Raw genomic sequence first — 54,890 nt, forward strand, 5'->3', positions numbered from 1 at the left:
ACGAGGACGTCGGGAGAGGTCATGCCGGGCACACTAGTGGCCATGCCCGGCGTCCTTCCAGATGGTGAGACCGTCCCCGTCGACGGATCGCTGCCCGCCACCGCCACCACGGCGGTCGGCGCGCGCGGCTTCGGCGTGTACGTCCACGTGCCGTTCTGCGCCAGCCGCTGCGGCTACTGCGACTTCAACACGTACACGGCCAGCGAGCTGGGCGGAGGCGTCAGCCGTGAGTCGTACGCCGACTCCGTGCTGGCCGAGCTGGCGCTCGCCTCCCGGGTGCTCGGGGACAACCCGCCGCCGCGTGTCGACACCGTCTTCGTCGGCGGCGGCACGCCCACCCTGCTGCCCGCCGACGACCTGGCCCGCATCCTCGAGGGCATCGACCGCACCTGGGGGCTCGCCGCCGACGCCGAGGTGACCACCGAGGCCAACCCCGAGTCGGTCACCCCGGAATCGTTGCGGCGGCTGCGGGCGGCCGGCTACACCCGGATCTCGCTGGGCATGCAGTCCGCGTCGCCGGGGGTGCTGGCGATCCTGGACCGCAAGCACAGCGCCGGCCGGGCCACGGCCGCCGCCCGGGAGGCGCGCGAGGCCGGGTTCGAGCACGTCAACCTGGACCTGATCTACGGCACCCCGGGGGAGCGGGCCGAGGACTTCGCCGCCACGCTGGAGCAGGTCGTCGCCGCCGGGGTCGACCACGTCAGCGCGTACGCCCTCATCGTGGAGGACGGCACCCGGCTCGCCGCCCGGATGAGGCGCGGCGAGCTGCCGTACCCCAGTGACGACGTGGCGGCGGACCGCTACCTGGCCGCCGAGGCCGCCCTCGACGCGGCCGGCCTGTCCTGGTACGAGGTGTCGAACTGGGCGCGCACCGAGGCAGCCCGGTGCCGGCACAACCTGCTCTACTGGACCGGCGCCGACTGGTGGGGCCTCGGGCCAGGCGCGCACAGCCACGTCGGCGGGGTGCGCTGGTGGAACGTGAAACACCCCACGACGTACGCCCAGCGGCTGGCGGCCGGCGCGTCACCCGGCCTGGCCCGCGAGGTGCTCACCGCCGACGAGGCGCACATGGAGGACGTGATGCTCCGGGTGCGGCTCGCCAGCGGCCTGCCGTTGGGAGTGCTCGACGCCGCCGGCCGGGCCGGCGCCGAGCGGGCCCTCGCCGACGGCCTGCTGGACGCCGGGAGGTACGCCGCCGGCCGCGCGGTGCTCACCCTGCGCGGCCGGCTGCTCGCCGACGCTGTCGTGCGCGACCTGCTGCCCTGACGTGCCGGGACCGGCCGGGGGAGCGGCCGGCCCGGATCACTTGACGAGGTTGGCCGAGAGCGGGTAGCGGTACTGGCTGCCCTCGTTGGCCTTGATGCCGGCGATGATGCCGAACACGGCCCCGAGGACGACGGCCGCCGCAACGCCGATGAAGCCGATGAGGATGCAGGACAGCACCCAGCCCACCAGGCCGACGATCGACCAGATGAGCTGGAAGTTGAGCGCCGACACGGCGTGCGCCCGGACGGTCGGGGACTGGTTGCCCCGGGCCAGCAGTGCCACCAGCGGAGCGATCCAGCCGAGCACGCCGCCGCTGATGATCATGCCGGCCGCGCCACCGAAGTGCGCGACCAACGCCCAGGTCTTGTCCTCGTTGTTGGCGTAACCGCCGCCGGCGCCGCCGTACGCGCCGCCCGTCGGATAGCCGCCAGTCGCGCCACCCGGCGGAGGGTAGCCGCCCGGCGGAGGGTAGCCGCCCGACGGCGGTTGGTCACCGGTGGGCGGCGGATAGCCACCGGCCGGGGGATAGCCGCCCGGGCCGGGTGCCCCGGACAGTGGTGCGGTGGGCGGCTCGCCCGAGTAGGACGAGCCGGGGGAGGTCGGCTCCGGCGGATAACCGCCGGGGTCTCCCGCGCCGGGAGGGCGAGGTGGTTCAGTCATGGTTGTCACGGTAGGTGCCGATGGCAATGTCGCACCAGTGCGATTCCGTCGGGCCGGCCCGACGGAACGGACGGCGACGACCTTGATCATCGCGTCGGCGGGGGCGCCGACGTAGACTGGCACTCGTTACAGTCGAGTGCCAGGACGGCCGGTCGGCCCGGATGGGCCGGCGGGCCGACGTGCGACAGGAGGTGCGGAGGATGGGTTTGGACGACCGGAAGCTCGCCGTGCTCCGCGCCATCGTCGAGGACTACGTCTCGACCCAGGAACCGGTCGGCAGCAAGGCGCTCGTCGAGCGGCACCAGCTCGGGGTCTCCCCGGCGACGGTCCGCAACGACATGGCCGTGCTGGAGGAGGAGGGCTACATCCGGCAGCCGCACACCAGCGCCGGCCGGGTGCCCACCGACCGTGGCTACCGGCTCTTCGTCGACCGGCTGTCCCGGGTCAAGCCACTCAGCCCGGCCGAGCGGCGCGCCATCGAGCGCTTCCTCGTCGGCGCCGTCGACCTCGACGACGTGGTCCACCGCACCGTACGGCTGCTCGCCCAGCTGACCCGCCAGGTGGCTGTCGTGCAGTACCCGAGCCTCGCCCGCTCCTCGGTACGACACCTGGAGCTGGTGCCGATCTCCACCACCCGGTTGATGCTCGTCATGATCGCCGACACCGGCCGGGTGGAGCAGCGGCTGGTGGAGCTGCCGGGGCCGGTGCCCGCCGAGGACGTCACCGACCTGCGTCGTTTGGTCAACGAGAAGCTCGCCGGTGAGCGCCTGTCGGACACGCCTCCCCTGGTGCAGGCGCTGGTCGAGGAGGCGCCGGTGCAGTTGCGCCCCGCCATGACCACGCTCTCCACCGTCCTGCTGGAGACGCTTGTCGAGCGGCACGAGGAACGCATCGCCCTGGCCGGCACCGCCAACCTGACCCGGGGTGGTCTGCTCGACTTCCAGGGTTCGCTGCGGCCGATCCTGGAGGCGCTGGAGGAGGAGGTCGTGCTCCTCAAGCTCATCGGTGAGACCGAACCCAGCACGACCCGTGTGCTGATCGGCGACGAGAACGAGTTCGACAACCTGCGTGCCGCCTCGGTGGTCAGCACCGGGTACGGCCCGGGGGCCACCATCCTGGGCGGCATGGGGGTGCTGGGGCCCACCCGGATGGACTACCCCGGCAACATCGCCATGGTGCGCGCCGTGGCACGCTACGTGGGCGAGCTGCTGGCCCAGAACTGACCAGTCAGGGCCGACGGCCGGCTGCGGCCGCCGGTCGGCGCAACGCGAGACGAACATGAGGACACGGAACGCAGTGGCCAGGGACTACTACGGCATCCTCGGTGTCAGCCGGGAAGCCTCCGATGACGAGATCAAGCGCGCCTACCGCAAGCTGGCGCGCCAGTTCCACCCGGACGTCAATCCGGACCCGGAGGCCCAGGAGAAGTTCAAGGACATCAACGCCGCGTACGAGGTCCTCTCGGACGATCGGAAGCGGCAGATCGTCGACCTGGGTGGCGACCCGCTCGCCCCGGGAGGCGGGGGCGCGGGCGGCCCGGGTGGTCCGGGCGGCGCCGGCCCGTTCGTCGGCTTCCAGGACATCATGGACGCCTTCTTCGGTGGTGCCGCAGGCGGCGCCGGCCGTGGGCCGCGTCCACGGACCCGTCCGGGTGCCGACGCGATCCTGCGCCTCGAACTCGACCTGCACGAGACGGCGTTCGGCGTCGAGGCCCCGATCACCGTCGACACCGCTGTGCTCTGCACCACCTGCTCGGGCGCGGGCACCGCGGCCGGCACCCACCTGGCGACCTGCGAGGCGTGCGGTGGCCGCGGCGAGGTGCAGTCCGTGCAGCGCACCTTCCTCGGGCAGGTGGTCTCGGCCCGGCCGTGCACCGTCTGCCAGGGCTACGGCACCACCATCCCGCACCCCTGCCCCACCTGCGCCGGCGACGGTCGCGTACGCACCCGCCGGTCGCTGACCGTCAAGATCCCGGCCGGTGTCGAGGACGGCATGCGGATCCGGCTGGCCCAGCAGGGTGAGGTGGGTCCGGGCGGTGGCACCGCCGGCGACCTCTACGTGGAGATCCACGAGCGGCCGCACGACGTCTACTCCCGCAAGGGCGACGACCTGCACTGCCGAGTCACCGTGCCGATGACGGCCGCCGCGCTGGGCACCCGGCTCACCATCAAGACGCTGGACAGCGAGGAGATCGTCGACGTCAAGGCCGGCACCCAGCCGGCCAGCACGCTGCGGCTGCGCGCCCGGGGCGTACCGCACCTGCGCGGCACCGGCCGGGGCGACCTCTACGTGCACCTCGACGTCCGGACGCCCACCAAGCTCGACCCCGACCAGGAGAAGATGCTGCGCGACTTCGCCAAGACCCGGGGTGAGGAGGTCGCCGAGTTGACCAAGCAGGGCGGCTTCTTCTCCCGGATGCGCGACGCGTTCAACGGCCACGCCTGACGTGTCCGCGCCGCTGTTCCTGGTCGACGCGCTGCCCACCGGCGACGCGTTGACGCTCGACGGCCCCGAGGGGCACCACGCCGCCACCGTGCAGCGGCTGCGGGTCGGCGAGGAGCTGCTGCTCGCCGACGGCCGGGGTGGCACGGCCGCCGCCGTGGTCACCGCCGTCGGCCGGGGCAGCCTGGAGGTCGCCGTCACCTCCCGGGGGTACGCGGACGCGCCCGTACCCCGGATCGTCACCGTGCAGGGCATCGCCAAGGGTGACCGGGGCGAGCTGGCCGTGCAGGCGATGACCGAGGTCGGGGTGGATGAGATCGTGCCCTGGGCGGCGTCGCGTTCGGTGACGCAGTGGCGCGGCGACCGGGGCGTACGTGCCCGTCAGAAGTGGGTCGCGACCGCCCGCGAGGCCGCGAAGCAGGCCCGCCGGCCCTGGTTGCCGGTCGTGGCCGGCGCGCCGGACGAGTCCACCGCCACGGTGGCCCGCCGGATCGCCGGTGCCGCCGCCGGGTTCGTCCTGCACGAGGAGGCCGACGAGCGACTCACCACCGCCGAGCTGCCCCCCGCCGGTGAGATCGTCCTGGTCATCGGCCCGGAGGGTGGCATCGCCCCGGCCGAGCTGACCGCCTTCCGCGAGGCCGGCGGCCGGCCGGTACGACTCGGGCCGGAGGTGCTGCGTACCTCCACGGCCGGCGTGGCCGCGCTCAGCGTGCTCGCCACTCGCCTCGGCCGCTGGTAGACCCAGCTCTGTTTGCGGTGGGTCGTGTCCGACCCGGTTGTGGTTGCGGTGGGTCGTGCCCGCGCAAAGGACGCGATGAGCAGGTGGGGGAGACCCCGGTCGTCGGTGGGGTCGGCACCTGACCCGACCGGTCTGCGGCGGTCAGCTGCGCAGGTAGGAGGCCCCGTTGAGGTCGACGATCGTGCCGGAGGCCCACTCCGCCTCGGGTGAGGCCAGCCAGTGCACGGCGGCCGCGATCTCCTCCGGCCGGGCCACCCGGTCGAACGGGCTCTGCGCCCGGATCGCCGCGCCCCGCTCGCCGCGCAGGTGCTCGGTCGTCATGTCGGTCGCCACGAAGCCCGGCGCCACCGTGGCGATCGTGATGCCGTACGGCGCGAGCGCCACCGCGAGGGACTGGCCCAGCGCGTTCAGCCCCGCCTTGCTGGCGCCGTATGCCGGCTGCTCCGGTTCACCGCGGAACGCGCCCCGGGACGACACGTTGACGATCCGGCCGCCCCGCGCCCGCAGGTGCTGGGCGGCGCACCAGATCACGTTCCCGGCGCCGGTCAGGTTGGTCTCCAGCACCTGACGCCAGCGTGCCTGCCACTCGGCGTACGAGGTGCCGAAGATCGGGTGCGGGACGTCCCGGTCGCCGTACGTCCCGGCGTTGTTGACAAGCACGTCCAGGCCGCCGAGCTGCTCGGCGGCCTGGTCGACCATGGTGCGTACCGCGTCCGGGTCGGTGAGGTCGGCGCGGACCACGACGTGCCCCGAGCCGGGCAGCCGGGCGCGCAGCTCCTCGGCGGCCTCGGCGGAGTCGCGGTGGTGGATCGCCACCCGGTCCCCGCTGGCGGCGAACGCCTCCACCACGGCCCGTCCGATGCCGCGCGAGGAACCCGTCACCAGAATCGCCCGATCCGTCATGCCGGCCATCCTGCCTCAGCCGTACCCCGCCGCGAACAGGTCGTCGGCGCATGCCGCACCGGAGCGTCCCCGGCCCGTCAGTCCCTACACTGCCCCGATGGGATCCGACTGCCTGTTCTGCCGCATCGTCGCCGGGGAGATCCCGGCCACCGTGGTCCGCGAGACCGACACCACGCTCGCCTTCCGCGACATCGACCCGAAGGCCCCCGTGCACGTCCTGGTCGTTCCGAAGGAGCACTACGCCGACGTCGCCACCCTCGCCGAGGGTGACCCGGTGCTGGCCGGTGCGGTGCTGGCCACGGCCGCCGCGGTGGCCGAGGACGAGGGGCTGCTCGGCGACGGGTTCCGGCTGATGTTCAACACCGGGGCGTACGGCGGGCAGGAGGTTTTCCACGCGCACGCCCACCTGCTCGGTGGCGCGCCCCTGGGCCCGATGCTCGCCCGGGACCTGACGTGACGGTCGGCCCGCACCCGTACACCCGTCTGGACCGGCTGGTCCGCCGGGTGCAGGCCGACGCCCGCGTCCCGGCGGTGTCGGCGGCGCTGCACCGGGCGGACCGCCCGCTGTGGAGCTGCACCGTCGGCGGCACCGGCACCGACAGCCCGTTGGGGCCGGGCACCCAGTTCCGGATCGGCTCGGTCACCAAGACCTTCACGGCGGTGCTCACCCTGCAGTGCCGCGACGACGGTCTGCTGGATCTGGACGACCCGGTGGGGCGGCACCTGGACCTGCCGGCGCACGGTGAGCTGACCGTACGCCGGCTGCTGTCGCACACCGGCGGCCTGCAACGCGAGCCGTTCGGCGACGTCTGGGACACCCTGCACGCGCCGGACGCCGAGCAGTTGGTGGCCGGGCTGGACCGCGCCGAGCAGGTGTTGCCCACCGGCCGGCGTTTCCACTACTCCAACCTCGGCATGGCGGTGCTCGGCCTGCTGGTGGGCCGACTGCGCGGCGGACGTTGGGCCGAGGTGCTCGCCGAGCGGATCCTGACGCCGCTGGGGCTGACCGACACGACCGTGGCCCCCCGGCCCTCGGCGGCCACCGGCTACCTGGTCGACGCGTACTCCGACGAGGCGCACCCGGAGCCACCCACCGGCTTCGGCGCTGTCGGCCCGGCCGCCCAGCTCTGGAGCACCGCCACCGACATGGCCCGCTGGGCGGCGTTCCTCGCCGACCCGGCGGCACTCGACCCGGCCGGGGCGGTGCTCACCCCGGCCACGCTGGACGAGATGCGCTGGCCGCTGACCACCACCGACGAGACGCTCTGGGGCACCGGCTTCGGCCTCGGCCTCATCCTGATCCCGCAGGGCGAGCGGGTGGTGCACGTGGGGCACGACGGGGCGATGCCCGGTTTCCTCGCCGGTGTGTACGGCCGCCGGGGCGGCGACGGCACGGCCGGGGCGATGGGCGTCGCGGTGCTCGGTTCGTCCGGTACGGCGGCGGAGCTGTTCGACCTGCCGCACCAACTGCTCACCGAGGCGGTCGAGCAGGACCCCGCCGACATCGTCCCGTGGACGCCCGGCGCGCCCGCCCCGACGCACCTGCGGGGGTTGCTCGGCCGCTGGTGGGGCGAGGGTTTCGAGTACGCCTTCTCCTGGCGGGACGGGACGCTGCGGGCGCAGCGCGCCGTCGACCCCCCGGGGCGCCCGCCGGCGGTCTTCGCCCCGCTGCCGGATCGGCCGGACGTGTTCCGGACGGTCTCCGGGCGGGAGGTCGGCGAGCTGTTGCGGCTGACCCGCGACGAGGCCGGAACGGTGGTACGGATGCACTGGGCGACCTACCGGTTCACCCGCCACCAGGAGACCTTCGACCGGTACGACTTTCGGGCCGGTGGTTGATCGCGGCCAGCGGAAATGGACGCGATGCGGCCCGCGTTGACCCGATACGATGGGTGTAACGTCCGCACGCCGTGCCAGCAGGCCGGCGCCGAGATCGAGAGCAGGTGCGCAGGGCCCCTCGGCCCGACCTATGACTGGCACCCCACCTCCCGGCCCGCCCCGGGTGCAGACCAGGATCACCGTGCCCGACCCCAAGATCATGGTCAACCTGCTCGGCGCGGGTGACGAGATCCTGCGTCTCGTCGAACGCTCGGTCGCCAGCGACGTGCACGTGCGGGGCAACGAGATCACGATCACCGGCGCTCCCGCGGACAACGCCCTCGCCGAGCGGGTCTTCAGTGAGCTGCTCGAACTCATCGAGAAAGGCGAGACCCTGACCACTGACGCCGTCCGGCGTACCGTCGGCATGCTCGAGCAGGGCAGCGCCGAGCGGCCCGCCGAGGTCCTGACGCTCGACATCCTCTCCCGCCGTGGCCGCACCATCCGTCCTAAGACGCTCGGGCAGAAGCGGTACGTCGACTCGATCGACTCGAACACCATCGTCTTCGGCATCGGCCCGGCCGGCACCGGTAAGACCTACCTGGCGATGGCGAAGGCCGTCCAGGCGTTGCAGGCCAAGCAGGTCAACCGGATCATCCTGACCCGGCCGGCGGTCGAGGCGGGTGAGCGTCTGGGCTTCCTGCCCGGCACGCTCAACGAGAAGATCGACCCGTACCTGCGCCCGCTCTACGACGCGCTGCACGACATGCTCGACCCGGAGTCGATCCCGAAGCTGATGGCCGCCGGCACGATCGAGGTCGCGCCTCTGGCGTACATGCGCGGAAGGACGCTCAACGACGCGTTCATCATCCTGGACGAGGCGCAGAACACGACGCCCGAGCAGATGAAGATGTTCCTGACGCGGCTCGGCTTCAACTCCAAGATCGTCGTGACGGGTGACATCACCCAGGTGGACCTTCCCGGCGGGACGAGCAGCGGCCTACGGGTCGTCCGGGAGATCCTGGAAAACGTCGACGACGTGCACTTCGCCCAGTTGTCCAGCTCCGACGTGGTTCGCCACCGGCTGGTCGGGGAGATCGTCGACGCGTACGCCCGCTGGGACGCCGAGCGGGAGGACCAGCAGGCGCAGGGCGTCCATGCCGTGCCCGGGCGACCCGCCCAGGGCGGCCGGGCCGGCCGCCGCCGCTAAAGCAGAGGAAAGCAGTTGTCCATCGAGATCGCCAACGAGTCCGGTGTCGAGGTCGACACCGACGCCGTGCTCGCCGTCGCCCGGCACGCCCTCGACGAGATGGGGGTCAACCCCCTCGCCGAGCTGTCCGTGCTGCTGGTCGACATCGACTACATGACCGAGCTGAACCACCGCTGGATGGGTGGGGACGGCCCGACCGACGTGCTCGCCTTTCCGATGGACGAGGGAAGTGTCGACCACGGCCCGGGCGAGACCGCCCCGGCCGGCGGCGAGCCGGCCCTGCTCGGTGACATCGTGCTGTGCCCCGAGGTGGCGGCCAAGCAGGCGGCTACCGCCGGGCACGCCCCGGCCGACGAGCTGCACCTGCTCACCGTGCACGGTGTGCTGCACCTGCTCGGCTACGACCACGCGGAGCCGGAGGAGGAGCGGGAGATGTTCGCCCTCCAGGCTCGACTGTTGACGAGCTGGCGGTCGACCCGCACCCAGTGATGTCCACTCCCTCGTTACTGGCGGTCGGCCCCACGGCCGGTCTTCCCGACCTGCAACTGATCGTGTTCGCGGCCGGCCTGGTGGTGCTGGCCGGTGTGATCGCGATGACCGAGGCGGCGCTCGCCGCGGTCTCGCCGGCCCGGGCCGCCGAACTGGCCCGGGACGGCGTACGCGGCGCCCGTACCCTCCAGGTCGTGGCCGGGGACGTCGTCCGGCACCTCAACCTGCTGCTGTTGCTCCGGCTGCTCGCCGAGCTGACCGCCACCACGCTCGTGGCGTTGGTAGCGGTCGACAGCTTCGGGGCGGGTTGGCGGGCCGCGCTCGTCACCGCCGGCGCGATGACCGTGGTCAGCTTCGTGGTGGTCGGTGTCGCCCCGCGCACCATTGGCCGGCAGCACGCGTACGCCGTGGGCCGGGCGGTCGCGCCTCTGGTCCGCTGGCTGGGTCGCGCGCTCAACCCGCTCGCGTCGCTGCTGATCCTGATCGGCAACGCGGTCACCCCGGGGCGGGGCTTCCGGGAGGGGCCGTTCGCCAGCCAGGTCGAGCTGCGCGAGCTGGTCGACCTCGCCGAGCAGCGCGGTGTCGTGGAGCACGGCGAGCGTCAGATGATCCATTCGGTCTTCGCGCTCGGCGACACCATCGCCCGTGAGGTGATGGTGCCGCGTACCGAGATGGTGTGGATCGAGGAGGGCAAGACTCTCGCCCAGGCGCTGGTGCTGTTCCTGCGATCGGGTTTCTCCCGTATCCCGGTGATCGGCGAGAGCGTCGACGACGTACTCGGTGTGCTCTACCTCAAGGACCTGATCCGCCGGTCCCGCGGCGGTGACCCGGACGCCGAGCAGGTGCCGGTGGCCGAGTTGATGCGCCCGGCGACCTTCGTGCCGGAGTCCAAGCCGGTCGACGACCTGTTGTCGGAGATGCAGGCGGCGCGCAACCACCTGGTCGTCGTGGTCGACGAGTACGGCGGCACCGGTGGCCTCGTCACCATCGAGGACATCCTGGAGGAGATCGTCGGTGAGATCACCGACGAGTACGATGTCGAGCGCCCGCCGGTCGAACGCCTCGCGGACTCCTCGGTGCGGGTGACCGCCCGCCTGCCGGTGGAGAACCTGGGCGAGCTGTTCGACACCGACCTGCCCACCGACGAGGTGGAGACGGTCGGTGGCCTGCTCGCCCAGTCGCTGGGGCGGGTGCCGATCCCCGGAGCGCAGGCCGAGGTGGCCGGCCTCCGGCTGGTCGCCGAGGGCACCACGGGCCGGCGCAACCGGATCGACACCGTCCTGGTCAGCAGGGTGGAGTCGGGCGACGAGCAGGACACCGACGGGCGCGGCGACCACGCCGGCCCCGGGGACGACCCGGATCATTATCGAGACGAGGAGAGGCAAGCCGCCGATGCCTGAGACACCCGCCGCGCCCACCGCCCGGCCCACCCCCGGCGCGCCGACGCCGCTGAGCGCCGAGGACGGCAAGCTCGTCGTTCTGGCCCGGGGCGCCCGCGCGCGGGTCGGTGCCGTGGAGGGCGCCGCGGTCCGGGATCAGGACGGCCGGACGTACGCGGCGGCCAGCGTCGCGCTGCCCTCGCTGACCCTCACCGCGTTGCAGTTGGCGGTTGCCTCGGCTGTTGCCGCCGGGGCGAGCCGGCTGGAGGCGGCGGCGGTGGTGACCGAGGCGTCGACGCTGGACGGCGCGGGTCATGCCGTGGTGCGCGACCTCGCGGCCGATGCGCCGATCCACGTCGCCGCCCCGGACGGCACGGTCCTCGGCACGGTGACCGAGTGAGCCCGGTGCAGGATCCACAGACCCGCCCGTACCGGGCCGGGTTCGGCTGTTTCGTCGGGCGACCCAACGCCGGCAAGTCCACGCTGACCAACGCGATCGTGGGCACCAAGATCGCGATCACCTCGAACAAGCCGCAGACCACCCGGCACGTCATCCGGGCGGTGCTGCACCGTCCGGAGTCCCAGCTGGTCCTGGTGGACACGCCGGGCCTGCACCGTCCCCGTACGCTGCTCGGTGAGCGCCTCAACGACCTGGTCCGCTCTACCTGGACCGAGGTCGACGTCATCGGTCTGTGCATCCCGGCGGACGAGCCGGTGGGCCGCGGTGACCGGTTCATCACGGGCGAGCTGGCCGAGCTGAAGGCGACGGTGCTGGCCGTGGTCACCAAGACCGACCTGGTCGACAAGCGGCGGCTGGCCGAGCAGTTGCTCGCGGTCAGCGAGCTGGGCGAGTTCGCCGAGATCGTGCCGGTGAGCGCGGTCTCCGGGCACCAGGTGGACACGCTCGTCGACGTGATGACCAAATACCTGCCGCCGTCGCCGCAGCTCTACCCGGACGACATGCTGACCGACGACCCGGAGCAGGTGTTGGTCGCGGAGCTGATCCGGGAGGCGGCCCTGGAGGGCGTCCGCGACGAGCTGCCGCACTCCATCGCCGTGGTGGTCGAGGAGATGATCCCCGAGGGTCAGGTCATCAAGATCTACGCCGACGTGTACGTGGAACGGCCCAGCCAGAAGGCAATTGTTCTCGGTCACAAGGCGAGCCGGCTCAAGGAGGTCGGCACGAACGCCCGCCGGCAGATCGAGGAGCTGCTGGGCAGCCGGGTCTATCTCGACCTGCACGTGCGGGTCGCGAAGGACTGGCAGCGCGACCCGAGGCAGTTGCGCAAGCTGGGTTTCTGAGGGTTCGCCGCCGGCCCGCTCGGGCGGCGCGGGCGTCGGCGGGTTTCGTGGGACGGGCCGACGCCCGGCGATCGTCAACGCTGGGTGATCGTCACGTCGCCACTGCCGGCCGAGGCGTCGAGCACCAGGGATGCCGCCGGGTCGTCCGTGACGGTGATCCGTGCGTCGCCGGAGCCGGTGTTGGACCGGACCCGGTAGCTGCCCGCCGGCACGAGCAGCGAGACGTCGCCGCTGGAGGCGTGCGCCCGCGCCGAGGCCGGCGTGTCCATCTCGACGGTCACGTTGCCGGAGCCGGCCTCGGCGTCGGTGGCGCCGGCCACGCGGCGGGCGCTGACGTCGCCGGAGCCCGCCCGCAGCCGTACTGTCGAACGGGCCTCGCTCAGGTCGATGTTGCCCGAGCCGGTCTCCACGTCGAGCGCCCCCGTGGCCTCGGTCATCCGCACGTCGCCCGAGCCGAGTCGCAGCTTCACCGCGCCCACCTTGGTCAGCTCGACGTCGCCCGAGCCGCTGTCGCCCTGCACGGTGACCCCCTCGGGGACGGTCACCTCGTACGACACGCTGCACCGGTCGCCGCAGTCGGTGTTCAACACCAACTCGCTGTCCTTGATCTCGTACCGTGCCTTGGGTTCGCCGCCCTGGTAGCGCACCACCCGCTTGATCCGGGCCTCGCCCGCCGCGCCGGTGCCCCGGACGATCACGTCACCGGAGCCCCCGTCCACCCGGATGGTGGTGATCTTCACCGGCTCGGTGTCGTCGTAGTCCAACCGGCGGAAGGACAGGTTGTCGCACCCGGCCAGCAGGATGAGAGCGGTGGACAGCCCCAACGCGACGCGTGCGGTGGCCCGGTGACGACGGGCGGTGGTGCTCTGGTGCAGTGCCATGGCCAGCACGCTACGGGCGGTCATCGGCCCGGCGCATCGGGGTTCATCCGCGCATCCACCCCGAAGCGACCCTGATTTCACACCCCGAGGGAGAATGGTCCGATGACCGGGTATCGCCGACAGCTCTACCGCGACGACGCGGTGGTGCTGCGCGTGCAGAAGCTCGGCGAGTCCGACCGGATCATCACCCTGCTCACGCGTCGGCACGGCCGGCTGCGGGCGGTCGCCCGGGGGGTCCGCCGCACCATGAGCAAGTTCGGCGCCCGGCTGGAGCCGTTCGGTCACGTCGACCTGCAACTCGCCGGTGACCCCAAGGGCAACCACGGCAGCTCACTGCACACGGTCAGCCAGGTCGAGGGGATCGACCTGTACGGCAAGCGGTTCCTCGGCGACTATCCCCGCTACACGGCGGCCAGCGCGATCGCCGAGACGGCCGAGCGGCTGACTCCCGTTGAGCGGGAGCCGTCGCTGCGACTGTTCCAGCTCACCGTGGGGGCGATGAAGGCGCTGTCCCGGGGTGAGCACGACACCACCCTGGTGCTCGACGCGTACCTGCTGCGGGGGATGGCCCTCGCCGGCTGGGCGCCGGCCCTGACCGCCTGCGCGGTCTGCGGCACCCCCGGGCGGCACCGCGCGTTCTCCGTGCCGGCCGGCGGCGCGGTCTGCCCGGACTGCCGACCGCCCGGCGCGGCCCATCCCGCGCCGGCCACCATCGACCTGATGTCCGCGCTGACCACCGGCGACTGGGTGGTCGCCGACGCCACCGACACCGGTGTACGACGGGAGTGCAGCGGTCTGGTGGCGGCGCACCTCCAGTGGCACCTGGAACGCGCGTTACGCTCGCTGCCGCTGGTCGACCGGGGCACCTCGGTCACCGGCACGGTCCCGCCGCCGGGCGGTGGTGGGGCTGGGATGCTCCGGCCGCGCGGTGACGTCGAGGCGGGGGCTGCGATGTTCCGGCCGGGCGGTGACGTCCAGGCCGGAGCGGACGGCACGAGCAGGGAGAGAGCCGAGTGATCCGATCGACGAGGCGCGAGCCGACGCCACCGACGCCCCACCCGTCCGGCGCCCGGCCGCCGGCGCTGCCCCCGGGGGCCGTGCCGAAGCACGTGGCCATCGTGATGGACGGCAACGGCCGGTGGGCCAAGGAGCGCGGGTTGGCCCGCACCAAGGGCCACGAGGCGGGGGAGCACAGCCTCTTCGACACCATCGAGGGTGCGATCGAGATGGGCATCCCGTACCTGTCGGCGTACGCGTTCTCGACCGAGAACTGGCGGCGCTCGCCCGACGAGGTCCGGTTCCTGATGGGGTTCAACCGGGACGTGATCCGTCGACGTCGTGACCAGCTTGTCGACCTGGGCGTGCGGGTGGTCTGGTCGGGGCGTCCGGGGCGGCTGTGGAAGAGCGTCATCTCCGAGTTGCAGACCGCCGAGGAGATGTCCCGGGGCAACTCCACCCTGACTCTGCAGTTCTGCGTCAACTATGGCGGTCAGGCCGAGATCGGCGACGCCGCCGCCGCCATCGCGCGGGACGTGGCGGCCGGTCGACTGGACCCGGCGAAGGTCAGCGAGAAGACCGTCGCGAAATACCTCTACCACCCGGAGATCCCGGAGGTGGACCTGTTCCTGCGGCCCTCGGGCGAGGAACGGATCTCCAACTTCCTGCTCTGGCAGACCGCGTACGCCGAGCTGGTCTTCCTGGACACGCTCTGGCCGGACTTCGACCGCCGCCACCTCTGGTACGCCTGCGAGCTGTACGCCCAGCGGGACCGGCGCTTCGGCGGCGCGCTGCCCAACCCGGTGGCCCCGACGGCCTGAGGAAGGCTTACCCACACGTCACGCTGGGTATCAGAGACGTCAGAAGCCACTGACGGAGGTGAACCCACATGATCCAGAAGCGCATTGCCCAGTGGGCGGTGATGGCCGTCGCGGTGCCACTGGCCGCAGCCGGCGCCCGCCGGCTCAGCCACACCCTGGAGGCCCGCCGTGGTCCCTCCGGGGCGACCCGGCTGCTGACGAAGGGCGCGGACCTGATCCGCCCACAGAAAGCCAAGCGTCGCCGATTCTGGTAACGCGAAAACACCCCGAGGCGCCGCCCCGCACAACGTGCAGAGCGGCGCCTCCCCCCGTGCCCCCCACCCCCCACGCGACAATGCCGCCGATCTTGCACTTTCCGTGGCGACAAAAGCCATTGAAGCGGACCAATCGACCACTGTAAGTGCAAGATCGGCGGGTATGGGCGGGACGGGGGCCGGGGTGGGGTGGGTGGGGTTGGTTGTTCTGGGGTTTGGGGTGGTGGGGGTCGGTAGGGTTCGGGAGGGAGCGGGACCTGTGGGTGGGGGTGGTTGGGTGTGCGGGATCTCCGGTACAAAATGATCATGGCGTTGAACGCGGCCGACCTGGGCGACCCGATCTGTGAGCAGGTTGCCGAGATCTGCGCCGAGATCGCCGAGCAGCACTGTGCCGAGTTCGGTCACACGCCCGCGCTGCGGACCGGTGAGATCGCCGAGCTGGCCACCGGAGAGCCGGCCCTGACCTGGGCGCCCTCGACTCCCGACGCCGGGCAGCGTGCCTGGTGACCGCAGCCGCCCCGGCCGTCGACGTATGCCGTGCCGACGACCGCTTCGCCACCCGGATCTCCTGGCTGGATTCCAAGCACTCCTTCTCGTTCTCCCGGCACTACGACCCGGCCAACACCCATCACGGCCTGCTGCTGGTCAACAACGACGACGTGGTCCGGCCGGGCGCCGGCTTCGAGACCCACCCGCACCAGGACATGGAGATCGTGACCTGGGTGCTGCGCGGCTCGCTCGTGCACCAGGACTCCACCGGCCACTCCGGGGTCATCTACCCGGGCCTGGCGCAGCGGATGAGCGCCGGCACCGGCATCCTGCACTCGGAGAAGAACGACGCGTGGCGGCTCCTCGACAACCAACAGCCGCACAGCGACCCCGTGCACTTCGTGCAGATGTGGGTGCTCCCGGACGAGCAGGGTGTGGACCCCGGCTACGAGCAGCTGGAGATCGAGGACGAGTTGCTGCGCGGCGGCCTGGTGCCGATCGCGTCGGGAATGGACCGTTACGACGGAGCGTCCGCGATCCGGATTCGCAACCGGCACGCGACGCTGCACGCCGCCCGCCTCCGCCCCGGCGACGAGGTCACCATCCCGGACGCGCCCTTCGTGCACCTGTACGTGCCCGACGGCACGGTCACCCTGGAAGGCAGCGGTCCACTCGGCACCGGAGACGCGGCGCGGCTCACCATGACCGGCGGCCGACGGGTCACCGCCGACGAGCCTGCGGAGATCCTCGTGTGGGAGATGCACGCCACCGTCGCCTGAGCGCAGCCGCGTCCACGAGAGGATCGCGCCCGAACATGGATGTAGTGGCCTCCCTGACACGGGAGGCCACTACATCGTGGATCGAGCACGATCATGTCGCGCGTCGTGCCTTACGCCGGGGACTCCGTCTTGTCGCCGGCCCAGGTGGTGTGGAACGAGCCCTCGCGGTCCACGCGCTGGTAGGTGTGCGCGCCGAAGTTGTCCCGTAGGCCCTGGATCAGCGCGGCGGGCAGCCGCTCGGCGCGCAGCGCGTCGAAGTACGCCAGCGACGACGAGAACGCCGGCGTCGGCACACCCGCCTGCGCCGCGTCGGCCACCACCCGCCGCCAGCTCGGCACGCCGGCGCTGACCGCCTCGGCGAAGTACGGCGCGACCAGCAGCGTCGGCAGGTCGGGCTGCTCGTCGTACGCCTCGCGGATGCGGTTCAGGAAGCGCGCCCGGATGATGCAGCCACCCCGCCAGATGGTCGCCGTGCCGCCCAGGTCGATGTCCCAGTCGTACTCCCTGCTGCCGGCCCTGATGTGGTCGAAGCCCTGGGCGTACGCGACGATCTTGGAAGCGAGCAGCGCCCGGCGGACGTCCTCGACGAACGCGTCCCGGTCGGCCACCTGCCACTTGTCACCGGCGTCCGGGAAGGCCCGGCGGGCCGCCTCGCGCTGGTCGACGTGCCCGGACAGCGAGCGCGCGAACGTCGCCTCGGCGATCCCGGTGATCGGAATGCCCAGGTCGAGGGCGCTCTGCACGGTCCACCGGCCGGTGCCCTTCTGCTCGGCCCGGTCCTGCACGATGTCGACGAACGCGCGGCCGGTCGCCGCGTCGGTGTGCGCCAACACGTCGGCGGTGATCTCGATGAGGAACGACTCCAGCTCGCCGTTGTTCCAGTCGCGGAAGATCTCGGCGATCTCCGCCGGCGTCGCGTCCAGACCGGCCCGCAGCAGGTCGTACGCCTCGGCGATGAGCTGCATGTCGGCGTACTCGATGCCGTTGTGCACCATCTTGACGAAGTGCCCGGCGCCGTCCGGCCCGACGTGCGTGCAACACGGCACACCGTCCACCTGGGCGGCGATCTTCTCGAACATCGGCCCGAGCTTCGCGTACGACTCGGTGGAACCGCCCGGCATGATGCTCGGCCCCAGCAGCGCGCCCTCCTCGCCGCCGGAGACGCCGGTGCCGCTGAAGTGCAGCCCCTGCGCACGCAGCGACTCCTCGCGGCGGCGGGTGTCGGCGAAGTGGGCGTTGCCGCAGTCGACGATGATGTCGCCCTCGTCCAGCAGAGGCACCAGCTCGTCGATGACCGCGTCGGTGGGCGCACCCGCCTTGACCATCACGATCACCGCGCGGGGCCGTTCCAGCGACGCCACGAAGTCGGCCATCGACTCACCGGGCACGAAGGTGCCCTCGTCACCGTGCTCGGCGACAAGGCTGCGGGTGCGTTCCGGGGACCGGTTGTGCACCGCCACGGTGAAGCCGTTACGGGCCAGGTTGCGGGCCAGGTTGCGGCCCATCACCGCCAGCCCGGTCACGCCGATCTGCGCTGTCGCCTGCTGAGCCATTCGTGCCGCCACCTCTCGCCGTCGAACTGTCCCTGCGACCGTATCGCGGCACACGGCATCGCGGGCAGGTCGTCCCACGGCGGGTCACCGCCTGGTCGCGGCCCGTCCGTCCACCCGTCGCTCAGCGCTGGGCGAGTCGTTCCTCCACACGCGCCACCTTCGCGGTGAGCGCGTCGGTGACACCGGGCCGGACGTCTGCCTTGAGGACGACGCTCACCCGGGGCGCCTGCGCGGCCACCACGTCGACCGCCCGCTTCACCACCGCCATCACCTCGTCCCACTCGCCCTCGACGGTGGTGAACATGGCATCGGTCCGGTTCGGCAGCCCGGACTCGCGGACCACCCGTACCGCCTCGGCCACGAGGTCGCCCACGGAGTCGCCGCCCCCGAGCGGGGTGATCGAGAACGCGATCAGCATGCGCCGATCGTGCCAGTAAACAGGGTGCGCGTCTCCTCGTGTGATGGTTAAGGTTCCGGCATGCGTAACTGACGCCCCATTTCCGAGCCGGTCCGCCGCCCCGCGTCGCGGTCCGTGCGCTCCCGGGCGTCGCACGTCTCCCTACCCGCCGTTCGGCGGCGTCGAGCCTTCCTGATCCCCGGTGAGCAGTCCCTTCCCATCCGACCGTCGCGCGCGACGGTCACCAGCCGATTCGACCGACCGCCGGAGCGCGGGAACGGCCGGGACGGTCGGCACCGAAGGAGGCCCGGATGCCCGCCAGGCGTAACCCGAAGAAGTCCCGTACCCCCAAGATGTCCCCGCCCGGACAAGTTCCGGCGGCCGACCACGGCCCGGCGACTGGTCGCGGCACGATCCTGCCGGCCAGCCCCGATGTCGCGGTCGAACCGGCCCTGCCAGCGGCCCTGGTCGAACCGGCGGCGCCGACGCTGCCGGCGGCTCTGGTCGACCCGGCGGCGGCCGCCGAGCCGCTCCGGCCCGGAGCGGTCCCGGCCGACGCGGCGCTGCCCGTCGACGTGCCGGCGGCTGTCGACGCGCCTGCGGTGGAGGATCTGCCCACGCCGGTCAGTCGACCGTCGGCACCGACGGCCGGGCCGCCCACGGGCGGGGGCAACCGGTCGGCCGGCGGCCGTAGCCAGGCGGCGGGGCAGACCCGCCGCTACGCCTTCCGGCGTAGCTGACCGAGCCGTGCGCCCGCGCCGGCGCACGACTCCGCGACAGCAACGTCAGGGATGTAGTGGCTTCCCACGCTGGCGAGGCCACTACATCCCTGACGTTGCGCGGATCCTGCCGCCGGCGCGGGGCGGGCGCACGGCGGTCGGGTGCGGGCGGCGTCAGCCGAGCAGGGGACGGAAGGTGCCGGCCAGGATACTTGTCGTCAGCGCCGCGCCGGCCAGCGTGAACGCGCCGACGACGAGCAGTGTGTCGGCGAGACCGAAGTGCTGGCGGCGCGCGACGGTACGGGGTGTGTCGGCGTCGAACCCGCGGGCGTCCATCGCGACGGCCAGCCGGGTACCTCGGCGGATCGCGCCGACCAGCAGCGCGAACGCCGTGGACGCGAACAGCCGCAGCTTCGCCACAGGGTTGCGTCCGGCGTCCACGCCCCGTGCCCGGCGGGCCATGCTGATCATCTGCCATTCCTGGCCCAGCAGCGGTACCAGCCGGAACGCGGCCAGCGCTCCGACGGCGAACCGCGCCGGCGCCTTCGCGTTCTGGATCAACGCGTCCGCCAGGTCGGTCGGGTCGGTGGTGGCGAAGACGATCACGCCGGGCAGGGCCACCGCGAAGATCCGCAGCACCAGGCCGAGCGCGGTGAGCAGCACGCCGGTGCTCACCAGCACCGGGCCGGCGTCCAGCAGGACGCGACCGGACTGGTCGGCGGCGAAGAGCACCAGGGTGACCAGGATGCCGACGGCGCTGAGCAGCAGCGGCAGGGCACGCCGGGCCAGCACCCGGTAGCGGAGGCCGAACAGCGGCAGGACCGCGAGTTCGACGGCGATGGCGATCGCGGGCGCCAGCGGGTCGAGCGTGGCCAGCAGGGTGAACGAGAAGAGCAGTGCGGCGGCGAGCTTCGCCACCGGGTTGCGCCGGGCCAGCGGCGCCCCGGGCCGGGCGACCGGTTCGATGCTGATCATCGGTGAACCTCCCGTCCGGCGTCGAGGCGTCGGTCGCGACGCGCCGGCACGGTCACGACCGCTCCAGGGTGACGGTGCGGTCGGCGAGCGCGGCGACGAAGTCCACGTCGTGGGTGACGCTGACGACGCCGTGCCCGGCGTCGCGCAGGTCGGCGAAGAGGTCGACCAGCTCGCCCCACGTCCGCCGGTCCTGGCCGAAGGTGGGCTCGTCGCAGATCAGCAGGCGGGGCGCGGTGGCCAGGGCCGTCGCCACGCTGAGGCGTCGCGCCTCGCCGCCGGAGAGGGTGTACGGGTTGGCCGCCGCGAGCCTGGTCAGCCGTAGCCGCTCCAGCAGTCCGGCCGCCGTCTCCTTGACCGCCGCCTCGGGTTGGCCCGTCCGGCGTGGGCCGAGCGCCAGCTCGTCGAAGACGGTGCCGGTGACGAACTGGTGCTCCGGTTCCTGGAAGACCGACCCGATCCGTCGGGCCAGCGCGGGCGCGCGCCAGCGGTGCGGGGGAGTGCGGTGGTGGGCGCCGGCCAGCTCGGCCGAGGCGGTGACCCGGCCCGTGCCCGGTTTGAGCAGCCCGCCGAGCAGCAGCGCCAGGGTGGACTTGCCGGCGCCGTTCGGTCCGCGCACGGCGAGGGCCTCTCCGGCGCGTACCGTCAGATCGGTGGAGCCCAGCCGGGGCGGCAGGCCGAGCCGGTCGGCGGTGAGCAACACGTCGCCGGCCGCGGCGGTGGCCCGGCGCGGCGCGACGGGATGGCCGGGCACCCAGACCCCCTCGGCGGCGAGGGTGTCGCCGTGCGCGGCGAAGACCACGTCGGGCGTGCCGTCGGCGCGGACCCCACCGCCGGGCTCCAGGACGACCACCCGGTCGACCAGGGGCAACGCCTCGGCGACCCGGTGTTCGACCAGGATCAGGGTGGTGTCGGCGTCCAGTGCGCCCGCTACGGCACCCCGGACCAGGGCAGCCCCGTCCGGGTCGAGGTTGGCGGTGGGCTCGTCGAGCAGCAGCAGGCCGGGCCGCAGCGCCAGCGCGCCCGCCAGGGCGAGACGCTGCTGCTCGCCGCCGGAGAGGGCGGCGGTGCCGCGGTCCCGGGGGTACGGGAAGCCGACCCGCCGTAGCGCCTCGTCGACCCGTGGCCAGATCTCGTCGGTCGGTACGCCCCGGTTCTCCAACCCGAACGCGACGTCGTCGCCGCTGCGTGCCATCACCAGCTGGGTCTGCGGGTCCTGGAAGACGATGCCGACCCGTTCCCGGCCCTTGCGGGGGTCGAGCCCGTCGATCTCGACGGTGCCCTCCTGCTCACCGGAGTCCTCCGCCAGCAGCCCGGCCAGCGCGCTGAGCAGGGTGCTCTTGCCGGCTCCCGAGGGCCCGAGCAGCAGGACCCGCTCGCCGTCCTCCACCCGGAGATCCACCCCGCGCACGGCCCAGGCCCGCCGCCCGGCGTGCCGCCACCCGAAACCCCGCAGCAGTACGCCCACGATCCCTCCCTCATCCATGTCCTCGCCGGTGATCAAGAGGTTCGCGTCGGAATTCCGCCTGCCGATGACGCGAACCTCTTGATCACGGGGTGCGCGCAGGTCTAGATCAGCGCGCGGGTTCGGCCGGAGGGGAGGCGGTCCAGGGCGCCGGTGTTGGCCAGGGCGCGGGTGAGCAGCCAGCCGCCGACACCCGCGATGATCGTGGCGCTGACGATGGTGAGCAGCGCGTACGGGATGCGGTAGTCGCCCAGCGCGTAGTCCGCGTTCCAGACGAAGAAGTCGAACAGGGCCGCGCTGAGGCCCGTCAGCGCGCCGGCCAGCACGGCGGTCGGCAGCCGGTACGACCGGTAGCGGAACGCGGCGAACGCCAGCTCGGCCCCGATACCCTGCACGATGCCCTGCGGGATCACCGTGCCGGCCCACTGGCTGCCCAGCAGCGCGGAGACGACCGCGGCCACCGTCTCGCAGTAGAGCGCGGCGCCGGGCTTGCGGATGACCAGCCCGCCGACCACTGCCGGCAGCAGCCACACGCCGTAGATCAGCGTCTGCGCCGGTGGGAAGAAGGCGAACGCGCCCTCGGTGGCGCTCCAGACCAGGCCCCAGGCCCAGAAGATGACGCCGAAGGCAACCGCGATCACCGAGGCGACCACGATGTCGATCGTGCGCCAGCGGTGGGTGGTGTTGTCCATGCTGTGCTCCCAGTTCAGTGAAACGAACCAGGAGAAGACGCACGCCGCGCGTCCGGTGGCACCGGACTCACGGCGCGGCTGGAGGTCGACCGAACTCCCTGCGCTGGCATTACCCAGATCAGGTTCGAGGGTCTGCGGGCGTGCCCGCACTCTCAGCGCTGTGCGCTCCCCTGTCGGATGTGAAGTTGTCTCGCTGACGCTAGCACCGACCAGGGGTAACAGCCCAGCAGGGCGTCGTGACGTGCGCGCATCCGGGCCGGCACGACGACGGCTGGGTAGGCTGACGATCATGCAGGTCGACGCGCGGGGTCTGACGTTCGAGGTACGCACCGGCGGCCCGTCCGACGGCGCCCCCGTCCTGCTCCTGCACGGTTTTCCGCAGCACAGCGGCGAGTGGGACGAGGTCGTGCCGCCCCTGCACGCCGCCGGCCTGCGCACGTACGCGCTGGACCAGCGGGGCTACTCGCCGGGTGCCCGGCCCGCCGAGGTGGCGGGGTACCGCATCCCCGAACTGGTCGCCGACGCGGTCGCGGTGCTCGACGCGCTCGGTCTGGACGCCGTGCACCTGGTCGGCCACGACTGGGGCGCGATAGTGGCCTGGGCGGTGGCCGCCGCGCACCCCCGGCGCGTCCGTACGTTGACCGCGGTGTCGGTGCCCCATCCGGCGGCCATGGCGCACGCGCTCGCCACCGACGGCCAGCAGAAGGCCCGCTCGTCGTACATCGCGCTGTTCCGCAAACCCGGCAAGGCCGAGAAGGTGCTGTTGGCGTGGCACGCGACGGCGCTGCGCAAGCTGCTGGGCGGGGTCGGCGACGCCTCCCGCGTCGACCGCTACGCCGACCCGATGCGCGAGCCGGGCGCACTGACCGCCGCCCTGAACTGGTACCGGGCCATGTCCCGTGCCGACCTGGCCGCCGTCGGCCCGGTCGCCGTACCGACCACGTACGTGTGGAGTGACCGGGACGTCGCGATCGGCCGGGCCGCCGCCGAGGCGTGCGCCGCGAACGTGACCGGCGACTACCTCTTCGTACCCCTGGCCGGGGTGAGCCACTGGATCCCGGACGCCGCGCCCGCCGCGCTGGCCGAGGCGGTCCTGGCGCGGGTCGCCGGGACGGCCTGAGCCGTGCCGGGCCGGGGGAACGTGGGACGGGGGAACGCCGTGACCGCGCCCGTGGGCGGGCCGGGCACCCGCCGGTCCATCGCCGCGGAGCTGCGCCTCCTGGGGGTACGCCCCGGATCGACGGTGCTGGTGCACGCCGGGATGCGCCCACTGGGCTACGTCTGTGGCGGGCCGCAGGCGCTGGTGCTGGCCCTGCGTGACGCCCTCGGTCCGGATGGCACCATCGTGGTGCCCACCCACACACCTGACAACAGCGACCCGGCGCAGTGGCGGAACCCACCGGTGCCGGTGGACTGGTGGCCGTTGATCCGCGCCGAGATGCCCGGCTTCGACCCGGTGCTCACGCCGAGCCGGCACATGGGTGTGTTCGCCGAGACGGTCCGCTGCTGGCCGTCGGCGCTGCGCAGCGGGCACCCCCAGGTGTCCTTCGCCGCGCTCGGCCCGGCGGCCGAGCGGGTGGTCGCCGGGCACACCCTGGCCGACATGCTCGGCGAGGGATCTCCGCTGGCCCGGCTCTACGACCTGGACGCCGACGTGCTGCTGCTCGGGGTCGACCACGGCGTCAACACGTCGCTGCACCTGGCCGAGTACCGCCGACCCGCCGTCGTGCGTGAGCGACTGGGCGCGGCGGTGCGGACCGCCGACGGTGGCCGCGAATGGGTGTGGTGGCAGGACGTCCGGATCGACGGAAGTGACTTCGGCGCGCTGGGCCGCGACCTCGACGACACGGCGGTGGTCCGCGTCGGCCCGGTGGGCGCCGGAACGGCGAGGTTGGTGGGCCAGCGGGCGGCTGTCGACTTCGCGGCGCGGTGGTTCGCCCGCAACAGACGGACGGAGGACGTATGACGGTGAGCGCCGAGGACTACCTGACCGTGGTGACCGAGACGATGGCCCGGGTCGCCGCCAGCCAGGCCGAGGCCGTGGGCCGGGCCGCCGATCTGATCGCCGACGCGGTACGCGCCGACGGGGTGGTGCACGCCTTCGGTACCGGGCACTCGGAGGCCCTCGCCATGGAGATCGCCGGTCGGGCGGGCGGGCTGGTGCCCACCAACCGGATCGCCCTGCGGGACCTGGTGCTGCTCGGCGGCGAGCCGGCCGACGTGCTCGGGCCGCTGCTGGAGCGGGACCCGGCGGTGGCGCACCGGCTCTACGAGCTGGCCCCCGTACGGCCCGCCGACGTCTTCGTGCTCGCCTCGAACTCCGGGGTCAACGGCGCGATGGTCGAGTTCGCCACGCTGGTCAAGGAGCGGGGCCATCCGCTGGTGGCGATCACCTCCGCGCAGCACTCCGGCCGGATGACCTCCCGCCACCCGTCCGGACGCACGTTGGCCGATTTCGCCGACGTGGTGCTCGACAACGGCGCACCGTACGGCGACGCGACGCTGCCGCTGCCGGGCGGCGGCGCGGTCGGCGCGGTCTCCTCGATCACGGCCGCGCTCCTGGCCCAGCAGGTCACCGTGGAGGTGGTCGCCCGGATACTCGCGGCGGGGGAGCGGCCTCCGGTCTACCTGTCGGCCAACATCCCGGACGGGGACGCGCACAACAACGCGCTGGAGGCCCGGTACGTCGGTCGGATTCGCCGCGGGTCCTGACCCGGTCCGGTCGATCGACGTCGTGGTGTCCGGGGGTGGCCGGCAGATGGCCGGGACATGTCGTGAACCAGTTTCGCGCTCGGCCGTGTGGGGCATTGACGTTGCTGCCGGCGGCCGGGACCGCCGGCAGTACCGTCTGACCGGAGGTAGCGCGTGTCCAAGGAGACCGAGAAGCAGCGTTGGCAGCGCAACTTCGCCGACCTGCTCCAGGAGTTGCGGGTCGCCCAGACCGGCGTGCAGATCCTCTTCGCCTTCCTGCTCACCCTGCCGTTCAGCAACGGGTTCACCCGGACCAGCGAGTTCCAGCGGGACGTCTACATCGTCGCCCTGCTCGCCGCTGCCGCCGCCACCGCGATGATCATTTCGCCGGTGGCGTTCCACCGGGCGCTGTTCCGCCAGGGGCGCAAGCCGGAGCTGGTGCGGTTCGCGCACCGCATGGCGACCGGCGGCCTCGGCTTCATGCTCATCGCGATGGTCAGCGCGGTCCTGCTGATCACCGACTTCGTGCTGGACCGGCCGATCGCCTTCGTGCTCAGCGCGCTGGCCGGCCTCTGGTTCCTCGTCTTCTGGGTGATCCTGCCGTTCGCTCGACGCAACTGGGGTGACGACGACATCGACGACGAGGACGACGACCCGGACACGCTTACCGTGGGCTGATCTCCCTCGATGTTCACGCCACGCTACCCCTGGGTAACAACCGGGGGTAGCGTGGCGTTAGTCGCGCACGTCGACGCAGCCACATCGAGTTTCGAGGGGGCAGCCGTGACCACGACACAGGACGGCCGACCGGCACCGGACGGCCCCGATCCCGAAGCCGCCGCCGGCACCGCCGCGCCGACCACCGCCGGAGCCGCTGCCCCGCCCACCGCTGGCACCGCCGCCCCGCTGGCCGCCGAGGCCGGTCAGGTCTCCGAGAAGGAGGCCCGCAGGGTCGCCGAGGCGGCCCGCGAGTCCACCTGGGACCGTCCCAGCTTCGGCAAGGAGCTGTTCCTCGGCCGGTTCCGGCTCGACCTCATCGACCCGTGGCCGCGCTCCGACCCGGACGACGCGGCCCGTGCCGAGAAGTTCCTCGGCCAGCTCCGCGCCTTCGTCACCTCCGAGGTGGACGGCGCGGCCATCGAGCGGGACGCCTCCATCCCCGACTCCGTCTTCCACGGGCTCGCGGACCTCGGCGCGTTCGGCATGAAGATCGACCGGAAGTACGGCGGCCTGGGGCTGAGCAACCTGCACTACTGCCGTGCCCTCATGCTGGCCGGCTCGGTCAGCCCGGCGATCGGCGCGCTGCTCTCGGCCCACCAGTCGATCGGCGTGCCGCAACCGCTCAAGATGTTCGGCACCGCCGAGCAGAAGCAGCGTTTCCTGCCCCGACTCGCCGCGGGTGAGGTCTCCGCGTTCCTGCTCACCGAGCCGGACGTCGGCTCCGACCCGGCCCGGCTCGCCACCACCGCCGAACCGACCGAGGACGGCACCGGCTACCGGCTCAACGGCGTGAAGCTCTGGGCCACCAACGGCACCGTGGCCACCCTGCTGGTGGTGATGGCCCGGGTACCCGCCGCCGATGGGCGACGCGGCGGCATCACCGCGTTCGTGGTGGACGGTGACAGCGCCGGCATCACCGTGGAACGGCGCAACGAGTTCGTCGGCCTGCGCGGCCTGGAGAACAGTCTGACCCGCTTCCACGACGTGTTCGTGCCCGCCGAGAACGTCATCGGCGGCGAGGGCAAGGGACTCAAGATCGCCCTCACCACGCTGAACACCGGCCGGCTCTCCCTGCCTGCCATGTGCGTCGGCGCCGGCAAGTGGGCGTTGAACGTCGCCCGGGGATGGGCCGCCGACCGCGTCCAGTGGGGCCGTCCGGTGGGCGCGCACGAGGCGGTCGCCCATAAGCTCTCCTTCATCGCCGCCACCACGTACGGCATGGAGACCATGCTCGACCTGTGCTGCCTGCTCGCCGACGACGACCGCAACGACATCCGGATCGAGGCGGCGCTGGTCAAGCTCTACGCCAGTGAGATGGCCTGGAAGATCGCCGACGAGTTGGTCCAGATCCGGGGCGGGCGCGGCTACGAGACGGCCGACTCGCTGGCCGCCCGCGGTGAACGCCCGGCCACCGTCGAGCAGGTGCTCCGCGACCTGCGCATCAACCGGATCTTCGAGGGCTCCACCGAGATCATGCACCTGCTGATCGCCCGGGAGGCCGTCGACGCCCACCTGTCGGTGGCCGGCGACATCATCGACCCGGAGGCGGGACTCGGCCGCAAGGCCCGCGCCGGCGCCCGCGCGGGAGCGTTCTACGCGAGGTGGTTGCCGACCCTCACGGTCGGCAAGGGCCAGAGCCCATCGGCGTACGCCGAGTTCGGCCCCCTCGCCGGCCACCTGCGCCAGGTGGAACGCTCCTCGCGCAAGCTGGCCCGCTCGACGTTCTACGCGATGTCCCGCTGGCAGGGAAAGATGGAGCGCAAGCAGGCGTTCCTCGGGCGGATCGTGGACATCGGCGCGGAACTGTTCGCCATGTCCGCCGTCTGCGTCCGGGCAACCGCCGAGCGCAACACCCGCCCGGAGAACGTCGAGCTGGCCGACCTGTTCTGCCGACAGGCCCGGGTCCGGGTGGATGCCCTGTTCGCGGCCCTCTGGGACAACACCGACTCGGTCGACACCGCCGCCGCCAAGCGGATCCTCACCGGCCGCTACGCGAGCGTCGAAGAGGGCGTGGTCACCCCGTCCGACGAGTTGCCCTGGGTGGCCCGCTGGCAGCCCGGCCCGTCCACGGCCGAGGACGTCCGGCGCCGTATCCCGCCGAAGCCGTAACCCGCCGGTCGCGCCGGTCGCGCCGGTCGCGCCGGTCGCGCCGGTCGCGGCGCAAGATCGTGCTCGATCCTGGATCTGGTGGCATCAGTCGGAGTGCGAGGCCACTACTCCCTGGATCGAGCACGATCTTGTGGCGTGCCGTGTCAGCGTGCTACCGCCCAGGCCAGCACTCCCGCCAGGATCAGACCGTTCAGCCCGGCCAGGGCGAGGTACGCGGCGGGTGGGATCTTCTTGCCCCGGCGGACGAAGGAGACCAGAACGGCGGCGTAGCCGAGCAGCAGTACGGCGATGACGATCAGGAAGTAGAACACCCGACGACCTTAACGGCCTGGATCCGCAGGCAGACTGCGGCAGGCGGGGGTGACAGGCGGTTGATCCACACCAGGTCACCGATCTGGTGGCATCCAGCAGCCCGGACACCCCCAGATCGCCGACCTGGTGTCGATCACGGTCAGCCACCCCGCCTCCGCCGTGCGGATCTTGCGGCGGTACACGCGGACACGGGCTCACGCACGAAGCACGCGCTCACGAGCAGAGCGCGGCTCACGTGGAGCACGGGCCGCCGCGCGCACAATGCGCTCACGCGCTCAGCGCGCCCGCAGACGGGCCCGGCCGGGCCGGTCGGGCTCAGCGGCCTTTGTTGCGCAGGCCGAGTTGGCGTAGCTCCAGCGCGGCCAGGGCGTCGACTGTCTCGTCGTCGCCGCGTCGCCAAGCCTCGGCGACGTCGGGGGCGATCCGGGTCAGCCGACCCAGCGGTTGGGTGGCCAGCGCGCGGAGCGCGAGCAGGTCCCGCCCTGCGGGCCCGGCGGCCAGTTTCGCGGCCGATCCGGCCCGGCGCATCCAGCGCAGCCGCAGCGGCAGCCAACCGAAGAGCACCAGGCCGAGCGGAAAGATCAGCACTGCGACAGTGAGGGCGAGGGCGAGCTGGTCGACCAGGTGCTGCTGCTCCCGGCCGGCGTCGGCGAGCCCTCGGGCGGCGTCGGCGGCACGCTGGAAGGGCGCGGTCAGTTCGTCACCGACCAGCGGCACCCGGCGAACCTTGCCGCCGGCGTCGGCGAGGTTGTCGGCGAGGCCGCCGCCGGCGCCCTCCAGCTTCTGTCCGGGTACGGCGAGCTTCTGCACCAGGTCGTGCAGCCAGAGTGCGGCGCGGATCGCGACGTACACCCAGACGACGACGAGCAGGTCGGTGAGCAACTGGCGGACGGCGGTCGGAAACCGATCGGCGTAGATCTTCACGCCGGACAGCGTGCCACGAACGACAGCGGCCCGGCACCCGTCGATCGGTGCCCGGGAAGGTCCCCGGCCGGAGCGCCGCAGCCGGGCCCCGATCAGACTGGCCGCAGGTCCACCGAAAGCACGGTGGAGCAGCCCACCGCCGTTCCGTCGACGTACGCGACCTCGAGGATGTTGCGCTGGGCGCGAGCGACGATCTCGTCGGCCGACAGGGGAGCCGTGGGGATGATCGAGTTGTGGATGTGCTGCCAGTCCAGCAGTGCCAGTGCACTGTCGGTCGGCTGGACCGGCGTGAACCGAAGATCCGTCACGGCTGGTCAGCGCACACACGCGGGGCAGGTGCCGAAGATCTCCACGGTGTGGCTGACGTCGGCGTAGCCGTGCTCGGCGGCGACCCGGTCGGCCCAGCTCTCCACCGCCGGGCCGGCCACCTCGACCGTACGGCCGCAGGCCCGGCAGACCAGATGGTGGTGGTGCCCCTCGCTGCACCGGCGGTAGAGGTGCTCTCCACCCGGCGGGCGCATCACGTCGATCTCGCCCGCGTCGGCCAGCCCCTGCAGGGTGCGATAGACGGTGGTCAGGCCGACCCGCTCGCCGCGCTGCCGGAGCATCGCGTGCAGATCCTGGGCGCTGTGGAAGCCCTCCATCTCGCCCAGCAGCGCGCTCACCGCCGAGCGCTGACGGGTGTTGCGCACCGCGGCGCCGCTCTCGCTCATGATCCCTCCCCCGCGTGGCTGACCGCGTCCGCCACGATGTGCGCGACGTGCTCGTCGACCAGGCTGTAGGCGATCTCCCGGCCCCGGCGGGAGCCGCGCACCACGCCCGCTCCGCGCAGGACCCGCAGGTGCTGGGAGACCAGCGGTTGGGCGGCGCCCAGCTTTTCGACCAGCTCGTGCACACATCGTTCGCCGTCGGCGAGTTCGCTGACGATGGCCAGCCGGATGGGCGCCGACAGGGCTCGGAGCAGTTCGCTGGCTCCGTCGAAACCCTCGTAGCCTGTTGCGCTGGTCATCTTGTAACGGTAACCAATACCACCGACATCCGCCGATCAGGCTGAAGGCGTGTGCCGAAGCCCCTGGCGGGCCTGCGGCGGGTCCAGACGAGCGAGGGCGTTGACGACACGCCCTAGTCCAGGACTACCTCGTGCGGCTCGACGGCCGGTACGGGCGCTGGCGCGGCGCGGCGGCGCAGCCCACGCCAGATCGCGCCGGCGACGGCCACCACCAGGAACGAGGCGATCGCCAGCAGCACCACCGAGGCCCCCGGTGGGGTGTCGGCGTTGGCGGCCACCCAGACGCCGGAGCCGGCGGCGAAGAATCCGAGCGCCATGGCGGCGGTCATCGTGCTGCGGAAGCCCCGGGTGACCTGCTGGGCGGTGGCCACCGGAACCACCATCAGCGCGCTGATCAGCAACACCCCGACGGCCCGCATCGCGATGGTCACCGTGACCGCGGTGGTGACCGCGATCAGCAGGTTGAGGGTGCGCACCGGCAGGCCGGAGACGCGGGCGTACTCCTCGTCGTGGCTGATCGCGAAGAGCGCCGGCCGCAGGGCGATCATGGTGATCAGGATCGCCGCACCGAGCACTCCGACGGTGACCAGGTCGGCCATCGACGTGGAGAGCAGAGATCCGAAGAGGTAGGCGTTGAGGTTGGCGCTCGTGGCGTCCGAGAGGCCGACCAGCAGGACGCCACCGGCGATGCCGCCGTAGAAGAGCAGGGCAAGGGCCAGGTCGCCGGAGGTACGTCCACGAGCGCGGACCAACTCGATGGCGATCGCGCCGGCGGTGGCGACGAGCACCGCCACCAGCACCGGCGAGCGGTTCAGGAGCAGGCCTGCGCCGACGCCGGTCAACGCCACGTGTCCGATGCCGTCGCCGATCAGCGTGAGCCGCCGCTGCACCAGGTAGATGCCGAGCGCCGGCGCGGCGAGGCCGATCACCAGCGCGCCGATCAGGGCACGCTGCATGTAGGGGTACTGGAAGAGTTCCATTGTCAGTTGCTCCACAGCCCGGCGGGCTCGTCGGGACCGTGCGGGTGCACGTGGTCGTGGTCGGGCTCCGCGTGGTGGCCGGCCGGGTCCGGAACCGGGCCGTCGTGACAGATGCCGCCCTGGTGGACGACGACCGCCCGACTGATCACCGGTCGCAGCGGGCCCAGCTCGTGGGCCACCAGCAGGACCGTGCCGCCGTCGGCGACGAAGTCGCGCAACGCGCCGGCGAACGCCTCCTGGCTGGCCGCGTCCACCCCGGCGGTGGGCTCGTCGAGGATCAGCAGTTCCGGCTGGCCGGCCAGCGCGCGGGCGATCAGGGTGCGCTGCTGCTGACCGCCGGAGAGGGTGGACACCGGATCGGTGGCCCGGTCGGCGAGTCCGACCGCGTGCAGAGCCGCGTCGACGGCGACCCGGTCGGCCGCGCCGGGCGGGCGCAGGATGCCCCGGCGGGCCAGTCGACCGGAGGCCACCACCTCGCGGACGGTGGCGGGCACGCCTCCGCCGGCGCCGAGGCGCTGCGGGACGTACCCGATGCGCTGCCATTGGCGGAACTGGCGCAACGGCCGGTCGAAGAGGGTGATCGAGCCGGCGCCCAGCGGCACCAGGCCGAGGATCGCGCGGATCAGCGTGGACTTTCCGGAGCCGTTGGCGCCGAGCACCGCGACCACCTCTCCGGCGGTCACGGTGAGTGAGATGTCCCGGAGCACGGGACGGCCGTCGTAGCCGACCGCGCCGTGCTCGACGGTGATGACGGGGGTGCTCACGAGCAGCTCAACGCCGTCCGCAGGGTCTGCAGGTTGGTACGCATCACCGAAAAGTAGTCGGCGTCGCTGCCAGGGGCGAGTCCTTCGATCGGATCGAGCACCGCGGTCTTCGCGCCGACCTGGCCGGCGATCGTCTCGGCGACCTTCGGGCTGACCAGCGACTCGAAGAAGATCGTGCTGGCTCGGTGCTCCTTGGCCTCCTCGACGACCTGGGCGAGTCGCTGCGGCGAGGGCTCGACGTCGGGGCTCAGCCCGGTGATGCCGACCTGTTGGAGGCGGTTGCGGTCGGCCAGGTAGCCGAAGGCGGCGTGGCTGGTCACGATCTCCCGCCGCTGGCAGGTCGCCAGCCCCTTGCTGAACTCGCCGTCGAGGGCGGTCAGGTCGGCGCGCAGGCTCGCGGCGCGGGCGGTGTACCCGGCGGCATGGCCCGGGTCGACCGTGCCGAGCTGGTGGGCGAGCTGGTCGCCGATGGCGGCGAGCCGGGTGGGGTCGAGCCAGACGTGCGGGTCCTTGGCGTGCTCGTGCCGCTCTTCGCCCTGTTCCTCCTCGCCCTCGTGGTTGTGGCCCCCGGCGCTCGCGTCCAGGAGCGGTTGCACGCTTGCCACGTCGAACACGCGGGCGTCGTCGTCCTGCGCGATCGCCTCGTCCACCGCGGGCTGGAAGCCCTTCAGGTAGACGATCAGTTCGGCCTCGGTGATGTCGCCGACCTGGCGTGGGCTCAGTTCCAGGTCGTGCGGCTCGGCGCCGGGCTTGGCCAGGTTGGTGACGCGGACGTCGTCACCGCCGACGCGCTCGGCGAGGAACTGGAGTGGGTAGAACGCGGCCACCATGTCTACCCGTTGGGGATCGGCGCCGGCCGGGCCACCGGTGGAGCAGCCGGCGACGGCACCCAGGGCGAGCAGGGCGGTCGCGGCGGCCAGGACGCGGGGCGTGGTGCGGTTGGTCATGTCCCCAACTGTCGGTGGTAACGACAATGATTGTCAAAAACGCATGCTTGCATGTCAGAGCAGCTTCGCCAGACCCACCGTGACCAGCAGCGTCAGCATCAGCAGCCGGATCAGCCGGGTCTGCGGCGCCTGAACCGACCACGTGGTCGCCAACAGGGCGATCAGGGCGGCGGCGAGGGCCAACGTCAGCACCCCACCGACCGCCCCCGGCGTGAAGAACGCCACCAGCACCACCACCAGGGCGAGCAGGAACACCGACGTCGGGTTCGCCCCGGCCAGACGGGCCAGCAGGGGGCGCTGCGTACGCTGCATCCCACAGACTCTACGAGGAGGAACCCCCGGTGCTGGTGACCAACCGGTTCGTGGTCGACGTCGATACCGCCGACGGCTTCACCGAACGGGCGCACGCCGCCCTCACCGCGCTCGCCGCCTGCCCCGGCTACCTGCGCGGTCAACTGGTCCGGGCCCTGGACGACCCCCGGTACTGGTCACTTGTCACCGAGTGGGAGTCGGTCGGCACCTACCGGCGGGCGCTGGGCGCCTTCGAGGTCAAGGTGAGCGCGGTGCCGCTGCTCGCCGAGTCGGTCGACGAGCCGTCCGCGTACGAGGCGCTGGCCAACGCCGCGCCCGGGGGAGCCGTGGTGGTCGCCGAGAGTGATCGGGCCGCTGGTCCTTACCGCTGAGCCGTCGGGCACTACCCTGCTCCTATGACCGCACCCGCCCCGCCGCCCGGTCCCGGTGTGGCTCCGCCGTTCGCCGCACCGCCCACCGAAGGTCGGCGGACCCGGCTCTGGATCGGCCTCGGCGTCGGCGCCCTCGCCGTGCTGCTCTGCTGTGGCGGCGGAGGCACGGCCGTCGTCGGCCTGGCCGTGAGCGGCGTGCAGGCGGTACGCGAGCAGGGCCGTACGGTGACCGGCGACTACTACCAGGCGCTCGTCGAGCACAACTACGGCAAGGCGTACGACCAGCTCTGCGACGACGCGCAGCGGCGTGAGTCCCGCCCCGAGTTCGAACGGCGGGCGGCCGCCGAGCCGCAGGTCACCGGGTTCCGGGTGGGCGAGGTGGACACCACCAACCTGACCGTCGGAGTCGACGTGACCCTCGACGGCGGCGAGCGGGAGCGGCAGCAGGTCAGCCTGGGCCAGGACGGTCAGACCGGTGGCATGGAGGTCTGCGGGGTGAGCTGACCCGCCCCCGGTATTCTGCTGGGCTCGGGACGCCGGTGGTCGTACCGTTGTCCCGAACCGACCGATCCATCCACATCTCGCCCCCGCCGACCGCCAGCCGGCGTAGGAGGAAACATGCCAGCCGACCGTATCGACGCCGTCGTCAGCCTCGCCAAGCGCCGAGGCTTCGTCTTCCCCTCCAGCGAGATCTACGGAGGCACCCGGTCGGCGTGGGACTACGGTCCGCTCGGCGTGGAGCTGAAGGAGAACGTCCGCCGGCAGTGGTGGAAGACCATGGTCCAGCAGCGCGACGACGTCGTCGGCCTGGACTCCGCGGTGATCCTGGCCCGCAAGGTGTGGGAGGCGTCCGGCCACATCGCCGAGTTCGTCGACCCGCTCACCGAGTGCCAGTTCTGCCACAAGCGGTTCCGGGCGGACCACATCGAGGAGGCGTACGAGGCCAAGCACGGCCACGCGCCCACCTCGCTCGCCGAGGTCAACTGCCCCAACTGCGGCAACAAGGGCACCTTCACCGAGCCGAAGATGTTCAACGGCCTGATGAAGACGTACCTGGGCCCGGTGGAGAGCGACGAGGGGATGCACTACCTGCGCCCGGAGACCGCGCAGGGCATCTTCGTCAACTACAAGAACGTCGAGACGGTCGCCCGTAAGAAGCCGCCGTTCGGCATCGCGCAGACCGGCAAGTCGTTCCGCAACGAGATCACCCCGGGCAACTTCATCTTCCGGACCCGCGAGTTCGAGCAGATGGAGATGGAGTTCTTCGTCGAGCCGGGCACCGACGAGCAGTGGCACGAGTACTGGCTCCAGGAGCGCTGGAACTGGTACCTCGACCTCGGCCTCTCGGCGGACAACCTGCGCCTGTACGAGCACCCCGCCGAGAAGCTGTCGCACTACTCGAAGCGCACCGTCGACATCGAGTACCGCTTCCAGTTCGGCGGGACCGAGTTCGCCGAGCTGGAGGGTGTCGCCAACCGCACCGACTTCGACCTCTCCACGCACAGCAAGCACTCCGGCGTCGACCTGTCGTACTTCGACCAGACCAAGGGCGAGCGCTGGATGCCGTACGTCATCGAGCCGGCCGCCGGTCTGACCCGCGCGGTGCTCGCCTTCCTGCTGGAGGCGTACGACGAGGACGAGGCACCGAACACCAAGGGCGGCGTGGACAAGCGCACGGTGATGCGGTTCGACCCGCGACTGGCCCCGGTCAAGGTGGCGGTGCTGCCGCTGTCGCGCAACGAGGCGCTGTCGCCCAAGGCGAAGGACCTCGCCGCGCTGCTGCGCAAGCGCTGGGTGGTGGAGTTCGACGACTCGCAGGCGATCGGCCGCCGCTACCGTCGGCAGGACGAGATCGGCACCCCGTTCTGCGTGACCGTCGACTTCGACACGCTTGACGACAACGCCGTGACGGTCCGCAACCGGGACACGATGGGTCAGGAGCGCGTCTCCCTGGACCAGGTCGAGCGGTACCTGATCGAGCGCCTCCCCGGCTGCTGAGACACCGGGCACGGGGCCTCGGCCGACGCGATAAGCGCCGGTCGGGGCCCCGTACACTTGTGCGGTGACCGCCTCGACCGTGCCCGTGCTGCGCCCGTTGACCCTCGGGCCCTACGAGGTGTCGCCGCCGGTGGTGCTCGCGCCGATGGCCGGGATCACCAACATCGGCTTCCGTCGGCTCTGCCGCGAGCAGGGCGGCGGCATCTACGTCTGCGAGATGATCACGACCCGGGCGCTCGTCGAGCGGAACCCGAAGACGCTGCGCATGATCGCGTTCGGCGACGACGAGCAGCCGCGCAGCCTCCAGCTCTACGGCACCGACCCGGAGGTCACCGCCGCCGCCGTGCGGATCGTCGTCGAACGCAACCTGGCCGACCACATCGACCTCAACTTCGGCTGCCCCGTACCCAAGGTCACCCGGCGGGGTGGCGGCGCGGCGCTGCCGTGGCGGCGCCGGCTCTTCGCCCGCCTGGTGCAGGCCGCGGTGAACGCCGCGGCACCCTCCGGCGTGCCGGTCACGGTCAAGATGCGCAAGGGCATCGACGACGACCACCTGACGTACGTCGAAGCGGGGCTCGCCGCGCAGGAGGCCGGCGTGGCAGCGGTGGCCCTGCACGGGCGGACGGCCTCGCAGCGCTACTCGGGCACCGCCGACTGGGACGCGATCGCCACGTTGAAGCAGGCGCTGGACGTGCCGGTGCTCGGCAACGGCGACATCTGGGAGGCGGACGACGCGCTGCGGATGGTCGCCCACACCGGCGTCGACGGCGTGGTCGTCGGTCGCGGCTGCCTGGGCCGGCCGTGGCTCTTCGCCGACCTGGAGGCCGCCTTCAACGGTCGGCCGGAGCGGCGGCTGCCCACCCTCGGCGAGGTGGCGGTGACCATGCGCCGGCACGCCGAGCTGCTTGTCGACCAGTTCGTGGCCGGCGCCCGCAACCCGGCCCGGGGTGAGCGGGACGGCTGCACCGACTTCCGCAAGCACGTCGCCTGGTACCTGAAGGGCTTCCCGGTCGGCGGCGAACTGCGCCGCTCGCTGGCGATGATCGAGAGCCTGGCCCAGCTCGACGACCTGCTCGGCAAGCTCGACCCGGCGGAGCCCTTCCCGCTGACCGCCCTGGGGCAGCCGCGCGGTCGTACCAACTCGCCGGGCAAGGTCGCCCTCCCGGACGGCTGGCTGGCCAGCCGGGACGACGACACCGTCCCCGAGGGCGCCGAGATGGACGACTCCGGCGGCTGACCGCACGCCGCCTTTCTTCGGCGGAAACGCCGCAAGGGCCAGACCCCACGATCGGGGTCCGGCCCTTGTCGGTGGTGCGGGTCGCGGGTCAGCTGGTGGCGTAGCCGCGGGTGGCGATCCAGTCGGCCAGGTGCTCGATGGTGATCTGGTACGAGGCGAAGTCCGGGTTGGCGGAGTCCGCGATCGTGACGACGTTGCCGTTGTCGCGGTAGCCGGTCACGCTGATGTAGTGCCCGCCCTCGTAGGAGTGGGTGTTGCCGTCGGTGTCGGTGCTGGTGCCGGCGATGTTGGCCACCACGGCCCGACCGTCGTCCACGGTCTTGACCACGTCGGCGCGCAGCGTGTCGGTCTGCTTGGCGTCGGCGTCCGGGCTGCTGATCTCCACCGAGTGGTAGGCGTCGGCCTTGCCGGTCTCCTTGTTCAGCACCGGGGTGATGTCGTTGATGCTGTTGGTGCCGGCCTCGGTGGTGCCCATCTCCTTGGCCATGGCGTCCACGTCGATGTTCTTACCCTGCACGCTCAGCGCGTTACGGGTGGCGGCCGGGCCGCAGTAGTAGAAGTTCGGCTGCGCCTCGTAGCGCACGCCGAGCTCGCGCTCGCCGTGACCCTTGCGGTCGGACACCGTCTGAGTGGTGGGCTTGGCGTCGGCCATGGCGTACGCGGCGGTCACCGGGCCGGCGATCGCGCCGCCGGTGAAGGCGAGGCCAGCGGCGGTCAGAGCGGTCTTACGAATCAGATCGGTACGCATGATGGCGTGCTCCTCTGCTTCATCGGGGGATACGCGACGACACACCGGGGGGTGTGCCGGGCGGAACGTTCACGGGGACCGGCCCGGCGACCCGACAGGGCCTGCTCAGGGGAGTCCCGGAGGGTGGTGCAACGGTCCGCGGTGGCGGATCATTCCGCCAGGCCAGGGGGCTTTTTCGGACCGGGGGCTGGCCCGTGGTGCTCGGCCGTGCGGGGGGTGTAACGACGCCGGCCGGGCGGGTGTTCCCGGCCGTGGCCATCGCGCACCGCGACCCGGAAGGCTCGGCGACCCGGAGGTACAACGACCCCGCCCGGCCCGCGATTCCGCCCCGACGATGACGCCGACCACAACGCAGCACGGCCCACGATGGGACAAACCTCTCAGGCGCGACATGCGGCAGTGGATCACGGCGGATGTCGGGGTATCCGGGCGTGCGGGATGCCCCGACATCGGCGATCCCGAGTCGATCATCGCCGGGTTGGCGACCTCGGGGCGTCTTCAGCGTTCTGCGGTGTCCGACTTCGCGGCGGGGCGTTGGCCCGGGATGGTCGGAGTGGCCGGCCAGGGGACCTCGGGGCTGCGGTGGAAGGTGATGCCGGCGGTGGACCAGCGCGGTCCGTGCCCGGCCAGGCGTTCGCGGAACCTGGCCCAGTCGTGTGTCGTACGGGGTGACCAGCCCAGTTCGGCGATGGCGGGCAGCCGGGGGAGCAGCAGGAACTCGATGTCGGCGAGCGAGGTGACCGACTCGGTCCACAGCGGGGCCTCCACCCCGAGTACGGCCGTGGTGGGCACGTCGGTGACGTGTGTGCCCGGGTCCCAGTCGTACGCGCGGCGTACGTCGATCAGGCCAGCCCAGTCGTGTCCGATCGGGGTGTCCTCGGCGTACTTCATGTCCAGGTAGGCGTGGTTGCCGGGGGAGACGATCAGACGAGCGCCTCGGCGGACGGCGTCGGCGGTGGCGGGGTCGGCGGTGTCCGTGCCCCACCATTGCAGGACCCGTCCGTCGACGTGTGCGGCCGGTGCGAGCTGGTGCCAGCCCACGACGGTCTTGCCGGTGTCGGCGACGATCCGTTGCGCCCTCTCCACGAAACCGGTGTAGACCTCGCCCTTGACCTTGTACGCCTCGTCGCCGCCGATGTGCAGCCATGGCCCCGGGGTGAGGGCGGCGACCTCGCCGAGCACGTCGGTGACGAAGTCGTACGTGCGCTCGTCGGCCGGGTCGACGTAGCTGAAACCGACCTCGGTGCCGGTGTACGGCGGCGGCGCGACCTTGTCCGGTGCCAGCTCCGGATACGCGACGAGCGCCGCGTTGGTGTGGCCGGGCAGGTCGATCTCCGGGACGAGGGTGACGTGCCGGGCGGACGCGTACGCGACGATCCGCCGGTAGTCGTCCTTGGTGTAGTGCCCGCCCGGGCCGTCGCCGACCTCGCTCGCGCCACCGACGGTGGCCAGCCTCGGCCAGGAGTCGACGGCGATGCGCCAGCCCTGGTCGTCGGTGAGGTGTAGGTGCAGGTGGTTGAGCTTGTAGCGGGCCAGGTGGTCGACCACCCGTAGGACGTCCTCGACGGCGAAGAAGTGTCGCGCCACGTCGAGCATCGCGCCCCGGTACGGGAAGCGGGGACGGTCGAGGATCGTGCCGCCGGGCAGCGCCCAGCGGGCGGCCACCGGGGTCGGGCTCTCCACGGCGGCGGGGAGCAACTGCCGGAGCGTCTGGACGCCGTAGAAGAGACCGGTGGTGGTCTCGGCGACGACGCGCACCCCGCTGCCGCTCACGTCGAGCCGGTAGCCCTCCGCCCCGAGGTCGGCGCTTCCGCCGGTGGTGACCGGCGGCGGGGTCGTACCGGCCAGGGTGAGCGTCATCGGGCCGGCTGGATCGACTGCGAGCGCGTCGGCGACGGGCAGCGGGAGTCCGGTCGCCGGTCGGAGCAGCTCGGCAAGGTGGTCGGCCACCTCCCGGGCGCCCGGGTGCGTGGTGACCCGGATGGCCGTGTCGCCGGTGAGCACGAACGTCGTCCCGGGGTCCGCTTCGAGGAGTTCCGGTGCCGGCACGACGTCATCGAGGCGTACCGGCGGGGCGAGCAGGTCGTCGCCGGCCGTTCGGGCGGCGAGCGCCGCCAGGTCGCCGGCCTCCGGCTCGTGCGGGTGCAGGACGGCAGCGTCGGCGGTGGTCGGATCGGGCGTGGGGGAGGAGATTCCGAGGGTGGACACGACGGCTCCGGCAGGGGTTATTTCGCGTCGGATATGGCAAAAGTGAGCTTCGGTAAACCAGTGTCGTCAACAATACGAGGACCGGGGAAATTGCGTGATCGTGCGCGTGGAAGCGTTCCCAGAAACCGGCACGAACACGGATAGTCGTGACGGCTGTGCCTATTGTCACCGAACGGTCCCAGGTCACCCGATCTTCGCCTAACCTTTCGCCCTGAACCTTCGTTAAGTGTCAATCCGGCGCGCGTGGGAGGCTCTGGTGGCAGCGCAAGAGACCGACGATCACAAGTACGTCTACGACTTCTCCGAGGGCAACAAGGACCTCAAGGACCTGCTCGGAGGTAAGGGCGCCAACCTCGCCGAGATGACCAACCTCGGCCTGCCCGTACCGCCCGGTTTCACCATCACCACCGAGGCGTGCCAGGCGTACCTCGCGACCGGCCGGGAGCCCGACGGCCTCGCCGGTCAGATCGAGGCGCACCTGGCGGCGCTGGAGCGGGAGATGGGCAAGCGGCTCGGCGACCCGGGAGACCCGCTGCTGGTGTCCGTCCGGTCCGGGGCGAAGTTCTCCATGCCCGGCATGATGGAGACAGTCCTCAACGTCGGCCTCAACGACCAGAGCGTGGTGGGGCTCGCCGCGCAGGCCGGCCAGAACGACCGCTTCGCCTGGGACTCGTACCGCCGGCTCATCCAGATGTTCGGCAAGACCGTCTGCGAGGTGCCGGGCGAGGAGTTCGAGCACGCCCTCGACGAGGTCAAGAGCGCCAGGGGTACGCACAACGACCTGGACCTGGACGCGGACGACCTGCGGGGGCTCGTCGACGCGTACAAGAAGATCTTCGCCAAGCACACCGGCCGGGAGTTCCCCCAACAGCCGCGTGAGCAGCTCGACCTGGCGATCCGGGCCGTCTTCGAGTCGTGGAACGCCGAGCGCGCGGTGCTCTATCGTCGCCAGGAGCGCATCCCGGCCGACCTGGGCACCGCGGTCAACGTGGTGACCATGGTCTTCGGCAACCTCGGCCCCGACTCCGGCACCGGTGTCGCGTTCACCCGCGACCCGGGCAGCGGGGCGCAGGGCATCTACGGCGACTACCTGGCCAACGCCCAGGGCGAGGACGTCGTCGCCGGCATCCGCAACACCGTGCCGTTGCAGGAGTTGGAGCGGCTGGACAAGTCCTCCTACGACGAGCTGCTGTCGATCATGGCTCGGTTGGAGGAGCACTACCGGGATCTGTGCGACATCGAGTTCACCATCGAGCGCGGCAAGCTGTGGATGTTGCAGACGCGGGTGGGCAAGCGGACGGCCGCCGCCGCGTTCGTCATCGCCGGGCAGCTGGTCGACGAGGGCCTGATCGACGAGGACGAGGCGCTGCACCGGGTCAACGGCGCGCAGCTCGCCCAGCTCATGTTCCCCCGCTTCCAGCTCGACCATGAGTTCGAGGCGGTCGCCACGGGCATCGGCGCCTCGCCCGGCGCGGCGTCCGGCGCGGTGGTCTTCACCTCCGCGCGGGCCGTCGAGCTGGCCGCCGAGGGGAAGTCGGTGATCCTGGTCCGTCGGGAGACCAACCCGGACGACCTGAACGGCATGATCGCCGCGCAGGGCATCCTGACCTCACGCGGCGGCAAGACCAGCCATGCCGCAGTGGTGGCCCGGGGCATGGGCAAGACCTGTGTCTCCGGCGCGGACGAGATCGACGTGAACGTGCCGGCGAAACGGTTCACCGTGTCCGGGCGGACCGTCACCGAGGGCGACGTCGTCTCCATCGACGGCACCACCGGCAAGGTCTACCTGGGCGAGGTGCCGGTCATGCCGTCCGAGGTCGTGCAGTACTTCGAGGGCAGCCTCGACGCCGAGCACGTCGACAATCCGCTGGTGCGAGCCGTACACCGGATCATGACGCACGCCGACGGGAAGCGGCGGCTGACGGTCCGCACGAACGCCGACACCAGTGCGGACGCGGCCCGGGCCCGGCGCTTCGGCGCCGAGGGCATCGGGCTGTGCCGCACCGAGCACATGTTCCTCGGCGACCGGCGCGAGCTGGTGGAGAGGCTGATCCTGGCCCGCGCCGAGGGTGAGCGCGACGAGGCGCTGGCGGCGCTGTTGCCGTTGCAGCGGGCCGACTTCGAGGAGATCTTCCGGGAGATGGACGGCCTGCCGGTCACCGTCCGGCTCATCGACCCGCCGCTGCACGAGTTCCTGCCGCCGTTGGAGCAGCTCGCGGTCAACGTGGCCGTCGCGCAGGAGCGCGGCGAGGACGTGGCCAAGGAGGAGGCGCTGCTCGCCGCCGTCCGGCGGATGCACGAGGAGAACCCGATGCTCGGGCTGCGGGGCGTACGCCTCGGCCTGGTCATCCCCGGCCTGTTCGCGATGCAGGTCCGGGCCATCGCCGAGGCCGCCGTCGCGGTCGTCCGCGCGGGCGGCGTCGCCCGCCCCGAGATCATGGTGCCGCTGGTCGGGGCCGTGCAGGAGTTGGAGACGGTACGCGCCGAGGCCGAGAAGATCATCGCCGAGGTGGTCGGGGACAGCGGTGTCGAGGTGCTGATCGGCACGATGATCGAGGTGCCCCGGGCGGCGCTGACCGCCGGCCAGATCGCCGAGGCCGCCGAGTTCTTCTCGTTCGGCACCAACGACCTGACGCAGATGGGCTGGGGCTTCTCCCGCGACGACGTCGAGGGTGCCTTCTTCTGGCGCTACCTGGAGCTGGGCATCTTCGGCATCTCGCCGTTCGAGTCGATCGACCGTGACGGCGTCGGGCGGCTGGTGCGCATCGCCGCTGAGGAGGGTCGGGCCGCCCGACCTGGTCTGAAGCTCGGCGTGTGCGGTGAGCACGGCGGCGACCCGGACTCGGTGCACTTCTTCCACGAGGTCGGGCTGGACTACGTGTCCTGCTCGCCGTTCCGCGTGCCGGTGGCACGCCTGGAAGCCGGCCGGGCGGCCGTGGAGACCGACGGCTCGGACAGTCGCTGACGCGCGGCACGGCGGCGGCCCGGGGGACCGGGCCGCCGCTGGCGTTCGCCACCCGCCGAAGGGTCGGGGGCGCATCAGGAGGCCGCGACGGGCGTAACCTTGGCTCGCTCGCAAACGGCTGATTGTGCACGCCGTCGAACGGGAAGGGTGACTGAATGACAAGCGTCTGGGAGAGCCTCACCGTCGATGCCCGCGATCCGGCGCGGCTGGCCCGCTGGTGGGCCGAGGCGCTCGGCTATCAGATCGTCACCGAGAAGCCGAGCGGCGTGGAGATCCGCCAGTCCGCGGATCGGACCCCCGCCATCTTCTTCGGCCCGGTGGCCGAGGGCAAGGTGCGCAAGAACCGGCTGCACCTCGACCTGCGCCCGGCCGACCGGGAGGCCGAGGTCGAGCGTCTGGTCGACATGGGCGCCCGGCACGTGGACATCGGCCAGGGCGACGTGCAGTGGACGGTGCTCGCCGACCCGGAGGGCAACGAGTTCTGCGTTCTACCTCAGAAGTGAGCAGCGATCCCGCCGATCGGTTGGTGGTGGAGCCGCCGAAGGACACCGGCCACCGTCGGTCGCCGTACGAGCGTGACCGTGCCCGGGTGCTGCACTCGGCCGCGTTCCGCCGGTTGGCCACCAAGACGCAGGTGCACACCGCCGGCACCGACGACTTCCTGCGTACGCGGCTGACGCACTCGTTGGAGGTGGCCCAGATCGCCCGTGAGATGGGTGCCCGGTTGGGCTGCGACCCGGACGTCGTCGACGTCGCCGGGCTCGCCCACGACCTGGGGCATCCGCCGTTCGGGCACAACGGCGAGGCCGCGCTGGACCTGCTCGCGACTCCCTGCGGCGGCTTCGAGGGCAACGCGCAGACACTGCGGGTGCTGACCCGCCTGGAGGCGAAGGTGCTCGCCCCGGACGGGTCGTCCGCCGGGCTGAACCTGACCCGGGCGTCGCTCGACGCGATCGGCAAGTATCCCTGGCCGCGCCGCCCGGGGCAGCGCAAGTTCGGGGTGTACGCCGACGACACGGCGGTCTTCGAGTGGCTCCGGGCCGGTGCGCCCGGCGACCGGCGCTGCCTGGAGGCGCAGGTGATGGACTGGGCCGACGACGTCGCGTACTCGGTGCACGACGTCGAGGACGGCATCCACGGCGGGTACGTCACACTGCGTCCGCTGCTCGCCGACGCCGACGAACGGACCGCGCTCTGTGCCGACGTGGCCGCCACGTACTCGGGGGAGTCCCCGGGCGACCTGGCCGAGGTGCTGGTCGCGTTGCTGGCCGACCCGCTGCTCGCCCCGCTCGCCGCGTACGACGGCAGCCACCGCGCCCAGGTCGCGTTGAAGGCCACCACGAGTGGTCTGACCGGCCGGTTCGTGTCGGCGGCGGTGACGGCCACGGAGGAGCGGTACGGGCCGGGCCCACACCGTCGATACGCCGCCGACCTGGTGGTGCCGAGGCTGGTCCGGGCGCAGTGTGCGCTGCTCAAGGGCATCGCCCTGCGCTACGTGATGCGGCGCAGCGGCTTTCGGGGTCGCTACGAGCGGCAGCGGACGATGTTGGCCGAACTGGTGGCCGCGCTCGTCCGGCGGGCACCGGACGGGCTCGATCCGATCTTCGCTCCGCTGTGGCGGGCCGCGCCGGACGACGCGGCCCGGTTGCGGGTCGTGATCGACCAGGTCGCCTCGCTCACCGATCCGGCGGCGGTGAGCTGGCACGCGCGTCTGGTGGGCGACGGCGCACCGATGGCGGGCACCTCGACAACTTAGGTTAACCTAAGTGCATGACGGAACGCCCCAGGAACGTCACCTCGGTCCAGGTGCTGCGCACCGAGCGACCCACCCCGCACCTGATCCGGCTCGTCCTCGGCGGTGACGAGCTGGCCGGCCTGCCGGTGGGCGAGTTCACCGACCACTACATCAAGCTGGTCTTTCCGCACGCCGGCGTCGCGTACCCGCAGCCGCTGGACCTCGCCGCGATCCGCCGCGACATGCCCCGCGAGCAGTGGCCCCGGCTGCGGGCGTACACCGTGCGACGGTGGGACCCGCTGGCCGGGGAGCTGACCGTGGACGTGGTGTACCACGGCGACGAGGGGCTGGCCGGCCCGTGGGCCGCAGCGCTGCGCCCGGGCGACCCGGTGCACTTCGTCGGCCCCGGCGGGGCGTACGCGCCGGACCCGGACGCGGACTGGCACCTCCTGGTCGGCGACGAGAGCGCCCTGCCGGCGATCGCCGCCGCGCTGGAGCGGCTGCCGCTGGGCGCGCCGGCACACGTCTTCGTGGAGATCGCCGACCCGGCGGACGAGCAGAAGCTGCTCAGCCCCGGAGCGGTCACGCTCACCTGGTTGCACCGCGGCGAACGCCCGGTGGGCGAGGCACTTGTCGACGCGGTGCGCGCGCTGGAGTTCCCGGCCGGTCAGGTGCACGCCTTCGTGCACGGCGAGGCGGCCTTCGTCCGGGACCTGCGCCGACTGCTGCGCGGCGAGCGCGGTGTGCCCCTCGACCGGCTCTCCATCTCCGGCTACTGGCGGCGGGGCATGGACGACGAGGGCTGGCGCTCCTCGAAGGCCGACTGGAACCGGCAGGTCGCCGCCGAGGAGCCGGCCGCCGCCTGAGCGCCGGCCAGCTCAGTCCTCGGCCGTCGCGGTGAGTCGTCGGGTGAGCAGCACCGCGTACCCGACGACCGCCACGGAGAGATCCGGTGCGGTACGTCGTCCGGGTCGAAGCGGGTGTCGTAGAACACCTGGCCCAACCAAGCCCACTGGACCACGACGAAGAGCCCCAGCACGGCCAGCACGGCGCTCGGCGACGGTGTGGGGTCGTCGCCCAATCGGCGTGTCACCGCCGCCAGCGCGTACACGAAGATGAGGTCGAGGAACAGCTCCAGCCAGGTGGCGTGCCGTTCGCCGGCCCCGTCGGCCTGCGGGCCCCGCCACACCGGCGTCCCCCGGACGGCGTGTCGTCGGTCCGGCAGGGCAGGATGTACGGCGAGGGGGTGGCGCATGGCTGGGCGGATCCGGGACGAGGACATCGCGCTGGTCCGGGAACGCACCTCGATCGGGGACGTGATCTCCGAGACGGTCACCCTGAAGTCCGCCGGTGGCGGCAACCTCAAGGGCCTGTGCCCGTTCCACGACGAGAAGAGCCCGTCGTTCAACGTCTCGCCGGCCCGCAACGTCTGGTACTGCTTCGGCTGCGGGGCGGGCGGCGACGCGATCAAGTTCCTGATGGACGCGGATCACCTCAGCTTCGTCGAGTCCGTCGAGCGGTTGGCCGGGCGCGCCGGCATCCAGCTCCGCTACGTCGAGGACGACCGGAGCGCCCCGCGTCCGCGCCCGCAGCAGGGCCAGCGTCAACGTCTGGTCGCCGCGCACGCCGCCGCCGTGGAGTTCTACCGGGCGCAGCTCAGCACCGCCGGGGCCCGGCCGGCACGGGAGTTCCTGGCCCGACGGGGCTTCGACCGGGCCGCCGCCGAGCGCTACGGGTGCGGGTTCGCGCCGGACGGCTGGGACCTGCTCACCAAGCACCTGCGCCAGCAGGGCTTCAGCCACCAGGAGCTGGTCACCGCCGGGCTGTCCCGGGAGGCCCGCTCCGGCAGCCTGATCGACAGGTTCCGCCGGCGGCTGCTCTGGCCGATCCGCGACCTGGCCGGCGACGCGATCGGCTTCGGGGCGCGCAAGCTCTTCGACGACGACGACGGCCCGAAGTACCTGAACACCCCCGAGACGCCGATCTACAAGAAGTCGCACGTGCTCTACGGCATCGACCAGGCCAAACGGGAGATCGCCAAGCAGGGCCGGGCGGTGATCGTCGAGGGCTACACCGACGTGATGGCCTGTCACCTGGCCGGGGTGAGCACGGCGGTGGCGACCTGCGGCACCGCGTTCGGCGCGGACCACATCGGGGTGCTGCGCCGGCTCCTGCTGGACACCGACTCGGTGGCCGGCGAGATCATCTTCACCTTCGACGGTGACGCCGCCGGCCAGAAGGCGGCGCTGCGCGCGTTCGCCGACGACCAGCGCTTCGTGGGCCGGACGTTCATCGCGGTCAGCCCCGACAACATGGACCCGTGTGAGCTGCGTCTGGCCAAGGGTGACCTGGCGGTCCGCGACCTGGTCGCCCGCCGCGAACCCCTTGTCGACTTCGCGCTGCGCCACGAGATCGGCCGCTTCGATCTGGACACCGTCGACGGCCGGGTCGAGGCCATGCGCCGGGCCGCGCCGCTTGTCGCGCAGCTCAAGGACCGGGAAAAGCGCCCCGAGTACGTCCGCAAGCTCGCCATGGACCTCGGGATGGAGATCGAGCCGGTGCAGCGGGCCGTGCTCGCCGCCGCGAACACTCCGCCCTCCGGCGCCCGGGATGCCGCACCCGCTGCACGCCCCGCCCCGGCCCACCCCGAGTCGTCGGTGGACAGCCCACAGTCGATGGTCGAGCGCGAGGCGCTGAAGCTGGCCATGCAACAGCCGGTGCTGGCCGGGCCGATGTTCGACGCGGTCGAGGCCAACGAATATCGCCACCCGTTGCACGTGGCCGTCCGGTCGGCCGTCGCCGAGGCCGGCGGCGTGGCGTCGGCGACCGGGGGAGCGGTCTGGATCGAGAAGGTCCGCGACACCTGCGACGACCTCGCGGCTGCGGCGCTGGTCGGTGAACTGGCCGTGGAGCCGCTGCGCATCGACGGCGAGCCCGACCCGCGCTACGTGTCGATCACCATGGCCCGGGTGCAGTTCGGGTCGGTGACGGCCCGCATCCGTGACCTGAAGTCACGGATCCAGCGGATCAACCCGGTCAACAACAAGGACGAGTACTTCGCCGCCTTCGGGGAGCTGCTGTCACTGGAACAGCACGCCCGGGCGCTGCGCGAGCAGGCTGCGGGAGGGCTCTAGATGGGACTGTTCAGCCGCAAGCCGAAACTGCCTCCGGCCGACCGGCCACCGTTGGCCGCCGACGAGCGCGTACTCGCGTGGGCGGCGGTCGGCAACGGCGAGGGCGACGGCGTGGTCGTGGCCAGCAACCTCGGGCTGTGGCTGCCCGGGCGCGGGCACCGCATCGGCTGGCACGACCTGATCAAGGCGGTCTGGTCGGGCCGCGAGCTGACCGTCACGCCCGCCGAGACCGTCGTCGAGCGCGACGGCTACCTCGTGGTCGCCGACGGGCCGGCCGAGACGTACCTGCTGCTCGACCCCGGTGAGCTGCCGCACCAGGTGCGGGCCCGGGTGACGCGTTCCGTCGCGTACACCGAACACCACCCGGTGCCCGGCGGCGCGGCGCGCGTCGCGGCCCGCCGGGTGGCCGGCGTGGACGGTCTGACCTGGACGGTCCGACCCGACCCCGGCACCCCGGCGGACGACGAAGCCCTGCTCGCCGAGACCGACCGTCTGGTCAGCGCGGCGCGCGCCGCCACCGCGCCGGCCGACTGACCGGCCGGGTCACCGCGCGCCGAGGTCGTTCAACGCCTTCTCGGCGCCCCGGTGCAGCGGCACCGGCAGGGTCCTGCGGGCCCTCTCCAGCGAGATTCCCTTGGCCGCCGGATTGGCCTGGGCCAGGACGTCGCGCTTGTCGAACACCGTCCGGGTGATCGCGCAGGCGACGTTGGCGTCCAGGTCCTTGCGGACCAGCAGCACGTTGGGCACGACGATGGTCGGGGTGTCGGTCGCCGTCCGGTACACGTCCCGACCGATCGTGCCGGTCTGGTAGCCGGGGCTCAGCGCGGTCAGCTTCGGCAGCAGCGGCGAGATATCGACGAACGTCACCGTGTCGCCGGCAGTCGTGAACAGGTCCGTCACGCCGGTGGTGGGCAGGCCACCGGACCAGAAGAACCCGTCGATGCTGCCGTCCATGACGCCGTCGACGGTCTTGGCGAGGTCGAGTCGCTGCGCCCGGACGTCCTTGGCCGGGTCGAGTCCGGCGGCCTCCAGCAGCCGGTTCGCGATCACCTCCGTGCCGGACTTCGGGGAGCCCGTGGAGATCCGCTTGCCGCGCATGCCGGCCACCGAGGTGATCTGAGCATCCTTGCGGACCACCACCTGCGTGTAGTTGTCGTAGAGGCGGGCCAACGCCTGCACCGGCTGCGGCGCGTTGAAACTGCCCTTGCCCTCGACCGCGTTGACCGCCGTGTCGAACAGCGAGAACGCCACGTCGTACTGGCCGCCGACCAACTGCTCGACGTTCTGCACCGACGCGCCGGTCTCGGCGGCGGTGCCGGTGAGCTTGCCGCCTGTCGCACCGGAGAGCTGCCCGGCCAGGGCGTTGCCGACGCCGTAGTAGACGCCCGTCGAGTTGCCGGTCGCGATGCCCACGCGGGTCTCCCGGGCCACCTCGCAGGTGACCGCACTGGCCGTGTCGTCCTCGGCCGCGCCGCCCTGCTGCCCTCCGCAACCGGTGACGCCCGTCAGGACGAGGGCGAGGGCGCTCACACCCGCCGCGAGTCGTACGTCGATTCGTCTCACAGTCTCTCCTCAACAGGATGGGGCGATGGTCGGCCGGCGGATCGGCGTCGCAGGAACACACCCGTCGCCGCGACAGCGGCCAGCGCCGCGCCGAGGGCGACGGGCACGGGTTCGAGCCAGAGCAGCGTGACCCCGCCGAGCGCGCCGAGCACCCGCTCCGGCGCGCCGGCCGGACCCACACCGGGCAGCCAGCCACCGGCGGCGACGGCGAGTACCGCCACGCTGAGCGCGGTGACCACGGCGGCGACGGCGATCCGCCCGACACCGCCGATGCCGAGCAGGCCCAGCCCGGTCGGGGTGATGACGAACGCGATCGGGGTCAGGTACGCCGGCAGCGCGTACCGCAGGGTCTGCCACATGGTCGGCACCAGCCGGCCCCCGGTGACGGCGGCGGCGGCCACGGCCGCGAGCGCGGTCGGCGGGGACACCTCGGACAGCACGGCGAAGTAGAAGACGAACATCGCCGCGGCGGGCGCGGCCACGCCCAGGTCGAGCAGGGCCGGGCCGACGATCACCCACCCGATCACGAACGAGGCGGTGACCGGCACGGCCAGGCCCAGCAGGCTGAGGGCGACGGCGGCGAGAAGCGCCGTCAGCACCAGGACCAGCGTCGGGTCCGAGGTGGCCGCCTGCGCCCCGCCGATCAGCAGCGCCGCCGCCTGCGGCCCGAGACCGGTCTTCGTGGTGGTCGCCGTGATGATGCCGGCGGCGGCGCAGACGGCGGTGACGGCGAGGACGCCGCGTACGCCGGTGACCAGAGCGGTCGCCAGCCGGGCCGGGGTGAGCCGGTGCGTGCGGTCCAGCCACGACAGCGCGGCGGTGAGGACGATGGCGAAGACCACGGCCCTCGTCGCGGAGACACCGACCGCGAGGAACACGATGATCGCGATCAACGAGGCGAAGTGGTAGCCGAACCGGCCCAGCAACCGCCACGGCGAACCGACGTCGAGCACGACCGGTCGTACGCCGGACCGACGGGCGTCGATCTCCACGGAGAGCAGGATGCCCAGGTAGTAGAGCACCGTCGGCACCGTGGCCCAGCCCAGCACCGCGAGGTACGAGACGCCCAGGTACTCGGCGATGATGAACGCCGCCGCACCCAGGGTGGGCGGGGAGAGGATCGCGCCCACGCCCGCCGCGGCCAGCATGCCGCCGGCACGTTCCGGGGGATAGCCGGCGCGACGCAGCAGCGGCCAGGTGACCGCGCCGATGCTCACCGTCGTCGCCGCGCCGGAGCCGGAGACCGTGCCGAGCAGGAAGCCCGAGGCCACCGCCGTCCGACCGGCGGCGGTACGGGAGCGGCGGAACGCGGCAGCCGACAGGTCGACGAAGAACCGCCCCGCCCCGGACAGCTCCAGCACCGCCCCGTAGATGGTGAACAGCACGATGTACGACGCGGCCACGTCCAGCGGGGTGCCGTAGAAGCCGCTGTCGGAGTTGTAGAACGCGTCGACGAGTTGACTGAAGTCGAGCCCGGCGTGCGCGACCGGCCAGGACTGCGGCAGCAACCCGCCGTAGTAGCCGTACCCGAGGAACAGCAGGCAGACCGCCGGCAGGATCCAACCGGTCGTACGTCGGCACGCCTCCAGCAGCAGGAGCAGCAGCACGGTGCCGAGCACCAGGTCGGTCGGCGCGAGCAGGCCCTGCCGATCGAGGAACGCGTTGTAGCCGCCGCCACCCGTACCGATCGTGATCGGCAGGACGGGGTAGAGGCAGGCCGCCACGGTCAGGGCGACCAGCAGCCAGTCGACGACGGTGGGCCGGGTGCTGGCGGTGCTGGCGGCGCGGTCGGTGTCGTCGCCGCGGTCGGTTCGGTCGGTTTGGCCGGCGCGGTGGGCGTCGTCGTCGCGTTGTCGTGGCCTGCGCAGACGGGCCCAGCGCGGCAGGTCGGCCGGGTAGGCGAGGAAGACCAGCGGGAGCACGCCGGCCAGGAAGATGATCAAATAATATTTGCTGCCCTGTGCAAGCGGGCGGAACACCTGCCAGAGGGCCAGCGCGCCGACCGCCAGCGCGACCGTGCCGAGGAGCAGAGCCGACGGCCCGGCTAGCACCCGCCCGGGCTTCTCGTCCTCGAACTGGGCCGCCATGTCCCGGGTCGCGCGCTCGGCCGCCTCGGCCGGCCCGGGGGTCTTCGCCGGTAACGAGGTCTCGGCCGGTGGGCGTGGTCGGGGTGGTCCGTCGCCGGTGCTCGTGGCGGCTGCGCCGCTGGCCTTCGTGGCGGGTTCGTCGGCGGCGTTGGTGGCGGGTCCGTCGGCGGATGAGTTGGCTGCTCGGGCGGCTGACGGCGGGCCATCGGGCGAGCTGACGGGCGACACAAGGGGACGATACCTGTCGATCGGCCGATCCGGTGCCGCATTGATCGGCGTTTCGTTCCCGGCGGGTCGGCCGCGGCGTATTTGCGTGGAGGGGTGTCGGACCCGGCGGTTAGGGTCGGGCGGTGACTACCGGGCGACCACTGATTCGGGCTCGTGGGCTGGTGAAGCGATTCGGTGACTTCACCGCCGTGGACGGCATCGACGTCGAGGTGCAGTCGGGTGAGGCGTTCGGTTTCCTCGGGCCGAACGGCGCGGGCAAGTCGTCCACCATGCGCATGATCGGCTGCACCTCGCCGCCGAGCGACGGGGAACTGCGCATCCTCGACCTGGACCCGGTGGCCGACGGGCCGGCGATCCGGGCCCGCCTCGGCGTGTGCCCCCAGCTCGACAACCTCGACCCGGAGCTGACCGTCCGGGAGAACCTGACCGTCTACGCCCGCTACTTCGGCATCTCGCGGCGGGCGGCGCGGGCCCGTGCCGACGAACTGCTCGACTTCGTCCAGCTCACCGAGCGTGCCGACAGTAAGGTCGATCCGCTCTCCGGCGGGATGAAGCGTCGCCTGACCATCGCCCGCGCCCTGGTCAACGACCCGGACGTCGTGCTGCTCGACGAGCCGACCACCGGGCTCGACCCGCAGGCCCGGCACCTGGTCTGGGAGCGACTGTTCCGGCTCAAGCAGCAGGGCGTCACGCTGGTGCTCACCACGCACTACATGGACGAGGCCGAGCAGCTCTGCGACCGGCTGGTGGTGATGGACGGTGGGCGGATCGTCGCCGAGGGCTCACCCCGCGCACTGATCGCACGACACTCCACCCGCGAGGTGGTCGAGCTGCGCTTCGCCGCCGAGTCGCAGGCCCCGTTCGCCGACAAGCTGAACGGGGTGGGGGAGCGGGTCGAGGTGCTGCCCGACCGGGTCCTGCTCTACGTACCCGACGGCGACGCGGCGGTCGCCGAGGTGGCCGCGCTGGGGTTGCAGCCGGCCAACGTGCTGGTCCGCCGCAGCAGCCTGGAGGACGTCTTCCTACACCTGACCGGCCGCACCCTCGTCGACTGACCAGCCGCGCCGCCGCCCGCTCTCGGTGTGTCGCTGCTCATCGCGCTCTGGCCCAGCTGAGGAAGCGGTCGGTCAGTCGGTCGCTGTCCGGGAGGTCGCCGGCCGCTTCGTCGAGCAGCGTCGCGAGGTAGACCAGCAGGCCGGTCCGGTTCTCGCGGTACTCGCCGAGCAGCGCCAGCCGTGCCGGCGAGCAGGGCCACGCCGCGCCGCAGGCCCGGCAGCGCCACGACGGACGGGCTGCCACGTGCGGGCGGTAGCGGGGCATCGTGGCCTCCCTTGGTCGTGGACCGAACTGCTCGATGGGTGGGAGCGCCCCGGATCGGGGGTCACGGGGCGCTCCCGGCTTGGTTCCGCCCGCCGTCCGATCCCGTGAGCGGTTCCGCTGCGTGACAGTCTGGTGATGGTCCGACCACGGTGGGAGGTTTCGCGCGCCGACGACAAGCGCGTACGACGGTCGGCCCGGCACGGTACGAAGATGTACGGAGGTTGTCCGTGGAGAGTTCGTCCATGCTGGAGCACTTCGCGGAGGAGCTACGGCTGGCCCGGGCAGCCGGTGGCCTGTCCCAGGCGGCGCTCGCCGAAGCGTTGAGCTACTCGGGTGCGCTGGTCGCCAAGGTGGAGACCTCCGAGCGCCGGCCGAGCCTGGACTTCGCACGTCGCTGTGACGTCGTGCTCGCGGCCGACGGCAGGTTCGAACGCATCCAACGGCGGATCAGCCGGGACACCGTCGTGCCGTGGTGACGAGACTGGACCGACAGGGCCTACTCACTCGGGATCGGCCGCCATTGATCACTTCGTTGATCGATGAGCATGTGCTGCGCCGAGACGTCGGTGGGCCGGCAGTGATGCGCGAGCAGATTCAGCACCTCGTGAAACTCGGCTCGGCATTTCCAAGGGTGCGCATCCAGGTAGTGCCGACCAATGCCGGTGCCTACGCTGGGCTCGGAGGACCCTTCGTCATCGCCTCGTCGCCAGAGGGGGAGGACCTGGTCTACCTCGCTGGGCAGCGCCACGGGCAGGTCATCGACCGGTCCGACTATGTCCGGCAGATGGTCGAGGTGTGGGAGTCCATTCGGGGTGAGGCACTATCGCACGGGCAGTCCCTCGATCTGATGGCAGAAGTGGCGGAGACATGGATGTGACCGGCGCTCGGTGGCGCAGGAGCAGTCGCAGCGGCCCGGACGGCGGCAACTGTGTGGAGGTTGCCGACAACCTTTCGGGGCTGGTGGCCGTACGTGATTCGAAGGACCCGGATGGCCCGGTGCTCGTCTTCGAGCCCGAGGCGTGGCGCGCGTTCGTCGGCCTCGGTGCCGGTGTGCGATAGGTCGCTGGGCGGTCGCGCGGGCCGACGGCCTGGGCCCGCACAGTCCCAAGGTCCACTCGGCTCCCCGCAAAGCGGGGTGTCTGCGGGACCGGAACGCACCGCTTCCCGGGAAGCTGAGTTGATCGGCCATGAGGCACTGTCGCAGCAGTAACCATTCGACAAAAGCGCAGGAACTGGCGGAGACATGGAGCTGACCGGCGCTCGGTGGCGCAAGAGCACTCGCAGCAACGGCAGCGGCGGCGCGTGTGTGGAGGTCGCGGACAATCTGCCCGAGGTCGTGGCCGTTCGTGACTCCAAGGACCCGGGCGGTCCGGCGCTGGTCTTTCCGCCCGACGCGTGGCGCGCCTTCCTCGGGTCCGGCGCCGCCCGGAGGGGGTGATCCACACCAGATCGCCGAAGTCGGGGTGTCCGGGCGATGGGATGCCGCCGCATCGGGGATCTGGAGTGGATCATCGCGCGGGAGGGCCGCTGGCACGTCGCGCGGAGCCGGCCGAAACCCCGGCGACACGTCGAAGGGGTCGCCGTAGGGTGGCCGGGCGACTTGTCGTACCCCGGGGGTAGGAAGGTCGGGGACGGGGGTGGTCATGGTGGGTGTGGCGGAGCGGGCGCGGGCGCCGTGGGCGCCGGCGACCGCGGTGTTCGGCTACTACCTGGTGGGGCTGCGGCGCACCTGGCGGTCCCGGGTCTTCTCGTCGTTTCTCCTGCCGCTGCTGACCGTGCTCGGTTTCGGTGTGGGCGTCGGGGGCTACATCGACCAGGGTGTCGGCGGCGTGCCCTATCTCGACTGGCTGGTCCCCGGGCTGATCGCCTCGACCGCGCTCCAGGTGACCGTGGGTGACTCGACGTGGCCGGTGTTCAGCAACTTCCAGTGGATCAAGAGTTACCAGGCGCAGAGCGCGTCGCCGCTGCGCGTGGGCGACATCCTGGCCGGGCACCTGGCCTTCGTACTGTTCCGGGTGGTCACCTCGATCGCGGTGTTCCTGCTGGTGACCGGGTTGTTCGGGGCGCTGCGCTCACCATGGGCGGTGGTCACCCTGCCGGTGGTGGCGTTGCTCGGGCTGGCCGTGGCCGCGCCGACCTTCGCCTACGCCGCGGTGGTGTCCGGTGACAGTTGGCTGGCGATGCTGTTCCGGTTCGCGGTCATCCCGATGAGCCTGTTCGCCGGGGTGTTCTTCCCGGTCGAGTCGCTGCCCGAGGCGCTGCGGTGGCTGGCGTACGCGACGCCGCTCTGGCATGCCGTCGA

The 54,890-nt window shown here is 72.1% G+C and carries 61 protein-coding genes, 1 pseudogene and 1 riboswitch (2 of these 63 cut by a window edge); of the genes and pseudogenes, 38 read left to right on the forward strand and 24 right to left on the reverse strand.

The genetic code is table 11. The annotated features are described in order from the left end of the window. A protein-coding gene (locus tag ACGFH9_RS10080; RefSeq protein WP_393217226.1) for an enoyl-CoA hydratase-related protein crosses the window boundary here: on the reverse strand, positions 1–23 show its 5' end (the start). The gene continues 787 nt to the left of window position 1, outside the view; 23 of the gene's 810 nt are visible here — the first part of the coding sequence; the start codon lies at positions 21–23; the stop codon falls past the left edge of the window. 19 nt (positions 24–42) lie between these two features. On the opposite strand from ACGFH9_RS10080, the gene hemW reads away from it, so the two are divergent. Further along, a complete protein-coding gene (gene hemW, locus ACGFH9_RS10085) occupies positions 43–1,266 on the forward strand; it encodes a radical SAM family heme chaperone HemW (RefSeq protein ID WP_393217352.1) in 1,224 nt (407 codons plus the stop codon). A gap of 36 nt (positions 1,267–1,302) precedes the next feature. Here hemW and ACGFH9_RS10090 read toward each other — a convergent pair whose 3' ends face one another. Continuing rightward, positions 1,303–1,926, reverse strand: coding sequence for a DUF4870 domain-containing protein (locus tag ACGFH9_RS10090; protein WP_393217227.1), 624 nt, complete (start codon positions 1,924–1,926; stop codon positions 1,303–1,305). A gap of 200 nt (positions 1,927–2,126) precedes the next feature. Here ACGFH9_RS10090 and hrcA point away from each other — a divergent pair, with 200 nt between their 5' ends. The 3 genes from hrcA (at position 2,127) to ACGFH9_RS10105 (ending at position 5,107) form a co-directional block, all read left to right on the forward strand. Beyond that, positions 2,127–3,149 carry a heat-inducible transcriptional repressor HrcA gene (gene hrcA, locus ACGFH9_RS10095; protein WP_393217228.1) on the forward strand — a complete coding sequence of 341 codons (1,023 nt, stop codon included), beginning with the start codon at positions 2,127–2,129 and terminating at the stop codon, positions 3,147–3,149. Between the two features lie 73 nt (positions 3,150–3,222). Beyond that, positions 3,223–4,371, forward strand: a complete 1,149-nt coding sequence (gene dnaJ / locus ACGFH9_RS10100) for a molecular chaperone DnaJ (RefSeq protein WP_355244320.1) — start codon at positions 3,223–3,225, stop codon at positions 4,369–4,371. 1 nt (position 4,372) lies between these two features. Then, positions 4,373–5,107, forward strand: a complete 735-nt coding sequence (locus ACGFH9_RS10105) for a 16S rRNA (uracil(1498)-N(3))-methyltransferase (RefSeq protein WP_393217229.1) — start codon at positions 4,373–4,375, stop codon at positions 5,105–5,107. Between the two features lie 141 nt (positions 5,108–5,248). On the opposite strand, the gene ACGFH9_RS10110 is transcribed toward ACGFH9_RS10105, so the two are convergent. Further along, on the reverse strand, positions 5,249–6,010 hold the full coding sequence (locus ACGFH9_RS10110; protein ID WP_393217230.1) for an SDR family NAD(P)-dependent oxidoreductase: 762 nt from the start codon (positions 6,008–6,010) through the stop codon (positions 5,249–5,251). A 97-nt stretch (positions 6,011–6,107) separates the two neighbouring features. Here ACGFH9_RS10110 and ACGFH9_RS10115 point away from each other — a divergent pair, with 97 nt between their 5' ends. The 7 genes from ACGFH9_RS10115 to era all read left to right on the forward strand — a co-directional run bounded on the left by ACGFH9_RS10115 (position 6,108) and on the right by era (position 12,208). Further along, complete coding sequence (locus ACGFH9_RS10115; protein ID WP_393217231.1) at positions 6,108–6,467, forward strand: histidine triad nucleotide-binding protein; 360 nt, start codon at positions 6,108–6,110, stop codon at positions 6,465–6,467. After that, on the forward strand, positions 6,464–7,849 hold the full coding sequence (locus tag ACGFH9_RS10120) for a serine hydrolase domain-containing protein (RefSeq protein WP_393217232.1): 1,386 nt from the start codon (positions 6,464–6,466) through the stop codon (positions 7,847–7,849). Before ACGFH9_RS10115 ends, ACGFH9_RS10120 begins: the two co-directional genes overlap by 4 nt. Positions 7,850–7,979: 130 nt before the next feature. Further along, positions 7,980–9,038, forward strand: coding sequence for a PhoH family protein (locus tag ACGFH9_RS10125; RefSeq protein WP_393217233.1), 1,059 nt, complete (start codon positions 7,980–7,982; stop codon positions 9,036–9,038). A 15-nt stretch (positions 9,039–9,053) separates the two neighbouring features. Then, a complete protein-coding gene (gene ybeY, locus ACGFH9_RS10130; RefSeq protein ID WP_355244140.1) occupies positions 9,054–9,527 on the forward strand; it encodes an rRNA maturation RNase YbeY in 474 nt (157 codons plus the stop codon). Continuing rightward, the gene (locus ACGFH9_RS10135) at positions 9,503–10,927 is read left to right on the forward strand and encodes a hemolysin family protein (protein ID WP_393217353.1); all 1,425 of its coding nucleotides are present in this window, start codon (positions 9,503–9,505) and stop codon (positions 10,925–10,927) included. The genes ybeY and ACGFH9_RS10135 overlap by 25 nt, the downstream gene beginning before the upstream one ends. Continuing rightward, on the forward strand, positions 10,920–11,306 hold the full coding sequence (locus ACGFH9_RS10140; protein ID WP_393217234.1) for a cytidine deaminase: 387 nt from the start codon (positions 10,920–10,922) through the stop codon (positions 11,304–11,306). The genes ACGFH9_RS10135 and ACGFH9_RS10140 overlap by 8 nt, the downstream gene beginning before the upstream one ends. 5 nt (positions 11,307–11,311) lie before the next feature. Next, positions 11,312–12,208, forward strand: coding sequence for a GTPase Era (gene era / locus ACGFH9_RS10145; protein ID WP_393217354.1), 897 nt, complete (start codon positions 11,312–11,314; stop codon positions 12,206–12,208). A gap of 74 nt (positions 12,209–12,282) precedes the next feature. Here the strand turns inward: era and ACGFH9_RS10150 are convergent, their stop codons facing one another. Continuing rightward, positions 12,283–13,089: a DUF4097 domain-containing protein gene (locus ACGFH9_RS10150; protein WP_393217235.1), complete on the reverse strand. Its 807-nt coding sequence runs from the start codon at positions 13,087–13,089 to the stop codon at positions 12,283–12,285. 102 nt (positions 13,090–13,191) lie between these two features. Here ACGFH9_RS10150 and recO point away from each other — a divergent pair, with 102 nt between their 5' ends. The 5 genes from recO to ACGFH9_RS10175 all read left to right on the forward strand — a co-directional run bounded on the left by recO (position 13,192) and on the right by ACGFH9_RS10175 (position 16,428). After that, positions 13,192–14,106, forward strand: coding sequence for a DNA repair protein RecO (recO, locus tag ACGFH9_RS10155; RefSeq protein ID WP_393217236.1), 915 nt, complete (start codon positions 13,192–13,194; stop codon positions 14,104–14,106). Then, positions 14,103–14,906 carry an isoprenyl transferase gene (locus ACGFH9_RS10160; RefSeq protein WP_393217237.1) on the forward strand — a complete coding sequence of 268 codons (804 nt, stop codon included), beginning with the start codon at positions 14,103–14,105 and terminating at the stop codon, positions 14,904–14,906. Before recO ends, ACGFH9_RS10160 begins: the two co-directional genes overlap by 4 nt. A gap of 68 nt (positions 14,907–14,974) precedes the next feature. Beyond that, positions 14,975–15,160, forward strand: a complete 186-nt coding sequence (locus tag ACGFH9_RS10165) for a hypothetical protein (RefSeq protein ID WP_334630275.1) — start codon at positions 14,975–14,977, stop codon at positions 15,158–15,160. Between the two features lie 306 nt (positions 15,161–15,466). Then, entirely contained in the window at positions 15,467–15,667 is a 201-nt protein-coding gene (locus ACGFH9_RS10170) for a thioredoxin reductase (RefSeq protein ID WP_355244157.1), read from the forward strand. After that, the gene (locus tag ACGFH9_RS10175) at positions 15,664–16,428 is read left to right on the forward strand and encodes a pirin family protein (RefSeq protein ID WP_393217238.1); all 765 of its coding nucleotides are present in this window, start codon (positions 15,664–15,666) and stop codon (positions 16,426–16,428) included. The genes ACGFH9_RS10170 and ACGFH9_RS10175 overlap by 4 nt, the downstream gene beginning before the upstream one ends. 110 nt (positions 16,429–16,538) lie before the next feature. On the opposite strand, the gene gndA is transcribed toward ACGFH9_RS10175, so the two are convergent. Together gndA and ACGFH9_RS10185 are read right to left on the reverse strand one after the other, a co-directional pair. Beyond that, complete coding sequence (gene gndA / locus ACGFH9_RS10180; protein ID WP_393217239.1) at positions 16,539–17,981, reverse strand: NADP-dependent phosphogluconate dehydrogenase; 1,443 nt, start codon at positions 17,979–17,981, stop codon at positions 16,539–16,541. Between the two features lie 121 nt (positions 17,982–18,102). Next, positions 18,103–18,399, reverse strand: a complete 297-nt coding sequence (locus ACGFH9_RS10185) for an MTH1187 family thiamine-binding protein (protein WP_355244165.1) — start codon at positions 18,397–18,399, stop codon at positions 18,103–18,105. Positions 18,400–18,689: 290 nt separating this feature from the next. Between ACGFH9_RS10185 and ACGFH9_RS10190 the strand changes: the two genes are divergently transcribed. Further along, positions 18,690–19,118 (forward strand): hypothetical protein, encoded by a 429-nt coding sequence (locus tag ACGFH9_RS10190; RefSeq protein ID WP_393217240.1) that lies wholly within the window; start codon positions 18,690–18,692, stop codon positions 19,116–19,118. Positions 19,119–19,271: 153 nt separating this feature from the next. Here the strand turns inward: ACGFH9_RS10190 and ACGFH9_RS10195 are convergent, their stop codons facing one another. From ACGFH9_RS10195 to ACGFH9_RS10205, 3 genes are all read right to left on the reverse strand, one after another. Beyond that, on the reverse strand, positions 19,272–20,072 hold the full coding sequence (locus tag ACGFH9_RS10195) for an energy-coupling factor transporter transmembrane component T family protein (RefSeq protein WP_393217241.1): 801 nt from the start codon (positions 20,070–20,072) through the stop codon (positions 19,272–19,274). Positions 20,073–20,124: 52 nt separating this feature from the next. Then, positions 20,125–21,540 (reverse strand): ABC transporter ATP-binding protein, encoded by a 1,416-nt coding sequence (locus ACGFH9_RS10200; RefSeq protein ID WP_393217355.1) that lies wholly within the window; start codon positions 21,538–21,540, stop codon positions 20,125–20,127. A gap of 98 nt (positions 21,541–21,638) precedes the next feature. Beyond that, a complete protein-coding gene (locus tag ACGFH9_RS10205; protein WP_393217242.1) occupies positions 21,639–22,226 on the reverse strand; it encodes an ECF transporter S component in 588 nt (195 codons plus the stop codon). A gap of 77 nt (positions 22,227–22,303) precedes the next feature. Next, a riboswitch (TPP riboswitch) is annotated at positions 22,304–22,408 on the reverse strand. A gap of 107 nt (positions 22,409–22,515) precedes the next feature. On the opposite strand from ACGFH9_RS10205, the gene ACGFH9_RS10210 reads away from it, so the two are divergent. The 5 genes from ACGFH9_RS10210 (at position 22,516) to ACGFH9_RS10230 (ending at position 27,746) form a co-directional block, all read left to right on the forward strand. Beyond that, positions 22,516–23,346: an alpha/beta fold hydrolase gene (locus ACGFH9_RS10210; RefSeq protein WP_393217243.1), complete on the forward strand. Its 831-nt coding sequence runs from the start codon at positions 22,516–22,518 to the stop codon at positions 23,344–23,346. Positions 23,347–23,385: 39 nt separating this feature from the next. Continuing rightward, positions 23,386–24,192, forward strand: a complete 807-nt coding sequence (locus ACGFH9_RS10215) for an aminoglycoside N(3)-acetyltransferase (protein ID WP_393217244.1) — start codon at positions 23,386–23,388, stop codon at positions 24,190–24,192. Next, entirely contained in the window at positions 24,189–24,938 is a 750-nt protein-coding gene (locus tag ACGFH9_RS10220) for a sugar isomerase domain-containing protein (protein WP_393217245.1), read from the forward strand. Before ACGFH9_RS10215 ends, ACGFH9_RS10220 begins: the two co-directional genes overlap by 4 nt. A gap of 153 nt (positions 24,939–25,091) precedes the next feature. Further along, on the forward strand, positions 25,092–25,595 hold the full coding sequence (locus tag ACGFH9_RS10225) for a DUF6328 family protein (protein ID WP_355051276.1): 504 nt from the start codon (positions 25,092–25,094) through the stop codon (positions 25,593–25,595). A 105-nt stretch (positions 25,596–25,700) separates the two neighbouring features. Further along, on the forward strand, positions 25,701–27,746 hold the full coding sequence (locus tag ACGFH9_RS10230) for an acyl-CoA dehydrogenase family protein (protein ID WP_393217246.1): 2,046 nt from the start codon (positions 25,701–25,703) through the stop codon (positions 27,744–27,746). 143 nt (positions 27,747–27,889) lie between these two features. Here ACGFH9_RS10230 and ACGFH9_RS10235 read toward each other — a convergent pair whose 3' ends face one another. The 9 genes from ACGFH9_RS10235 to ACGFH9_RS10275 all read right to left on the reverse strand — a co-directional run bounded on the left by ACGFH9_RS10235 (position 27,890) and on the right by ACGFH9_RS10275 (position 32,994). Continuing rightward, entirely contained in the window at positions 27,890–28,057 is a 168-nt protein-coding gene (locus ACGFH9_RS10235) for a hypothetical protein (RefSeq protein WP_355051277.1), read from the reverse strand. A gap of 316 nt (positions 28,058–28,373) precedes the next feature. Beyond that, positions 28,374–28,982, reverse strand: a complete 609-nt coding sequence (locus ACGFH9_RS10240; protein ID WP_393217247.1) for a hypothetical protein — start codon at positions 28,980–28,982, stop codon at positions 28,374–28,376. 92 nt (positions 28,983–29,074) lie between these two features. Next, on the reverse strand, positions 29,075–29,290 hold the full coding sequence (locus tag ACGFH9_RS10245) for a hypothetical protein (RefSeq protein ID WP_393217248.1): 216 nt from the start codon (positions 29,288–29,290) through the stop codon (positions 29,075–29,077). Positions 29,291–29,296: 6 nt separating this feature from the next. Continuing rightward, positions 29,297–29,695 carry a Fur family transcriptional regulator gene (locus tag ACGFH9_RS10250; protein WP_393217249.1) on the reverse strand — a complete coding sequence of 133 codons (399 nt, stop codon included), beginning with the start codon at positions 29,693–29,695 and terminating at the stop codon, positions 29,297–29,299. Continuing rightward, entirely contained in the window at positions 29,692–29,991 is a 300-nt protein-coding gene (locus tag ACGFH9_RS10255) for a metalloregulator ArsR/SmtB family transcription factor (protein WP_282257156.1), read from the reverse strand. Before ACGFH9_RS10255 ends, ACGFH9_RS10250 begins: the two co-directional genes overlap by 4 nt. A gap of 113 nt (positions 29,992–30,104) precedes the next feature. Next, positions 30,105–30,971 carry a metal ABC transporter permease gene (locus ACGFH9_RS10260; RefSeq protein WP_393217356.1) on the reverse strand — a complete coding sequence of 289 codons (867 nt, stop codon included), beginning with the start codon at positions 30,969–30,971 and terminating at the stop codon, positions 30,105–30,107. Between the two features lie 2 nt (positions 30,972–30,973). Further along, positions 30,974–31,735, reverse strand: coding sequence for a metal ABC transporter ATP-binding protein (locus ACGFH9_RS10265; protein WP_393217250.1), 762 nt, complete (start codon positions 31,733–31,735; stop codon positions 30,974–30,976). Continuing rightward, positions 31,732–32,682, reverse strand: a complete 951-nt coding sequence (locus ACGFH9_RS10270) for a metal ABC transporter substrate-binding protein (protein WP_393217251.1) — start codon at positions 32,680–32,682, stop codon at positions 31,732–31,734. Before ACGFH9_RS10270 ends, ACGFH9_RS10265 begins: the two co-directional genes overlap by 4 nt. A 54-nt stretch (positions 32,683–32,736) precedes the next feature. Beyond that, positions 32,737–32,994, reverse strand: a complete 258-nt coding sequence (locus tag ACGFH9_RS10275) for a hypothetical protein (RefSeq protein ID WP_355244210.1) — start codon at positions 32,992–32,994, stop codon at positions 32,737–32,739. 29 nt (positions 32,995–33,023) lie between these two features. Here ACGFH9_RS10275 and ACGFH9_RS10280 point away from each other — a divergent pair, with 29 nt between their 5' ends. The 4 genes from ACGFH9_RS10280 to dusB all read left to right on the forward strand — a co-directional run bounded on the left by ACGFH9_RS10280 (position 33,024) and on the right by dusB (position 36,600). Further along, positions 33,024–33,365 (forward strand): antibiotic biosynthesis monooxygenase, encoded by a 342-nt coding sequence (locus ACGFH9_RS10280; RefSeq protein ID WP_355244213.1) that lies wholly within the window; start codon positions 33,024–33,026, stop codon positions 33,363–33,365. 24 nt (positions 33,366–33,389) lie between these two features. Then, positions 33,390–33,869 (forward strand): hypothetical protein, encoded by a 480-nt coding sequence (locus ACGFH9_RS10285; protein ID WP_393217252.1) that lies wholly within the window; start codon positions 33,390–33,392, stop codon positions 33,867–33,869. 114 nt (positions 33,870–33,983) lie between these two features. Next, entirely contained in the window at positions 33,984–35,363 is a 1,380-nt protein-coding gene (locus ACGFH9_RS10290) for a glycine--tRNA ligase (protein ID WP_234587283.1), read from the forward strand. A gap of 64 nt (positions 35,364–35,427) precedes the next feature. Next, on the forward strand, positions 35,428–36,600 hold the full coding sequence (gene dusB / locus ACGFH9_RS10295; RefSeq protein ID WP_393217253.1) for a tRNA dihydrouridine synthase DusB: 1,173 nt from the start codon (positions 35,428–35,430) through the stop codon (positions 36,598–36,600). A gap of 88 nt (positions 36,601–36,688) precedes the next feature. Here the strand turns inward: dusB and ACGFH9_RS10300 are convergent, their stop codons facing one another. Continuing rightward, positions 36,689–37,348: a C39 family peptidase gene (locus ACGFH9_RS10300; protein WP_393217254.1), complete on the reverse strand. Its 660-nt coding sequence runs from the start codon at positions 37,346–37,348 to the stop codon at positions 36,689–36,691. A gap of 498 nt (positions 37,349–37,846) precedes the next feature. Beyond that, positions 37,847–39,556, reverse strand: coding sequence for a beta-N-acetylhexosaminidase (locus tag ACGFH9_RS10305; protein WP_393217255.1), 1,710 nt, complete (start codon positions 39,554–39,556; stop codon positions 37,847–37,849). Between the two features lie 256 nt (positions 39,557–39,812). On the opposite strand from ACGFH9_RS10305, the gene ppdK reads away from it, so the two are divergent. The 4 genes from ppdK to ACGFH9_RS10325 all read left to right on the forward strand — a co-directional run bounded on the left by ppdK (position 39,813) and on the right by ACGFH9_RS10325 (position 45,122). Further along, positions 39,813–42,521: a pyruvate, phosphate dikinase gene (gene ppdK / locus ACGFH9_RS10310; RefSeq protein WP_393217256.1), complete on the forward strand. Its 2,709-nt coding sequence runs from the start codon at positions 39,813–39,815 to the stop codon at positions 42,519–42,521. A 155-nt stretch (positions 42,522–42,676) separates the two neighbouring features. Continuing rightward, positions 42,677–43,024 (forward strand): VOC family protein, encoded by a 348-nt coding sequence (locus tag ACGFH9_RS10315; RefSeq protein ID WP_393217257.1) that lies wholly within the window; start codon positions 42,677–42,679, stop codon positions 43,022–43,024. Continuing rightward, positions 43,021–44,277: a deoxyguanosinetriphosphate triphosphohydrolase gene (locus ACGFH9_RS10320; RefSeq protein WP_393217258.1), complete on the forward strand. Its 1,257-nt coding sequence runs from the start codon at positions 43,021–43,023 to the stop codon at positions 44,275–44,277. Before ACGFH9_RS10315 ends, ACGFH9_RS10320 begins: the two co-directional genes overlap by 4 nt. A 14-nt stretch (positions 44,278–44,291) precedes the next feature. Further along, entirely contained in the window at positions 44,292–45,122 is an 831-nt protein-coding gene (locus ACGFH9_RS10325) for a siderophore-interacting protein (RefSeq protein ID WP_355244231.1), read from the forward strand. Here the strand turns inward: ACGFH9_RS10325 and ACGFH9_RS10330 are convergent. Continuing rightward, positions 45,029–45,445, reverse strand: coding sequence for a low temperature requirement protein A (locus tag ACGFH9_RS10330; RefSeq protein ID WP_393217259.1), 417 nt, complete (start codon positions 45,443–45,445; stop codon positions 45,029–45,031). The two genes, ACGFH9_RS10325 and ACGFH9_RS10330, sit on opposite strands and share 94 nt — an antisense overlap. A gap of 42 nt (positions 45,446–45,487) precedes the next feature. Here ACGFH9_RS10330 and dnaG point away from each other — a divergent pair. Then, a pseudogene (gene dnaG, locus ACGFH9_RS10335) lies at positions 45,488–47,390 on the forward strand (DNA primase). Beyond that, complete coding sequence (locus ACGFH9_RS10340) at positions 47,391–47,924, forward strand: hypothetical protein (RefSeq protein ID WP_393217260.1); 534 nt, start codon at positions 47,391–47,393, stop codon at positions 47,922–47,924. 9 nt (positions 47,925–47,933) lie between these two features. On the opposite strand, the gene ACGFH9_RS10345 is transcribed toward ACGFH9_RS10340, so the two are convergent. Together ACGFH9_RS10345 and ACGFH9_RS10350 are read right to left on the reverse strand one after the other, a co-directional pair. Further along, entirely contained in the window at positions 47,934–48,953 is a 1,020-nt protein-coding gene (locus ACGFH9_RS10345; protein ID WP_393217261.1) for a TAXI family TRAP transporter solute-binding subunit, read from the reverse strand. After that, positions 48,950–51,268: a TRAP transporter permease gene (locus ACGFH9_RS10350; RefSeq protein ID WP_393217262.1), complete on the reverse strand. Its 2,319-nt coding sequence runs from the start codon at positions 51,266–51,268 to the stop codon at positions 48,950–48,952. The genes ACGFH9_RS10345 and ACGFH9_RS10350 overlap by 4 nt, the downstream gene beginning before the upstream one ends. 122 nt (positions 51,269–51,390) lie before the next feature. Between ACGFH9_RS10350 and ACGFH9_RS10355 the strand changes: the two genes are divergently transcribed. Beyond that, positions 51,391–52,323: an ABC transporter ATP-binding protein gene (locus ACGFH9_RS10355; protein WP_393217263.1), complete on the forward strand. Its 933-nt coding sequence runs from the start codon at positions 51,391–51,393 to the stop codon at positions 52,321–52,323. 37 nt (positions 52,324–52,360) lie between these two features. Here the strand turns inward: ACGFH9_RS10355 and ACGFH9_RS10360 are convergent, their stop codons facing one another. Continuing rightward, positions 52,361–52,588, reverse strand: coding sequence for a flavin reductase (locus ACGFH9_RS10360; protein WP_393217264.1), 228 nt, complete (start codon positions 52,586–52,588; stop codon positions 52,361–52,363). 227 nt (positions 52,589–52,815) lie between these two features. Between ACGFH9_RS10360 and ACGFH9_RS10365 the strand changes: the two genes are divergently transcribed. From ACGFH9_RS10365 to ACGFH9_RS10385, 5 genes are all read left to right on the forward strand, one after another. Continuing rightward, positions 52,816–53,064, forward strand: a complete 249-nt coding sequence (locus tag ACGFH9_RS10365) for a multiprotein-bridging factor 1 family protein (protein ID WP_393217265.1) — start codon at positions 52,816–52,818, stop codon at positions 53,062–53,064. Then, positions 53,058–53,465: a DUF5753 domain-containing protein gene (locus tag ACGFH9_RS10370; protein ID WP_393217266.1), complete on the forward strand. Its 408-nt coding sequence runs from the start codon at positions 53,058–53,060 to the stop codon at positions 53,463–53,465. Before ACGFH9_RS10365 ends, ACGFH9_RS10370 begins: the two co-directional genes overlap by 7 nt. Continuing rightward, positions 53,456–53,647, forward strand: a complete 192-nt coding sequence (locus tag ACGFH9_RS10375) for a DUF397 domain-containing protein (protein WP_393217267.1) — start codon at positions 53,456–53,458, stop codon at positions 53,645–53,647. The genes ACGFH9_RS10370 and ACGFH9_RS10375 overlap by 10 nt, the downstream gene beginning before the upstream one ends. Before the next feature lie 184 nt (positions 53,648–53,831). Beyond that, the gene (locus ACGFH9_RS10380; protein ID WP_393217268.1) at positions 53,832–54,026 is read left to right on the forward strand and encodes a DUF397 domain-containing protein; all 195 of its coding nucleotides are present in this window, start codon (positions 53,832–53,834) and stop codon (positions 54,024–54,026) included. 205 nt (positions 54,027–54,231) lie between these two features. After that, positions 54,232–54,890: the 5' portion of an ABC transporter permease gene (locus ACGFH9_RS10385; RefSeq protein WP_393217269.1), read on the forward strand. It continues 133 nt past the right edge of the window; 659 of the gene's 792 nt are visible here — the first part of the coding sequence; it begins with the start codon at positions 54,232–54,234; its stop codon lies off the right edge, out of view.

The sequence above is a fragment of the Micromonospora sp. NPDC049102 genome (assembly GCF_043197485.1).
GTDB lineage: Bacteria > Actinomycetota > Actinomycetes > Mycobacteriales > Micromonosporaceae > Micromonospora.

What these genes read in the sequence shown, in the direction of transcription:
- hemW (WP_393217352.1), top strand. Translation starts at nt 43, where the DNA reads ATGCCCGGCGTCCTTCCAGATGGTGAGACCGTCCCCGTCGACGGATCG.
- ACGFH9_RS10090 (WP_393217227.1), bottom strand. Translation starts at nt 1,926, where the DNA reads ATGACTGAACCACCTCGCCCTCCCGGCGCGGGAGACCCCGGCGGTTAT.
- hrcA (WP_393217228.1), top strand. Translation starts at nt 2,127, where the DNA reads ATGGGTTTGGACGACCGGAAGCTCGCCGTGCTCCGCGCCATCGTCGAG.
- ACGFH9_RS10110 (WP_393217230.1), bottom strand. Translation starts at nt 6,010, where the DNA reads ATGACGGATCGGGCGATTCTGGTGACGGGTTCCTCGCGCGGCATCGGA.
- ACGFH9_RS10115 (WP_393217231.1), top strand. Translation starts at nt 6,108, where the DNA reads ATGGGATCCGACTGCCTGTTCTGCCGCATCGTCGCCGGGGAGATCCCG.
- ACGFH9_RS10125 (WP_393217233.1), top strand. Translation starts at nt 7,980, where the DNA reads ATGACTGGCACCCCACCTCCCGGCCCGCCCCGGGTGCAGACCAGGATC.
- ACGFH9_RS10140 (WP_393217234.1), top strand. Translation starts at nt 10,920, where the DNA reads ATGCCTGAGACACCCGCCGCGCCCACCGCCCGGCCCACCCCCGGCGCG.
- ACGFH9_RS10150 (WP_393217235.1), bottom strand. Translation starts at nt 13,089, where the DNA reads ATGGCACTGCACCAGAGCACCACCGCCCGTCGTCACCGGGCCACCGCA.
- recO (WP_393217236.1), top strand. Translation starts at nt 13,192, where the DNA reads ATGACCGGGTATCGCCGACAGCTCTACCGCGACGACGCGGTGGTGCTG.
- ACGFH9_RS10165 (WP_334630275.1), top strand. Translation starts at nt 14,975, where the DNA reads ATGATCCAGAAGCGCATTGCCCAGTGGGCGGTGATGGCCGTCGCGGTG.
- ACGFH9_RS10170 (WP_355244157.1), top strand. Translation starts at nt 15,467, where the DNA reads ATGGCGTTGAACGCGGCCGACCTGGGCGACCCGATCTGTGAGCAGGTT.
- gndA (WP_393217239.1), bottom strand. Translation starts at nt 17,981, where the DNA reads ATGGCTCAGCAGGCGACAGCGCAGATCGGCGTGACCGGGCTGGCGGTG.
- ACGFH9_RS10185 (WP_355244165.1), bottom strand. Translation starts at nt 18,399, where the DNA reads ATGCTGATCGCGTTCTCGATCACCCCGCTCGGGGGCGGCGACTCCGTG.
- ACGFH9_RS10190 (WP_393217240.1), top strand. Translation starts at nt 18,690, where the DNA reads ATGCCCGCCAGGCGTAACCCGAAGAAGTCCCGTACCCCCAAGATGTCC.
- ACGFH9_RS10195 (WP_393217241.1), bottom strand. Translation starts at nt 20,072, where the DNA reads ATGATCAGCATCGAACCGGTCGCCCGGCCCGGGGCGCCGCTGGCCCGG.
- ACGFH9_RS10205 (WP_393217242.1), bottom strand. Translation starts at nt 22,226, where the DNA reads ATGGACAACACCACCCACCGCTGGCGCACGATCGACATCGTGGTCGCC.
- ACGFH9_RS10210 (WP_393217243.1), top strand. Translation starts at nt 22,516, where the DNA reads ATGCAGGTCGACGCGCGGGGTCTGACGTTCGAGGTACGCACCGGCGGC.
- ACGFH9_RS10220 (WP_393217245.1), top strand. Translation starts at nt 24,189, where the DNA reads ATGACGGTGAGCGCCGAGGACTACCTGACCGTGGTGACCGAGACGATG.
- ACGFH9_RS10250 (WP_393217249.1), bottom strand. Translation starts at nt 29,695, where the DNA reads ATGAGCGAGAGCGGCGCCGCGGTGCGCAACACCCGTCAGCGCTCGGCG.
- ACGFH9_RS10255 (WP_282257156.1), bottom strand. Translation starts at nt 29,991, where the DNA reads ATGACCAGCGCAACAGGCTACGAGGGTTTCGACGGAGCCAGCGAACTG.
- ACGFH9_RS10260 (WP_393217356.1), bottom strand. Translation starts at nt 30,971, where the DNA reads ATGGAACTCTTCCAGTACCCCTACATGCAGCGTGCCCTGATCGGCGCG.
- ACGFH9_RS10270 (WP_393217251.1), bottom strand. Translation starts at nt 32,682, where the DNA reads ATGACCAACCGCACCACGCCCCGCGTCCTGGCCGCCGCGACCGCCCTG.
- ACGFH9_RS10275 (WP_355244210.1), bottom strand. Translation starts at nt 32,994, where the DNA reads ATGCAGCGTACGCAGCGCCCCCTGCTGGCCCGTCTGGCCGGGGCGAAC.
- ACGFH9_RS10285 (WP_393217252.1), top strand. Translation starts at nt 33,390, where the DNA reads ATGACCGCACCCGCCCCGCCGCCCGGTCCCGGTGTGGCTCCGCCGTTC.
- ACGFH9_RS10290 (WP_234587283.1), top strand. Translation starts at nt 33,984, where the DNA reads ATGCCAGCCGACCGTATCGACGCCGTCGTCAGCCTCGCCAAGCGCCGA.
- ACGFH9_RS10300 (WP_393217254.1), bottom strand. Translation starts at nt 37,348, where the DNA reads ATGCGTACCGATCTGATTCGTAAGACCGCTCTGACCGCCGCTGGCCTC.
- ACGFH9_RS10315 (WP_393217257.1), top strand. Translation starts at nt 42,677, where the DNA reads ATGACAAGCGTCTGGGAGAGCCTCACCGTCGATGCCCGCGATCCGGCG.
- ACGFH9_RS10325 (WP_355244231.1), top strand. Translation starts at nt 44,292, where the DNA reads ATGACGGAACGCCCCAGGAACGTCACCTCGGTCCAGGTGCTGCGCACC.
- ACGFH9_RS10340 (WP_393217260.1), top strand. Translation starts at nt 47,391, where the DNA reads ATGGGACTGTTCAGCCGCAAGCCGAAACTGCCTCCGGCCGACCGGCCA.
- ACGFH9_RS10360 (WP_393217264.1), bottom strand. Translation starts at nt 52,588, where the DNA reads ATGCCCCGCTACCGCCCGCACGTGGCAGCCCGTCCGTCGTGGCGCTGC.
- ACGFH9_RS10375 (WP_393217267.1), top strand. Translation starts at nt 53,456, where the DNA reads ATGGATGTGACCGGCGCTCGGTGGCGCAGGAGCAGTCGCAGCGGCCCG.
- ACGFH9_RS10380 (WP_393217268.1), top strand. Translation starts at nt 53,832, where the DNA reads ATGGAGCTGACCGGCGCTCGGTGGCGCAAGAGCACTCGCAGCAACGGC.